Here is a 57,330-nt window from a genome sequence, read left to right on the forward strand (position 1 = left end):
CCACGGCCATATCCTCATAAGCCTGCGTATCGGTGGCCACGAGGTCCGGCAAGCCGATGGCATTCAGCAAGCTCTCGCTGACGCGCGACGCGAAGTTGGTACCCTTGACGGTCAGTACCGGCAAACCGCCCCAGAGCTGCTCCGACGTTGTCGTGTGACCGTTGACCGGGAAGGTGTCGAGGCCCAGATCGGCGCATTGCTGTCGGTCGATATGCTTTTGATAGGTGACGCGCGGGCAGAAGATGATGCGATCCGCAGTGATCCCGCGCTTGTTCGCGTAGTTCCGGATATTCGTTTCGGCGCGAACTGACGAGAGCATCAGCCAGAGGACGCTGTTCGGCGCGCGCCGGAGGATGTTGCACCAGATATCGAGCGTCTCGGCCGTAATCTTGCGATTGCCGTTGAATGACGCGAACACGAATGCATCGTCCGGCAGTCCGACCGCCGCGCGCGTGGTAGGCGTCGGCTTCGGGCGGTTCATCGGATCGTTCGGCTGGTAGCTCTCGGGCATCCTAACGAATTTCTCGTGATAGTGAGGCTTGGCGCGATCGGGCAGGACGACGTGATCGCCGACGATGTAATCGAGGTCGATGTTGACCGTGCTGCCGGGAAAGCCCAGCCAGGATACGTGGATCGGCGCGACACTCTGGTTAAGGATATCCGGCCGCCCGTCGGTGGTATGACCCTTGAGATCGACAAGAATGTCGATTTCCAGCTCTCGGATTTTTTCGGCGACCTCAGCGTTGGTCAGATCGCGGATCAGGCAGATGTTGCCCCAGGCGGATCGGTCGGCCTTGTTCGCTGCCAGATACGCTTCTCCGGAGTGGCAGAAAAGGGTGATCTCAAAGCGGTTGCGGTCATGCAGCTCGAGCACACGCTGGAGCAGCTTCATCGTCGCATGGTCGCTCCAGAAGTCTGACGAGAGATAGCCGATCCGGATCTTCTCTCCCCAGTTGTGAGGCAGCAACCGCCGCTTTGCCGCGAGTTCCGGCAATGACAGGAGGGGGTTGAGCGAGACGATGCCGTTCAGCGCCTCGTCTCCGCACCAATGCAGATTATAGAAGGGGTTGTCCTTTCGCAGAAACTCGAGATCGCGCTTCGCGATCATGTCGGCGATCGGACCAAAAAGGCTGGCGACGCGGCCGTAGTCGCAGGTCTCCCGCGCAAAGACGAGATTGAGCAGGCGGAGCGCCGGCATCTCAGGAAATCGCTTGAAGAGGTTCGCTACGAGGGCCTCGTTCGTCGGATCCAGAATGTGGTCGGTCAACGCGTGAACCGCGAGCGCGATGTGTTCCGGATTGGAGCTTTCCGAGATAACCCGCCTGAAAGGGCTGATGAGATCAAGCCGTCCCTGCTTGATGTAGATCGAGACGAGGACATAGGCGAGATCGGCGTCGTTTTGCGCCAACTTCATCACGCGCAAGGCATGCGCCAGCGCCTCCTGTTCGTCGCCGCTCTGCAAATACAGGATTGCTGCTTCGCGTGTGTAGATCGACTCCGCCTGACCATCGAGCTTCCCGGCGAGCGAATAGGCGGCGGCGGCTTCGGCCTTGAAGCCAAGCTTTATAAGGTTTTTGGCGAGAAGCACGTAGGTCTTGACGTCCTTCTGCGTGTCGACGAGTTGGTTCAGCACCTCAAGCGACTTGAGATAGAGGCCCTTCTGGTAATCCTTGGAGGCCGCTGCGAATGAAATGCTACTGTTCAAGACCCACTCCATGCCGGGATTTCGTCGACGCGCCAGACCACGAGCATATGGGCACGGTCCTAGCTGTCTCATTCTAAGCATTTGAAGCTTGCATGAAGCCGGTGTTGCAGCGGGGCGAGGCGATCTCTTCAGCCATCATTAACCACTGCAGGTGTCGGCGGCGGTTTCCTAATGATCTTAACTGCTTGGCAATCAATGGCTGCGAAATTCACATGGACATGACGGGTTTGGTTGCTCAACAAAATGGCACCGAGTGGCATGAAGCTGGTCCGTCATCGCCGGTATAGAAGTCCGGTATGTCCTCCTTTTGTATTTTGTTTTTGGGGACAGACTTATGACAAGCATTAACACCAACAATTCCGCAATGGCGGCACTCCAGACGCTGCGCAACGTCAACAAAGGCTTGAACGAGACGCAGGCGGCAGTTTCGTCTGGCCTGCGCGTCGGCAAGGCTTCCGACAACGCTGCTTACTGGTCGATCGCCACCACGATGAAGTCGGACAACAAGGCCCTTTCGGCTGTTTCCGACGCCCTCGGCATGGGTGCTGCAAAGATCGACACGGCTTACACCGCTGTTGACAGCGCCATCGATATCGTTGGCGAAATCAAGGCCAAGCTCGTTGCCGCAACTGAAAAGGGCGTCGACAAGGCGAAGGTTCAGGACGAAATCTCGCAGCTGCAGGCACAGCTCTACAGCGTTGCCCAGTCGGCTTCGTTCAACGGCGAAAACTGGGTCAACAACTCGGGCGGCACCGTCAGCGTTGTTTCCTCCTTCGTCCGCGGCACCAACGGTACGGTCAGCATCAAGACCACCGACTACGTTCTCAGCGCCACGAACACCCTGTTCAACAGCGCGACGGGCGGCATTCTCGGCTCGACCGGCACGAACTACACGACGGCTTCGATCTACTCCTTCACGATCAGCTCGACGACGACCCAGGGCCAGATCGACAGCCTGCTCAGCGACGTTGAAAGCGCTCTGAAGTCGATGACCACGCTCGGCTCGCAGCTCGGTTCGCTGCAGAAGCGCGTCGACATCCAGTCCGATTTCGTCTCCTCGCTCAGCGACTCGATCGACTCCGGTATCGGCCGCCTGGTTGACGCCGACATGGAAGAAGAGTCCTCCAAGCTCAGCGCCCTGCAGACCCAGCAGCAGCTGGCGATCCAGTCGCTGTCGATCGCGAACTCCTCTTCGCAGAACATCCTCTCGCTGTTCCGCGGCTGATAACAGCTTCGCGCAGTATCAGGGAAAAGTTTTACGGCCGGGGCTTGCTCCGGCCGTAAATGTTTTAATTTCCGGTTAATGCGGCGCCGCTAAGCATCAGATTTTTTTAGATATTTTTAATTTTTCGGTTCAGAGTTTCTTAACCATGATAGGGTTTTATGTGCCTATCGAAACGGCGAGTTGACTGCGCACAGAGAGCGGTCAACAGGCATGAGGCTGACCGTCGTTCCCGGTAGTCCGGAATGTCCCTTCCTATCAATTATGCCAAAGGGGCAAATTAAAATGACCAGCATTCTGACCAACAATTCCGCAATGGCCGCTCTCCAGACGCTGCGCGATGTCAACAGCGGCCTGTCGAAGACGCAGGGCGCCGTTTCGTCTGGCCTGCGCGTCGGCAAGGCTTCCGACAACGCTGCTTACTGGTCGATCGCCACCACGATGAAGTCGGACAACAAGGCCCTTTCGGCCGTTTCCGACGCCCTCGGCATGGGTGCTGCGAAGATCGACACGGCTTACACCGCTGTCGACAGCGCCATCGACCTCGTCGGCGAAATCAAGGCCAAGCTCGTTGCCGCAACTGAAAAGGGCGTCGACAAGCTGAAGCTGCAGGACGAAATCACCCAGCTGCAGGCACAGCTCTACAGCGTTGCCCAGTCGGCTTCGTTCAACGGCGAAAACTGGGTCAACAACTCGGGCGGTACCGTCAGCGTTGTTTCCTCCTTCGTCCGCGGCACCAACGGTACGGTCAGCGTCAAGACCACCGACTACGTTCTCAACGCCACGAACACCCTGTTCAACAGCGCGACGGGCGGCATTCTCGGCTCGACCGGCACGAACTACACGACGGCTTCGATCTACTCCTTCACGATCAGCGCGACGACGACCCAGGGCCAGATCGACAGCCTGCTCAGCGACGTCGAACTCTCTCTGAAGGCGATGACCACGCTCGGCTCGCAGCTCGGTTCGCTGCAGAAGCGCGTCGACATCCAGACCGACTTCGTGTCCTCGCTCAGCGACTCGATCGACTCCGGTATCGGCCGCCTGGTTGACGCCGACATGGAAGAAGAGTCCTCCAAGCTCAGCGCCCTGCAGACCCAGCAGCAGCTGGCTGTACAGTCGCTGTCGATCGCGAACTCCTCTTCGCAGAACATCCTCTCGCTGTTCCGCAACTAACACCAGGAGCGCCTCCGGGCGTTTCGGCAGACAGATCGCCAATCGAAAGCCGCGCTTCCCAAGCGCGGCTTTTTTAATGCTTGTTAACTTCGCGTTAACCAAACTCATGTTTTCTGCCGTCAACGAAACGGTATGTTAACCAAGCTTAAGAAGCGGTTAGCGGGCATGAAGCTGATTGCCGTTCCCCGGTGGCGGACCGGAATGTCCCTTTTCAATATTTGCCAATAAGGGGCGATAATTTCATGACCAGCATTTTGACGAACGTCGCGGCAATGTCCGCCCTCCAGACCCTGCGCAGCATCAATGGCAGCCTGGAAGAGACACAGAGCCGTGTTTCGTCCGGCTACCGCGTCGCCGAAGCCAAGGACAACGCTGCCTACTGGTCGATTGCAACGACGATGCGCTCCGACAACAAGGCGCTTTCGGCCGTTTCCGACGCGCTCGGCCTCGGCGCAGCAAAGGTGGACACCGCCTATTCGGCGATGGACAGCTCCATCGACGTCGTTAGCGAGATCAAGGCGAAGATTGTTGCGGCGACCGAAAAGGGCGTCGACAAGAACAAGATCCAGGATGAGATTGCGCAGCTTCAGCAGCAGCTCCTGAGCATCGCCCAGTCTGCCTCCTTCTCGGGTGAAAACTGGGTTGCAGGCAATACGACGAAGAGCGTCGTCTCCTCGTTTGTCCGCAACGCCAATGGTCAGGTCTCCGTCCAGACGACCCAGTATGTCCTTGACGACAGCACCAGCGGTAACGTCCTCTTCGGCATGACGACCACGGGTGCGATCAACACCTCGAGCGGTATCATCGGGACCTCCTCTGGCAGCGTCGGTTCCATTTACAGCATGAACATCAGCAGCTTCAGCCCTAGTGACATCGACCTCGCACTGACGACTGTCGAAGCCGGCCTGAGCGCAATGACGAAAGCAGCCTCGCAGCTCGGCTCGATCTCGACCCGCATCGACCTGCAGGAAAGCTTCGTTTCCGACCTCAGCGACTCGATCGACTCGGGCGTTGGACGCCTCGTCGACGCGGATATGGAAGAGGAATCGAGCAAACTAACGGCCCTGCAGACGCAGCAACAACTGGCGATCCAATCACTGTCGATCGCGAACTCCAGCGCGCAGAACGTTCTGACGCTGTTCAAGAACTAAGCCGTCCAGCAGTATCATAAAGAGATAGGAAAGCCGCGTCGTCGATGCGGCTTTCTCATTGTTTTTGAAGCAATAATCAAGATTGCGCGAGGCTTGCGACGCTGAAGCCGCTGCACTTGCGCCCGTGGAGCGCCTTGGTTAACTTCGCTTAACAGTTGATTTGTTTTGCGACAAACCGGACCTGGGAAACCAGCCGGGGGCATGACGCCAGGTCAGTCGCTGCCGGTCGCCGGCCTGTCCCGTTTCCCTACTCAGAGCCAGAAAATGACATACAAAATTACCAGCTCGGCCCAGGTAAACGCCCTCGCGGCGCTGCGCATCATTAACAAGGACGTCGCAACGACACAGCAGCAGGTTTCGTCAGGCTATCGCGTCGAAACGGCTGCCGACGATGCGACTTATTGGTCTTTTGCAAGCGTCATGCGCTCGGACAGCAGCTCGCTGCAGAACGTTCACGACGCGCTCGGCGTCGGTGCATCGAAGGTCGATACCGCCTATACGTCGATGGAAAGCCTCATCGACCAGTTGGGCGAGATCCGCAAGACCCTGGTGACAGCGCAGGAGGCCGGCGTCGACAAGACGAAGCTCAATACGACGCTGACCGAGTTGAAGGGACAGTTGCAGACGACTGTCCAGACGACGAATTTTGCCGGTGAAAACTGGCTGCTCAACCGCGATACGAACCTTCCGATCTCGCGCTCGGTGATCGGCGGTTTCGTGCGTGGCACGAGCGGTGAATATCAGGCGCAGACCATTGATTTTCCTGCCGATCAGACCGTCATGATCGATATGACGGACGCCAATCGCGGTCTTCTCACGAAGACGGTCGACGCGAACACGTTGAATTCCGATGGCACGACCACTGCTCGCAACTACTACCTACTGGATTCGGGCTCCACGACGCCTGCGAGCGGAACCGAAATAGCGCTCGACGCCAACACGACGCCGGCGCAATTGAAGGACATGATGGCGGTTGTCGATTCCATCCTGTCGAAACTGACAACGACCGCGGCCGGCCTCGGCACGATGAGTGCCCGTATCAGTGATCGTGTTTCCTATACCGCCAACATGTCCGATTTGATCGACAAGGGCGTTGGCGCGCTGGTCGACACCGACATGGACGAAGCCTCGACCCTTCAGAAGGCGCTGCAGACGCAGCAGCAAATGGGCGTTCAGGCCATCTCGATCCTGAATACTGCCGCCAGCAAGGTGCTGATCCTGTTGCAATAGTGGTCGGAGCGCTGTTGAGCTTGTCCGGCTTCACCCTTCATCCTCGCGCAAGTTTGACACCCTAGTTTCGATACAAAGGCGCAGTGCGAGAACCGTGCCGGATAAGTTGTCAGTTCATGATGGGGTACGGCATGTCGCAGTCCTCTGCAGCGAAAGGGTGGATTCGGTGAGCGCACTGCTCTCTCGGTACCTCAAGGATTTTGGCGAGCCTGCCGTCGTCGCTCCCGTCGCGGAAGCGGATGAATTTGCAGGCGACTTTGGTGGGTTTGCCGACGTCGCCTCCGAACCCGTGATCGACCTCGAAGCGGAGCGTCACAACGCTCATGCGGACGGCTATGCGGAAGCCACCGCGGCGCTGACGGAGAAATATGAGCTGGAAGCGCAGACGGTCGCACTCGTGCACCAGCGTGAAGTCGAAGAGCTTCGCGACCGGTACGAGGTGGAGGCCGCAGAGCTGATCGCCTCCCGTCTCGACGCGATGGCGGGCGATATCGCCGAACTCGTCAGCGCAACGGTCGCAAAGGCGCTTGCGCCTGTCATGACCGATGTTCTGTCACAAAAGGCTGCCGTTGATCTTGCCGGCATCCTGCGTGAGGCGTTGCTGGAAGGTGATGTCGGCACCGTGACGGTCAAGGGGCCGACGCGACTGTTCGACGTGCTGAAGAATACACTCGGCGAAAAGGTTGGTCTTCTGCGCCATCATGAAACGGCTGATGTCGACCTGACCGTCGAGTTTGACGACGCCGTCCTTGTCACGCGCATGTCAGCCTGGGCGACGAGCCTGAAGAAAGTTCTGGAATGAGTGATAGCGAAAACCACCATCACGGCAAGAACGAGATCATCATCGTCAAGCGGCATGGCGGCGGTGATCACGACGGTGCGCATGGTGGCGCCTGGAAGATCGCCTATGCCGACTTCATGACGGCCATGATGGCGTTCTTTCTCGTTATGTGGCTGGTCAACGCTGCGAACGAGGAAACCAAGGCCTCCGTCGCGACCTATTTCAATCCGATCAAGCTCGCCGACGAGAAGCCCACGCAAAAAGGCTTGAAGAAGCCGGTCGATCAGGCGGATGGCGACCAGAAGCAGGACAAGTCGAAGGAAAAAGAGGACGAACCGACCAAAGGCGCATCGGCCGCCAATGGCGATGACCAGACCTCGACCTCCGGCGACCAGACGAATTATTCGGAAGCCGACTTTTTCGAGAACCCCTATTCCGTGCTGGCGGAGATTGCGCAGGAAGTCGGTCAGCAGGCAAATGTCAGCGCCAAGGGCGAGGGCGGTGCCAGCGAATCCGGTCCGGCAACTGGTGCCGACGGCGGTCAGGCCTATCGTGACCCCTTCGATCCTGATTTCTGGACGAAGCAGGTGGAAGTCACGCATGCCGACAAGAAGCAGCCCGCCTCGAAGGATACGCCCGTTGATGGTGCGACAGACGCCACCGAAGTTGCCAAGGCGGAAACAGAGAATCCGGCGGATCTGACCGGCAAGGCTCAGAATGAGCAGGCTGAGGAAACGGCCGAGAGCCAGCCCCAACACGTTGCATCGTCGGTGGAGATGCCGTCTGAGAATGTCGAGGGTAAGGAAAAGCCGCAGACTGAGGCACAAAAGGCCGCCGAGCAGAAACGGGCTGAAGAGCTGCAAAAGGAAATCGCCCAACAGATTAGCGGCGTAGCCGGCAAGCTCGCCGAAGGTCTGACGGTAACATCATCGGAAGGCGGCCTCCTCGTCAGCATTTCCGATCAGAGCGACGATTCCATGTTCAACATCGGATCGGCCGTCCCACGCAAGGAAATGGTGCTTGCGATGGAGAAGATAGGCGAGGTCCTAAAGGGCAAGCCCGGCGCTGTCGTCATCCGGGGTCATACTGACGGTCGCCAGTACAAGGGCGAGAACGAGAACTGGCGCCTGTCCATGGATCGCGCCCAGGCTGCCTACTACATGATCGTTCGTGGCGGCCTCGACGAGAAGCGGGTTTCGCAGGTCTCAGGCTTCGCTGACCGCAAATTGAAGGATCAGGTGGATCCGTTCAATGCCACCAACAGACGCATCGAAATATTGCTGCAGGCGGATCAAGGATAGTCATGATCCGTCACCACCAACGTCTTCTGCTTATGCTTCTCGGCCTCGCGGTGGGGCCTGCTGCGGTCGCGCACGCGGAAGATCAGGAGGACATCGCGCCTTACAAGATGCTGAGGTCGCTGCAGTTCGTGCAGGACTCCGTCGTGCTCGGCGATCACTCGGCCGCCGAGATGCAGCGTTTCATGCTTGGCACGATTGATCAGCGTCTGCGTACGATCGACCAGTCGGTGTTCGACGATGATCGCAATGTCGATGCGGCACTCATCTATGCGATGAGCGGCGGCAATCCGGAGACCCTCGAATACCTGGTCGCCCGCGATGTAAACGGTCACTTCGACAACCGCATCAGCGACGTGCTGCGGAAGTATCTCAGTGGCAAGGGATTGCTCGTCGCCAAGAGCCTTGTCGAGACCGCGAACGAATACAAAGACAAGAAGATCGGTCCCTATCTTGCGCTGGTCGGCGGCAATGTAACCATCGCCAAGAGCCCGATGGAAGCGCTGAAGCTGTACGACCAAGCGCGCCTTACCGCACCGGGCACAATCGTCGAGGAGGCGGCGCTGCGCCGCTCCGTATCGATCTGCGTCGAAGCCGGCATGGTGGACAAGGGACTTGATTATTCGCAACGCTATGTGCGCCGCTTCCTGCATTCACCCTATGCCAGCCAGTTCGCGGACCTGTTCGTGAGGCTGCTCGTCAATCACGATCAAGAGGTGAAGGCCGACGACGTCATCAGCATCCTCTCCTTCATGGATGAGGCGAGGCAGCGTGAGGTCTATCTTCGCATCGCCCGCGCGGCTGCGATCGCCGGCAAGGGCGATCTCGCGCGGATGGCCGCGGCCCGCGCACAGACGCTCGCCGGCGATTCCGACAATGCCTTTGGGGCGCTGGCGGATTTTTATGGCGGCATGGCGTCGATCCCGACTGACAAGATCGATGCGGCCACGAAGAACATCTCATCCATCCCGGACCAGGAGTTATCGCCACGCGACCAGGCACTGCGGGCCGCGGCAAAAGCTATTGCGGAACAAGTGCTTCGCGCGCCGGACCCGGCAAGCTTGACGCAAGCGACGACCCCTAAATCTTATAGCCAAGAAATTACTTCTGAACAGGCAGCGGCCTCACCGGAGGCGGAGCAGGGGGATATACCAAATCCAGCTCCAGGTCCTGTTGTCGGAGACGCGGGTCTAACGCCGCCATCCAATGTTGGGGGACAGCAGGACGCCGACCCGTCATTCAGCGCATTCGTGACGTCAAGCCGATCGCAACTGGATGAAATCGACGGCCTCTTGAACAAAGAAAGCAATTGAGATGATGGACATCAGCGTTTCGGGGGGAGCGTCTGGAGCAGGGGCCGCCTCGGCGGCCGGCGCTGGCCGTCAGACGGGCAGCGGCGGTGATGCGGACGCAGGGGGGTTCTCCGACGTCCTGAACAAGGCCAGCGGCGGCAAGCATGACGCGGCCGGGCAAGCGACGGCAGACGGCAGCGGGTCCGGCGCGCCGCGTCATACGAGCACGAAGGCATTGATCGACCTTGGAAGCGCTTCGCTCGCAGCCCACGCCGAGATGAAAGAAAAGGCGTCCGGCTCCGTGGACAAAGACACGAAGAAGACGGAGCGCGGCGCCACGAAGGCCGGAGGCAAGCACGATGAGGCCGTCCCGGAGGATGCTGCCGACGTGCTAGAGGATGCCGTCGCGTCCCGTCCGGCCAAAGGCGCCAAGGAGACGAAGACTGACGCCACTGATGTCACGAACACTGGCGACAACGACAATGCCATCTCCGATGTTCTCAGCCTATTGAAGCAGCTGCCGACGGACGGAGCCGCCGCAGCCGCGTTTGCGGCCATGGCGGCTGCGAACCAAAAGGCTGACGGCAAGGTAATGGCCGATCCCAAAGACAAGCAGGTGGTCGGCACCAAGCAAAAGGACGAGACGTCCATTCACAACGATGCTGTCAGCGTCGATGCGACGGGCGACGTTCAACTGCCGGGCACGGATGTTGCTGGCGTTACCGACGCGACGACATTCAGGCTGAGCCGCGCCGATGGCCGTGGGCAGTCGATGGACATGCATCTTGGCTTGGACAAGGATGCCCCAGCCGAGTCCGGCGGCAAGGCCAGCATCGAGAGCGTATCCGTCCTCGACACGCGCCGCTATATCGGTCTGGCGCAGAACACCAATTCTGCCGCGGTGACGGCCGCGATATCCGGTGATCCGGAATGGGCGCAGGCCATGCAGGCGAGCTCATCCCTGTCGAACGCCGCTGAGTGGTCGAGCACCGGCAAGGTGGTGAATACGCTCAAGATCCAGATGAATCCGATCGATCTCGGCCTAGTCACGGCCACGATGCGGCTTCAGGGCGACGCGCTCAACGTCGACCTGAAGGTCGAGACCGGAGCGGCCTATCGACAGCTGAAGGAAGACCACGGCAAGATCATCGAGGCTCTACGCAGCCAGGGCTACGCGATCGACAACGTCACGATCAGCATGGCGCCCGTCGACCGCTCCGACACCGGCAATCAGGCGAACGCACAAGCGCAGCAGCAGGGCCAGGCCTTTGCTCAGCAGGGCCAGGGCGAGGCCAGAGAGCGCCAAAATCAATCAGGACAGCGAACTGGCGGAGACTTCAATGGCTCGAGCGAAAGCAGTGTTGAGGGCACTTCTCCTGGCGCCGCTGGCAGCGGCCGCAGTGGCGACGTCTATCTCTAGCGCATGGGCGTCGAACAGCGCCTGTGAGCAGGAGATTCAGTCCGCCGCGTTGAAGTATGGCATCCCCGAAGGGATACTCTATTCCGTTGGTTTGACCGAGACCGGTCGCAAGGGATCGCTCTACCCTTACGCGCTGAACATCGAAGGAAAAGCCTTCTTTCCCCCTTCCGAGCAGGACGCTCTGAGGCAGGTTGACGTTGCGCGCAGGTCCGGCGCAAAGCTGATCGACATCGGCTGCATGCAGATCAACCAGTACTACCACGGTGAGAATTTTCGGTCGGCAGAGGAGATGTTCGACCCCCGCCGCAATGTGGAATACGCGGCACGGTTCCTTCGCAACCTCCATGACCGTCACGAAACATGGACAATGGCGGTCGCCCGCTATCACGCCGGACCCAACAACGACCCCGCCCAAAAGCAATATGTCTGCCGGGTCATCGCCAATCTGGTCGCCACTGGCTACGGCAAATGGACTCCCAATGCGAGCAACTTCTGCCAGAACTGACTCAATCAAAGCGAGCAGAAAACAGAACAAAGCAGAAATGTGTCATATTGTGGCGAGAATCTGTCTCAATGTGGCAAGGCAAGTCACATTTTAGACCTTGTTAACTTTTCCACGAAATTTTTGTGTGCATAATTTCGGTCTGCTACTACATCTAGATCAAATCGCGCCTCAATTCTTAATCAACTATTAATTCCCGTCGATTAGTTCCTACAGCTTGTCCCAGAATCGCGCGATTCGTACCCATAGAGCATCGAGGTACCACAAGTGATTCGGAGGCGGACGAATGATCGTAGTGGTTGATGAGCGTGAGCTCGTGAAAGATGGTTACACTTCACTTTTTGGGCGGGAAGGCATTCCCTCCACAGGGTTTGATCCAAATGAATTCGGCGAATGGGTTCAGACGGCGGCGGATTCTGATATCGCGGCTGTCGAGGCGTTCCTGATCGGCCAGGGGCAGCAGACTTTCGAGCTGCCCCGCGCGATTCGCGATCGGACGATGGCGCCGGTTATCGCAGTCAGCGACCAGCCATCGTTGGAAAACACGCTTGCACTTTTTGATTGTGGCGTGGACGACGTCGTGCGCAAGCCGGTGCATCCCCGGGAGATCCTGGCCCGAGCCGCCGCCATTCGGCGTCGACTGAAAGCGATTTCCAGCCACACGGACATCGGTGCGATCCGCGTGTTCTCGGATGGCCGCGATCCGGAAATTCACGGCGAAGTCTTTGCGCTTCCCCGTCGCGAGCGCCGCATCCTCGAATATTTGATCGCAAATCGCGGTCGTCGCGTCACCAAGACTCAGATCTTCAACGCGATCTACGGAATATTCGACGACGAAGTCGAAGAGAACGTCGTTGAAAGTCATATTTCCAAGCTGCGCAAGAAGCTCCGGAAGAAGCTCGGCTTCGATCCGGTCGATTCGAAGCGCTTCCTTGGCTACTGCATTGATTGGAACTGATTTTTTTAGAACGGGCCGTGTTGCCTGAGCATTGTCGCTGCATTCTCTCGACGATCGTTCAGCTCCAGACAGCTTCACGCAAGGCCCACCAAATACTTTCAAGCCTACTAAGGGAATCGAGGTTTTCAGATGAGCATTTTTGGCAGCATGAAGACGGCCGTGTCCGGCATGAACGCCCAGGCAAACCGCCTCAGCACCGTCGCCGACAACATCGCGAACGCAAACACGACGGGCTACAAGGCCGTTTCGACCGCCTTCTCGTCGCTGGTTCTGCCCTCGACCTCGGGCAACTACAACTCCGGCGGCGTGCAGACGTCGGTTCGTCAATCGGTCTCAGAGCAGGGCGATATCTCCTACACGACGTCCAGCTACGACCTGGCCATCTCGGGCGACGGCTTCTTCATCGTTCAGAGCCCGGATGGCGTTCCGGTTTTGACCCGCGCTGGTGACTTCACCAAGGACCCTGAGGGTAACCTGGTCAATTCCGCCGGTTTCAAACTGATGGGTTATTCTTACGACGCTGGCGCACCCGCCGTCGTCGTCAACGGTTTCTCGGGACTCGTGCCGATCAACGTCAATCAGTCCGGTCTGACGGCGATTGCGTCGACAACGGGTACGTTCTCCGGAAACCTCAATTCGAACGCGAACGTTGCTACCGGCAACCTTCCGAGCTCGAACACGGCGCCAATCACCGCCGACACGAAGCAGATGTCGATGGTCGGTTACGACAAGCTCGGCAACACCGTGCAGTACGATTTCTACTTCACCAAGACCGCGGCCGGGACGCCAGCGTCCCCCGGTCCGCCGCCGGTTGCCGCAACCTCCGGCACCTGGCAGGTCGCAGTCTACCGCCACGACGACGCGGCCACTGGCGGCACGTCCTCGTTCCCCTATTCGTCGGCCGCGGTTGGCACGACGACATTGACCTTCGACGCTAACGGCAAGATGGCGTCCGCCGGCGCGATGACGCTCACCGACCCGGTTACCGGCGGCTCCATCGCGATGGATGTAAGCGGCTTCACGCAGCTTGCGTCGGAGTTCGCGGGTAGCGGTACGCCGAACGGCCAGGCCGCCAGCCCGGTCAAGGATGTCACGATCGACAAGGACGGCACGGTATATGCCAAGTACGCCGACGGCACGTCTAAGCCGCTCTACCGCGTTCCGCTGGCGACTGTCGCTAGCCCGGACAACATGACGCTGATGAGCGGCAACGTCTACAGCGCCAATGGCCAGTCCGGCGTGACGGTCACCGGCTTCCCGCAGACGAACGGCTTCGGCTCGATCCAAGCGGGTGCGCTGGAGAGCTCGAACGTAGACCTCGCCGGCGAACTGACCGAAATGATTGAATCGCAGCGCAGCTACACCGCCAATTCCAAGGTGTTCCAGACGGGGTCCGACATCATGGACGTCCTCGTCAACCTCAAGAGATAAGTAGGGTTCGGATAAGCCATGTCGCTCACTTCCGCACTGAATACCGCGCAGAACATATTTAACAATACCGGCACTCAAAGCAGTGTCGTATCGAACAATATCTCGAACTCCAGCAACAGCGACTACGTGCGCCGGCAGGCGATGATCACCACCTCGCTGGGTGGCGCGCAGGTTGTGAAGATCAGCCGCGCGCAGGAAGACGCGCTGATGCGTCAGTGGCTGAAGGCGAGTGCGCAGGACAGTGGTCAGCAGACGCTGCTTGGTGGCCTGACCGACCTGAAGTCGATCATGGGCGGAAACGATTACGAAACGTCGCCGGCCAACTACCTGGCAACGTTTCGCGAAAAGCTCCAGGCTTTCCGCACGTCGCCGAGCAGCACGATTGCCGCGCAGAGCGCAGTCACAGCCGCGCAGGACGTCGCCAATTCGCTGAACGACGCAACGAAATCCGTGCAGGCCGTTCGCCAGGGCGCCGACAAGGAAATCGCGACGCAGGTCTCGACCCTCAACACGCTGCTTGCACAGTTCAAGACGGCGAACGACGCCGTCAAGAGCGCCACTGCGACCGGCGGCAATCCATCCGATGCGCTGGACGAGCGGGACAAGCTGCTCAAGCAGATCTCTTCGATCGTTGGCGTTAACGCAGTCGACCGTGACAACGGCGATATGGCGCTCTACACAACGGACGGCACCGTCGTCTTCGATACGATACCGCGCACAGTCACGTTTGTCGCCCAGAACACTTATACTGCCCAGACGAAGGGCAACGGCGTCTACATTGACGGCGTGCTGCTCGGCAGCGGCAAGGGTTCGACGAGCACGGCGCAGGGAAGCCTGCAAGCGCTGCTGCAGGTGCGCGATGATATCGCTCCGACCTTCCAGTCGCAGCTCGATGAGATCGCGAAGTCGCTGGTCACCATGTTTTCGGAAACCGGCGGCACCCCCACTACCACGCAACCCGGCCTGTTCGTCTGGAAGACCGCCGTTGGAGCGCCAGGCGGTACACCGACGGCACCCGGCGTGATCGACGGCATTGCCGGCACGATCACCGTGAACGCCGCCGTGATCACCAACCAGGGCGGCGACCCGATGAAGTTGCGTGACGGCTCGATCTCGGGCCTCACTAACCTGAACACAACGGGCAGCAGCGGCTTCTCGGACAATCTCGACGCGCTCTACACGGCGATGGGCACCGCGCAGACCTTCTCGGCTACCGCTGGGCTGTCGTCCAACGTCAACATCATGGACTACGCCTCGAACTCGATCGGCTGGCTTGAGCAGTACCGAAGCGATGCAACGACGGCCTCCGAGAACACCTCCGCGGCGCTCTCGCGTTCGACGGAAGCATACTCCAACGAGACGGGCGTCAATCTCGACGAAGAGCTGACGCTGCTTCTCGACATCGAGCAGTCCTACAAGGCGGCTACGAAGATCCTCAACGCTGTCGACGAAATGATGAAGTCATTGCTGGATATAGCGAGTTAAGCCATGAAAAGTTCATTTATTTCTAGCTCAGCCATTCAGAACGCAATGCGATTGACGATCCGCCAGTCGCAGAAGCAATTGGTCAGCGCTTCTCTCGAAGCAACGACCGGCGTTTACGCCGACATTGGTGCCTCGCTCGGCTCGGGCGCGGCGAAAAGCGTGAATTTCACGGCCGAAGTCAGCCGCATCAAGGCCCTTAAGGGCAGCAATTCCGTCGTCTCAGCGCGCTTGGAAGCATCGCAGCTCGGGCTCGACAGCATGAAGAAGGCCGGCGATGCGCTGGTTTCCAAGCTGACCGCGCTTCAGGGCAGCCAGGACAAGACAAGCATCACGGTGGCCATGCAATCTGCCGGTGACGCGCTGTCGCAGCTGATGGATACCGGCAATTCGATGCTCAACGGCGAGTACCTGTTCTCGGGTATCAACACCGATGTCCAGCCGCTCACCAATCAGCAGACCGCCGCGACGACCGCTATTCAGACCAACCTGGAAGCTTATGCAAGCGGCCTCGGCAAGCCGGTGAGCTCTCTGACGGGCGCCGAAATGGGCACCTTCATCACCAACTTCGTCGAGCCGATGTTCTCGCAGGACACCTTCAACGGCACGTCGACGCCGATCGCGTTCCCGCCGCCCGGCGCACCGACGCCGGTGGCGCCAGCGGCCTACGTGACGCCGCCTGCCTGGAGCGATTGGTCGGCTGCTTCGAACCAGAACATGACGAGCCGCATCAGCAACTCGGAAGTCGTGACGTCGTCGACCAACTCCAACTCGGACGGCATGCGCTACTTCGCGCTGGCCTCGATCACCGTCTCGGCGTTGGCGAGCCAGAATGTAAGCGCTGACGCACTGAGCACGGTCACGTCGAAGGCGATCGGTTATGCGGCACAGGCAACGACTGGCATCGTGACGCAGGCGAGCCAGCTCGGTCTTTCGCAGGAGCGCGTCGAGAAAGCCAACGACGCCCTCGATGCCCAGTCCAGCATCATCCAGAACAAGCTCGTCGATCTCCAGGGCGTGGATACCTCGGAAGCATCGACGCTGGTCAACACCCTCCAGACGCAACTGGAGACCGCCTACACCATCGTCTCGAAAATCCAGCAGTTGAGTCTCGTGAACTACCTTTGATGATCAAGGGTATGAAAGACAAAGAAGGATGCATGAATGTATCAGTTCTCTTACTCCGAGATCATGGAGGACTCGGTTGCCGATGCGAAGGAGCGGGAGCGTCAAGTTCTCGACAGGTCCATCGAGCTGCTGTCGATTGCGCGGGACAAAGAGAAATACAGCCGGGAAGCCATTGATGCATTGTTCTACACCCGGCGTGTTTGGGTGAGCTTTATCGAGGATCTCAAGCATCCGGACAACCAGCTTGAAATTCAGCTGCGGGCGAACCTCATCTCCATCGCGATCTGGATCTTGAAAGAGTGCGATCGGATCAGGCGCCGGCAGTCGACGAACTACCAAGGCATTATCGACGTTACCACCATCATCAGGGATGGACTAAAATGAAAAGCACACTTCGTATCTCGCTAAAAGCCGGGGAAAAGATCTTCATTAACGGTGCGGTTTTGCGCGTCGATCGCAAGGTCGCGTTGGAATTCCTGAACGATGTAACGTTCCTTCTCGAAAACCACGTTCTCCAGCCGGAAGACGCGACGACGCCTCTGCGTCAGCTCTACTTCATCGCGCAGATGATCCTCATCAATCCGGAAGGCAAGGATCAGTCGACGGCGATGTTCCGCAAGTCGATCACGATGTTGCTGACTTGCTTCAAGAACGAGGAAGTCCTCGCCGAACTGAAGCGCATTGACGGTCTGGTTTCCACCGGACGCGCCTTTGACGCGTTGAAGGCGATCCGTGGCCTCTATTCGATCGAAGACAGCATTCTCAACAACCAGGAAATGCACCCGACGATGGTCGAGCAGATTCGCAAGGAGATCGCGCCATGGCGGTAGACGGCGTATCCAACGTCAACAGTTCTTCGTCGTCGAGCAGCTCGAGCGCACAGCAAAAGGCAACACTCAACTACGACAACTTCCTGCAGCTTCTCATCGCCCAGATGAAAAACCAGGATCCGACGGATCCGGTGGATGCGAGCGAGCAGATGTCGCAGCTGGCAAGCTTTTCGCAGGTCGAGCAGACAATCCAGACGAACAGCAAGCTGGACACGTTGCTGGCAAGTTCGAGCCTGACCCAGGCAGGCAGCTACATCGGCAAATACATGACCAGCGCCGACGGCAGCGTGAAGGGCACGGTCGCCTCGGTAAAGGTTTATTCCGACGGCATCATTGCGACGACGACCGATGGCGGTAATATCCTCGTTCAGGCGGGAATCACCCTGTCTGACAAGGCGCCGACGACGACAGATACCTCGTCGTCGAGCTAGGTGAAATGACAGAGCGGTTCGGCCCAGTCGGACGAACCGCAAGGCGATATGAGGTTGCCTGCGATGAATGAAGCTGATGCACTTGACCTATTCCAGGCAGCGATCTGGACCGTTCTCGTTTCCGCCGGCCCGGCGGTCGCGGCGGCCATGGTGGTCGGTCTGATCATCGCGCTCTTCCAGGCGCTGACACAGGTTCAGGAAGCAACGCTCACCTTCGTTCCGAAGATCGTGGCCGTCCTCGTCACCATCGGCATCTCCGCGCCGTTCGTCGGGTCGCAGATTTCGATTTTCACCAATCTGGTGTTTTCGCGCATCCAGTCCGGCTTCTGAGCCACCCTCGCGCAAGCTTCGCCATTTAGTTCTCGATCCGAATTGGTGGGCATCATGCCCGCACCTCTCATGAAGAGACGGAATCGAAATGGCGCAACCTCCCGCACTTCCCCTTCCGAAAGCCGGACTTAGCGTACGTGATATCGGTTTTGCCATGGGCATCATCGTTATCATCTGCGTGCTTTTCCTGCCGATCCCTCCCTTCCTGATCGATATGGGCCTGGCGTTCTCGATCGCCTTCTCGGTGTTGATCCTGATGGTGGCGCTGTGGATCCAGAAGCCGCTCGATTTCTCATCCTTCCCGACCATCCTTCTGATCGCGACCATGACGCGCTTGGCGCTCAACATCGCGACGACCCGTGTCATCCTTTCACACGGCAACGAGGGCCATGATGCCGCCGGCGGCGTCATCGCAGGGTTTGCAAGCCTCGTCATGTCCGGCGATTTCGTGATCGGTCTGATCGTCTTTCTGATCCTGATCACCATCAACTTCATCGTCATCACCAAGGGTGCAACGCGTATCGCCGAAGTCGGCGCGCGCTTCACCCTCGATGCGATCCCCGGCAAGCAGATGTCGATCGACGCCGATCTTTCTGCCGGCATCATCGACGAGAAGGAAGCCCAGCGCCGGCGTAAGGAACTCGAAGAGGAAAGCTCCTTCTTCGGCGCGATGGACGGTGCGTCCAAGTTCGTACGCGGTGACGCGATTGCCGGTCTTCTGATTACCTGCATCAACATTTTCGGTGGCATCATCATCGGCTATTTCCGGCACGGGATGCCGATTGGCGAGGCCGCCGACGTCTTCGTGAAGCTCTCGGTCGGCGACGGCCTCGTCTCGCAGATGCCGGCGCTCATCGTTTCGCTCGCGGCCGGCCTTCTCGTGTCGCGCGGCGGCACGGTCGGTTCCACCGAACAGGCGGTCGTCAATCAGCTCAGCAACTATCCGCGCGCGCTTTCGGTGTCCGCCGTGCTGATGGCAATCCTCGGCCTCATGCCGGGTCTGCCATTCGTCCCCTTCATGTTCCTTGCCAGTCTTCTGGCCTTCGGTGCCTGGTTCATTCCTCGCCAGGTCGAGGCCGAGAACAAGGCTCGACGCGAACAGGAAGAGAAGAAGGTCGTCCAGAACAAGGAACTCGAGAAAGACTCCGTCAAGTCGGTGCTGCGCACCTCGGAGATCGAACTCGCGCTCGGCAAGATGGTGTCGACCCGTCTGCTCGGCGCCCATCAGGAGCTTGCCTTCCGTGTCGGAAAGATGCGCAAGAAGTTCGCGACGCAGTACGGCTTTGTCGTTCCCGAAATCAAGGTGACCGACGACATCGCCATCGCCGAGAAGTCCTATCAGATCCGAATCCACGGCACGACGGTCGCGTCGAACATGCTGCGCGTCGGCGAAGTTCTTGTCGTCACCGGCTCTGGCCGCAAGCCGAGCATTCCCGGCGACGAGATTCGAGAGCCGGCCTTCGGCATGCCCGCCGTTTCCATCCTTGAGGCTTTTTCCGAAGACTTGAAGCGCGAAGGTTTCCAGCCGATCGACAACGTTTCCGTCGTGCTGACGCATATGAGCGAAGTCATCCGCAACAATCTACCGGCGCTTCTCTCCTACAAGGACGTGAAGGTGCTGATCGACAGGCTCGATCCGGAATACAAGAAGCTGGCCGACGAGATCTGCTCGTCGCATATGTCTTACTCCGGCCTGCAAGCCGTCTTGAAGCTGCTCCTTGCCGAGCGCGTATCAATTCGCAACCTGCACCTCATCCTGGAAGCCGTCGCCGAACTGGCGCCCCATGTCCGCAAGACCGAGCAGATTGTCGAACACGTTCGCGTTCGCATGGCGCAGCAGCTTTGTGGCGATCTTGCCGACAACGGCGTCCTGCGGGTGTTGCGACTCGGCAGCAAGTGGGATCTTGCCTTCCATCAGGCTCTGAAGCGCGACAACAAGGGCGAGATCATCGAATTCGACATCGACCCGCGCATGCTCGAGGAGTTCAGCGAGCAGGCAACGAAAGTTATCCGTGAATTCATGGACCGCGGCCTGCCGTTCGCCCTTGTCACTTCGCCGGAAACCCGATCCTATGTGCGCATGATCATCGAACGCTTGTTCGCAACGCTCCCGGTCCTCTCGCATGTAGAGCTCGCCAAGGGCATCGAGATAAAGATTCTGGGCTCTATTTCATGATAACTGACCCGCAAGGGACCGTTCTGGCGCTGTTCCTGATTTTCTGCAGGATCGGCGGCTGCGTCCTGGCGATGCCCGGCTTTTCCTCGGCGCGGGTACCGGCTCAATTGCGGGTCTTCATCGGTGCTGCCCTGTCGCTGGCGATCCTTCCGGTCCTGTGGGACACGGTCTATCCGATCGTCCACACGGCGAACGCCACCTATATCGGTTACATCTTCAGCGAATCGTTGATCGGTGTGATGTACGGCATGCTCGCCCGGGTCTACACGGCCGGTCTGCAGTTCGCGGCCAGTGTCATCGCCATGATGGTCGGATACACGCAGCCGAGCGCCGGCGACATCTTCGAAGATACCCCCGAAACCAGCCTTTCAGGCTTCATCACCTTCGCCGGCATGATGATCCTGTTCATGATGGACTTTCATCACATCGTGTTCCGGGCGTTGGTGGATTCCTACACGTCGATGCCTTTCGGAGGCATCCTGCAGATGCGCAGCACGCTGATCTCGTTCACCGACACGCTGTCGTCGACCTTCATGATCATGCTGCGGCTCTCGAGTCCCTTCCTGATCTACGGCCTGATGTTCAACATCGCCATCGGCTTCATCAACAAGCTCGCGCCGCAGATTCCGGTGTACTTCATATCGACCCCGTACCTGCTGCTCGGCGGCCTGTTCCTTTTCTATTTCTCCGTGGCGGCACTGGTCAGCCAGTTCGGCCAATCCTTCGCTAGCGTCTTTATCGGCAGGTAGCGGCATGGCGGACAAGACACGCTCGCAGAAATTGAAGCGCCTCGTGGCCGTTCAACGTCATCTGGAGCAGATGGCCGAATTCGATCTTGCCGAAACCAGCCGCCAGCGCGCGGAGGTTAACGACCAGATGGACAGCGTCATCCTGGCGCTTGGCTCCATGGACCCCGTCCATCATGCCTTCTCGCAGGGTTACGCAGATCGCTTCAACCGACTCGGGATCAAGGACAAGCAGCTGACCGGCATGCAGCAGATTCACGAAATGCGCGTTATCCAGGAGCGCGCGAAGGGCGACCGGCTGGAAGACGGCATGCGCGAGGCGCTCGAATCTGAACGCCGCGAAGCCGACGACAACGCAGTCTATGATCTCATCGATCAAAAGTTCGGTACGCCAGCCTCCAGCAAGCTTCAAAAATCATAATCGTCACAATCTTAAAGCAAGAGGATTGTGACTTGGCTATTTCACCTCCGAGTGATCTGGTCCTGGATGTTGTCAAAGCCGCCGACCCGCTCGAGGTCCAGGCGGCGCAGGACAAACTGAAGGCAAACCAGGCCGCTTTTGCCGCCAACAGTCTCGCCGAAGCCGGCAAAGGCTTCACCTCGGCCGTCGATATTCTCGACCGCGCCGTCGGCAAGACCGGTTTGAGCGACGGCAAGAACCGCACCACCAAGACGGAAGAGGTGCCGGAAACCTATCGCAAATTCGAGGCGATGGTGCTGCAGAACTTCATCAAGAACATGCTGCCAAGCGACAGTGAAGAAGTGTACGGCAAGGGTGCCACCGGTGATATCTGGAAGGGCATGATGGCCGAACAGCTCGGCAACGAGATTTCAAAGGGCGACGGCATCGGCATTGCCAAGCAGCTCTATCAGGACGCGCTGAAGAAGCAGGAAGGCAAGGTCGCCAACGCTTCAACCGATCAGGACGATCGCAATATGGCGATGAGCATGATCGACGAGTTCCAGCGCAAGACCTTCGGTACAACAACTGCGGACAACAAGTCCGCCAATGACGCCTGAGAGAATCGAGGACAAAAATGGAAATAATCTCGAACGAATACCGTATCAAATCGGTTCTTGGACGCCTGGAAATGATCATCGACAATGAGAACACGCGTATCGGTAACGATCCGCAGTTCGATCTCAAGGTGTCGAACACCCACAAGAGCCGCTGCCTCTATGAACTCTCGATGCTCTTCCGCGACACCGATCCGAAGGAACTGGCGGCCACGCATCTTGATCAGCTACACGGGCTGAAGAAGAAGCTGGTACTGAACGCGCGGCGCGTCGAAGCGCATCTTGAGGCGGTCCGCACGGTTGCCGATCTCCTTAAGAACGCAGTTCAGGACGCGGATGCCGACGGCACCTATTCCCAAGAGCAATTCGTGGCACGTGACGCTTGATGATTAAGCTCGTTCTGACAGGCGTCTGGGTTTGCGCGATCACGCTGGCATCGGTCTATTTCTCGGTGCATATGGCCACGGCCCCCGCGCCGGCTCCCGATGATTCCAAGCAAACCCGGCTCGAGCTTGTAAAGGGCGAGACGATCACCGTGCCGATCATTGCCGATGGCGCCGTCAGGGGTTACTTCCTCGGCAAGGTGTCGTTCATGATGAACAAGGACGCAGTGAAGAACGTGTCCTTGCCTCTGATCGAAATGACCACCGACGAGCTCTTCACGCTGCTCGTCGGCAACAAGATGGTCGACATCTCGAACATGAAATCCTTCGATCCGAATGCCTTCCGGGAGATGATCAAGAAGGACATCAACCAGCATCTCGGCGGAGACTATATCGACCAAGTCATGCTGGAGCAGCTCGACTATCTCTCCAAGGAAGACGTCAAGGCAAACGCTTCCGGTCAACAGAAGAAGACAGTCAAGCCTGTCAATGTCGTAGCTCCGGCGCCGGTGTCCGACCCGGCTGCGACCGAATAGACGTCGCCATTCCGGGAGCGCCTACGTGCGGTTGTCGATGGTTAATGGTTCCTTCGTTTACAACGGGGAATTCAAGCGATTTTCCTAAAGGTTAGTTGAAATCGCACTGCTACAAGTCTTGGCGATGGGCTGACTGTGTACCTGCATTCCGGGTCCGGAATTCATTTCATACGCTCCCAGGCGAACGCAACCGGTCGATATCATCCGGTGCGGCCAGTGATCTCTTCCGGGATGCATGCAGCATGAAACATTATCGCCAGGAAACCGGCATGAACCTGATCGCGAACTTCGCGGTCCTGTCGTCGCGTCGTGCTATTTTCGATCTGCCGGTTTGCGATCTTGGTTGGGATGACGCGCTGGTGTTCATCAACGAACTGCTGTCGATCCCGGTCGGACAGACATCGATCTCGTTCGTCAACGCGCGCAATATGTTGACGACGCTGCGCGACAGCGAGTACCGCGCCGTCCTTGCGCAAAATCTGTTGCTCCCCGATGGCCCCGGACTCGATATCGCATCGAAGGTGGCGCACGGATCGCCGTTCCCGGCCAGCCTGAAGGCGGCCGATTTCGTGCCGGCGCTGCTGACGTTCATGGAGATGCCACGGCGTATCGGCCTTGTCGGCAGCACTCCAGAGGCGGTCAGAAAGACCGCACTGGCATTCCGGCGGCACGCTCCATGGCACGAATTCATCGTCATCTCCGACAGCTTCGATGAGGCCGAAGGCGGATCAACGATCGTCAAGGAGATCGATCAGCAGCGACTCGACCTGCTCATCGTCGGGGCGACCACGCCGTCTCAGCAAAAGTGGGTTCATAGGAATATCCGCGCGGATCACGCTCGGCTCGTGCTTGCTGTCGGTGACCTGTTCGCGGACGTCGCAGGTACGGCCCGCCGTTCTCCGACGATTGTGCGGAGGCTGGGGCTCGAACGGGCCTATCGCCGGACACAGAAGCCGGCACGCTTGGGCCTGCAGTACAGCCTCGGCTTTGCGGCGTTTCTGTACTATGTGCTCCAGTACGGCCGGTCACGCCGCAAACGGATCCTGAGCCGATCGCGGTAGGAACCGGCATCGCATCAGGCGTGGCCGGTTAACCATTTATTTGCCATGAACATTTAGGCTTGGTTAACGATCCGCAATCGCGGGCGTTCGACGTTCATGCGCATGAGATCTGGCGATGTACGACAGCAACCCGAGAAACCAAGCCTTCAATCGGCCGACGGCCCGGCCCGACCGCGCCGCGCCGCCATCCAAAGCCGCGGCTGCGTTGCCGGCGGCCGAGGCGCAACTGCTCGGCGTGATCGAGCGGGCGCTTGAGCGGCAGCAAGCGAGGCAGGCTGCGACGGCTGATGCGCCGCCGCTCGTCAGCCGCATCGAGACGATCTTGGGCAAGAGGCTCGAAGCGGCAAATGATGTCGAATCTGAAGTGGTGGAACCACGACCGGTCCTGTCGGAGTCCGAGGTTGCGCGTCCGCCGGCGAACGTGAATCGGTCGCCATCCGCCGTCGGCGCCCGCGTGTCGAAGACGCGGCGTTTGCAGCCGCTTCTCATGATTGGTCTAATGTGCGCAATGGGCGGCGCGAGCGGTACCCTGATCCCGGCCGAACCGGCGCGTTATAGCGCCGAAGGCAAGCTTGGCATGGAGGGTGCCAGCCAAGGCCGCGCCGAAATGGTGAAAGCGGCCGAAAAGACGCTTTTGTCCTCCCGCACCATCGCAGCAACCGTTGCAGCATTGAAACTCGATCACGATTCCGAGTTTTCCGGGCTGTCCTCCGATGCGCTTGCGGTGGCTTTCGACCTAATAGCGGCCGATGGCGCCGCCGCCGATCCGGTTTCACGCGCCGAGGCATCACTTGCTTCCGCGATTCAAACAGCGACCGACCCGCATGCGGGCACGGTCGATTTCAAGGTGACAACCGGGAGCGTAGAGAAATCAGCGCGGATTGCCGGCTATCTTGCCTCCATGATGACAAGCGCGGGCACCGCCAACGCAGTCGCTGAAGGCGGCTCGCTGAAGAAGGCGGATGACGCCGCACAGCTCGAACTTTCCTCCTTCACGCAGAAGAGTGGCGAAGGAAATGTAAAGGTTGCGACTGATCTGCGACAGCAGATCGGAAGCGTTGATACGGAGTTGAAGGCGGCCGAGCAACGCATCGTCAGCGCTCAGGACAGGGTGCGCCGGCTGAAAACGGCGAAAGTCGGCGATGTGTTGGCCGGCACACTGGACGCGGATCTGATGTCGCCGGAACTTGTCGAGCGCCGCGACAAGGATGTGGCCGCGCAACTCTCCCTCTCGCAGCTGTCTGTCAATCTCGGCCCTCGTCATCCTCGGCTACAGGCGCAGCAGGCAGAGGTCGACGGCGCGAGGGCGGCAGTTGGCGATGAACTGGCCCGGCTACTGCGCGAGGCGAACGATGAGATCAAGTCGGCCACAACAGACAAACGGCAGCTGAGTGACCGCCGCAATGCGCTTATCGCACAGAGCAAGGATACCGGCGTCGACTTGGCGAAGCTTACCGAGCTCCGCGACAAGGCAAGCGCGGCGCGCGACCGCCTTGAGGACGCGATTACGACAGGATCCGTGCCTGGTGCCGTAAGCATGCAACTGCTGAAAGGCGTACAAGTCGTGGCTGTGCCGGCCGATCAAGGATGGCTTCCACCGCTACTCGGCGCCCTCGCGGGGCTAGCATTCGGCTTCGCAACCGTCTCGGTGAAAGCGCGAGCCACCTTGGCTGCTTTCCCAAGGAAGGAACCGTCGCTCCGGACAGGCGCACAGGAGCCGGCGACGGCCAGCTCACCATTGGCGGCTCCGGTCGAGACCTCACAGGACATGGCCGCCATCCGCGCGGACCTCGCCGCTATGCGGCAGAGGCTGCATACCCGGTCGGCGACGTCCTGACCTTGCTGGGACACGATTGTTCTTGCATTTGCCATTTTAGGCAGGATAGGGCGTGGACAGGCAAATCGCGCTGAGCGCCACCGGCTACAATGAGCGAACGCAAGGGCAGGAGACAGTCTTGACGACAGTGATTGATGGCAAACAGGTCGCAGCTTCCGTCATCGAAACGGTAAAGGCGGCGACATCGGCACTGGACAAGCAGAGTGGCGTCAAGACGGGACTCGCCGTCGTGATCGTCGGCGATGACCCGGCCAGCCATGCCTACGTCAACTCCAAGAGCAAGATGGCGAAGGAATGCGGGTTCAAATCCGTACAGCACACCTTGCCGGTCGAGACGACCCAGGAAGAGTTGGCGGCGCTCGTTGCTTCGCTGAACGACGATCCGTCAATCCACGGCATCCTCGTGCAACTACCGCTGCCCAAACACCTGAAATCCGAGCCGATCATCCAATCGATCCTGCCGGAAAAGGACGTCGATGGTCTCCACGTCGTCAATGCCGGCAAGCTTGCGACCGGCGATCTCGAAACAGGCTTGGTCTCCTGCACACCGGCAGGCGCGATGGTCTTTGTGCGCCGGACACACGGCGAAGATCTTTCCGGCCTGAATGCAGTGGTTATCGGCCGCTCGAACCTGTTCGGCAAGCCGATGGCCCAGCTGCTGCTGAATGCCAATGCAACGGTGACGATCGCTCACTCGCGCACAAAGGATCTGCCCTCCGTCTGCCGCAACGCGGACATTCTGGTTGCGGCAGTTGGCCGCCCCGAGATGGTCAAGAGCAATTGGGTGAAGGCCGGCGCCACCGTCATTGACGTCGGTATCAACCGCATACCCGCGCCGGAAAAGGGTGAAGGCAAGACCCGCCTCGTTGGCGACGTTGCCTTTGACGAGGCCGCCAAGGTCGCTGCTGTCATCACGCCGGTTCCCGGCGGGGTAGGGCCGATGACAATCGCAATGCTGATGGCCAACACCGTCATCGCCGCGCATCGCACGGCTGGTCAAACCCCGCCCAAGTTCTGATCCGCTCGCGGCACAGGCCCCGTCGAGGACCTGACGATCAGTTCGGTCTTCCAGAGTTCCTGCTCCGGAAACGGCCCATCCTGCTTGATCGTGCCGATGAGGCGCTGGGCAATGCGAACGCCCGCGGCGCGCAGCGACGATCGCGTCGTTGTCAGCGGCACGGAGAAGTTCTCTGGCTTCAGATGCGGCAGGACGTCGTCATGCGCGATGAGAGAGACGTCCTCCCCGAGCTTCAAACCAGCCTGATTGACGGCGCGGATTGCGCCGAGCGCCAGCACCGTACTGGAACACAAGATCGCCGTCGGCCGCTCCGGCATCTGCAAAAACCGTTCCATTGCAGTCTGGCCAAGCTCGTCTGTCATCGTCGTGTGGCTCATGTGATCGTCCGGAAGTGACAATCCGCGCTCGGAAAGCGCGGCGATCATCCCGTTCTTGCGGCGCATTGCGAAGTCGAGATGTTCCGGCCCGTTGAGCAGGGCGAAGCGGGTATGGCCGAGTTGCAGCAGCAAGCGCGTGGCATCGTAGAAAGCGCCTTCGTTATCGATGTCGAGATACGGGTAGTCCGGCTCAGAACCGATGGAACGACCATGCACCAGGAAGGGCATGGAAAGGGACTTCAGCATCGGCAGCCGCGGATCGTGGCCACGCATATAGGCCACGAACAGCGCATCGACATTGCCGCTGATCGCAAGCCGCCGCAGCGCGCCCACTTCGTCGTTGGGATCGGCAGGCATGATCACGAAATGAAAATCGTGGCGGACGGCCTCCTCGCCGAGGCCCGTCAGGAACTCGCCGAAGTGCACATCGGAATAGTGGTCGGGAGCCGTCGGCATCACCAAGCCGATCGAGCCGGCCTTGCCGGTTGCAAGCCGCTGAGCCGCCTTGTTCGGGCGGTAGCCAGTTTCCTTCACCGCCTGCAGAACGCGCTCGCGCGTCGCTTCATTGACCTCTGGATAGCCGTTCAATGCGCGGCTTACCGTCGTCTGCGACAGGCCAAGCAATTCCGATAGCTGTTTCAAATTCACGTGCTATGCTTCCTCCGCCTGCCCTGACTGCCAGCTCCCAATGGCATCCAAAGCGCTTTTAATTATGTAGCAATTGTGCCGCTTGACTCAAGGAAAATCGCTCCATATTCCCAAGATATGGCGTTGAAGCCGTGATATAAAAGGCCGCATCTTTTACGCTTTTCGCAAAATTGCTTGACTCTTTTCCGCCGAAAGTGACATGAGTGCTTTTGTCAAAGCGCTTTGGAACGGCGTCAAAGTGGTTCAAAAGTGCGGTTGGGATTGTGATGGGAGGTTGATCACATGAGAAAGACGTTTTTGATGGGCGTTGCTGCGGCGGCGCTTCTTGCTGCCGGTGCCGCATCTGCTGCCGATCTGAAGTTTGCCCCTGGGCAGGATTCGAAGTTTAACTGGAAGAGCTACGACGATTTCAAGGCTGCTCACGCCGATCTCAAGGGCGAGCAGATGACGATCTTCGGGCCGTGGCGCGGCGAAGACGAAGCCTTCTTCCGCAGCATTCTTGCTTATTTCACCGAAGCGACCGGCGTAGATGCCAAGTATTCCTCTTCGGAAAACTACGAACAGCAGATCGTTATCGACACGCAGGCCGGCTCGCCGCCGAACATCGCGATCCTGCCGCAGCCGGGCCTTCTGGCCGACCTCGCCAGCAAGGGCTTCCTGACCCCGCTCGGTGACGAGAACTCCAAGTGGATCAAGGACAACTACGGCGCCGGCGACAGCTGGGTCGGTTACGGCACCTACAAGGGCAAGGACGGCAAGGAAGCCTTCTATGCCTTCCCGTACAAGGCCGACGTGAAGTCGCTCGTCTGGTACGTACCGGAGAATTTCAAGGAAGCAGGCTACAAGGTCCCGACGACCATGGAAGAGCTGCATGCCCTGACCGACCAGATCGTCAAGGACGGCGGCGTTCCGTGGTGCATCGGTCTCGGTTCGGGTGGCGCAACTGGCTGGCCGGCAACGGACTGGATCGAAGACATCATGCTGCGCCAGCAGAAGCCTGACGTCTACGACAAGTGGACCACCAACGAAGTGAAGTTCACCGATCCTGCCGTCGTTGCTGCGATCGAGGAATTCGGCTCGTTCGCCAAGAACGAGAAATATGTCAACGGCGGTGTTGCCGCCGTGGCGGCGACGGACTTCCGTGATAGCCCGAAGGGTCTCTTCGGTGTGCCGCCGAAGTGCTACCTGCACCATCAGGCTTCGTTCATCCCGTCCTTCTTCCCTGAAGGCACGAAGCTCGGTCAGGATGCCGACTTCTTCTACATGCCGACCTACGCAGCACATGCCGACCTCGGCAAGCCGGTTCTCGGCGCTGGCACGCTCGTCACCGTCACTAAGGACTCCAAGGCGGCTCGTGCCTTCGTCGAGTTCCTGAAAACCCCGATCGCCCACGAAGTCTGGATGGCGCAGTCGAGCTTCCTGACGCCGTACAAGGGCGTCAACACGGCCGCCTATGCCAACGACCAGATGAAGCGGGAAGGCGAGATCCTCACGACCGCGACGACCTTCCGCTTCGACGGTTCCGACCTGATGCCGGGCAAGATCGGCGCTGGTGCGTTCTGGACCGGGATGGTTGATTTCGTTGGCGGCAAGTCTGCGGAAGACACTGCCAAGGAAATCCAGAGCGCCTGGGATGGCATCAAGTAGCATCGCCTGAACTCCATGCCGTCGCGTGCGGCGGCATGGTCGAAGTGCATGGCCGGATACTGCGAGTGTCCGGCCACTGCCGTCTGCCGTGTCGAGAGCGGTGACGGTGGGACGATGATCGGCGCGCAAACCCGTCAGGATAGACCGGGTAGCAGGGGAGGGACGAATGCTGTCGCAGATAGTTTCCGCTTTGGGGGTCGTGGTCGTGGCGGTTTTCGCCTGCTCGGCCTACTTCTACTTTTCCAACAAGATCCTGGATTGGTCGCTGCCGGTGAAGGATGGCGATATCCATTCTGCAGCGCGCAACCTCAATCGCCGGGCGATGATCCGGCCGTGGCTGTTCATCGGGCCCGCCCTTCTGCTGCTTGTTGTCTATCTCGTCTATCCGGTTATCGCGACCCTGATCCTGTCCTTCTACGACCGCTCGGGCGAGCAATTCGTCGGCTTCGCGAACTACCAGTGGGCCTTCACCGACCGCGAATTCCGCCAGTCGATCTTCAACAACATCCTATGGCTGGCTGTCGTGCCGGCGGCCTGCACCTTCTTCGGCCTGGTCATTGCCGTGATGACCGACCGTATCTGGTGGGGCAATATCGCCAAGAGCATCGTCTTCATGCCGATGGCGATCTCCTTCGTCGGCGCCTCTGTCATCTGGAAGTTCATTTACGAGTATCGTGGCGGCAACGATGTGCAGATTGGCCTCCTCAACGCCATCGTCCAGCTCTTCGGTGGCACGCCGCAGGTGTGGATCTCGGTGCCCTTCTGGAACAACTTCTTCCTAATGGTCATCCTGATCTGGATTCAGACCGGCTTCGCCATGGTGATCCTGTCCGCTGCGCTGCGTGGCATCCCGGAGGAAACCATCGAGGCTGCCGTCATCGACGGCGCCAACGGCTGGCAGATCTTCTGGCGTATCATGGTGCCGCAGGTCTGGGGCACGATCGCCGTCGTCTGGACCACGATCACCATCCTCGTGCTCAAGGTCTTCGACATCGTGCTGACCATGACCAACGGTCAATGGAACACGATGGTGCTCGCCAATCTGATGTTCAACTGGCTCTTCCGCGGCGGCGGCGATTCCGGACGAAGTGCTGTTATCGCGCTGATCATCATGCTCGCCGTGACGCCGATCATGGTCTGGAACGTCCGTCGCGCCAATCGCGAACTGGGAGGCCACTGAGATGACGCTGACCCGAGATTTCTTCAAGATCGGCCCCGCCCGCCTCTTTGTTCACTTCGCGGTCCTGGTGATCGTCATCCTCTGGCTAATCCCGACGCTCGGCATCTTCGTCAGCGCGCTGCGCGACAAGGACCAGCTGGTCGTCTCCGGCTGGTGGACGGCATTTTCAGGATCGTCGCGGACGGTTGCCGCGCGCCTCGACCAGCCGGACCAGCAGAAGCAGGAGGGCGCCGTCTACGTCATTGCCGGCAATGTGCTGGAAGGCCAGCAGGGTCGATCCATCCGGGCCTTTGGGACGCGCGTCCAGCAGCCATCCGCCTACAAGGCCGGCGAGACGGCCGATCTTGGCGATGGCCTTTCGCTGACCGTCGCCAGCGACGGCAACTATCGTTACATGAAGAACGCCGCCTTTGGGCCGGATGACGGCGGCCGACGCGTTTACATTTCCGTCGCCACGCCGCCGGAATTCACCCTGCAGAACTACAAGAACGTTCTGACCAGCGAGGGGATTGGCCAATCCTTCATCAACTCGTTGACCGTGACCATCCCGGCGACGATCATCCCGATTCTCATTGCCGCCTTCGCCGCCTATGCGCTGAGCTGGATGGAATTCCCCGGCCGCGCGTTGATGATCGCGCTCGTCGTCGGCCTGATCGTCGTGCCGCTGCAGATGTCGCTGATCCCGCTTCTCAGGCTTTATAACGGCATCGGCGCGCTGCTCGACGCTCCGTCGAAGACCTATCCCGGTATCTGGTTTGCGCACACCGCCTTCGGCATGCCGCTCGCCATCTATCTGCTGCGCGCCTATATCGCCGGCCTTCCGAAGGAGATCATCGAATCCGCCCGCGTCGACGGCGCCAGCGATTTCGAAATCTTTACCCGTATCGTACTGCCTTTGTCCTTCCCGGCGCTCGCATCCTTCGCGATCTTCCAGTTCCTGTGGGTGTGGAACGACCTGCTCGTCGCCATGGTCTTCCTCGGAACCGACAGGGATCACCTCGTTCTGACAGGTGCTCTGAATGCGCTGCTCGGCTCGCGAGGTGGCAACTGGGAAATCCTAACGGCCTCGGCCTTCGTCACCATTGTCGTACCGCTGCTCGTGTTCTTTAGCTTGCAGCGCTATTTGGTGCGTGGTCTGCTCGCGGGCTCGGTCAAGGGCGGCTAGCAACCCAAGAGCATCCAACAGGAAATATGAACATGGCATCCCAATCCATTTTGACCGCCGACAAGGACTGGTGGCGGGGCGCGGTGATCTATCAGATCTACCCGCGCTCCTACCAGGACTCCAACGGCGACGGCATCGGCGATCTGAAGGGCATCACTGCCCGACTGCCGCATGTCGCGGCCCTCGGCGCCGACGCGATCTGGATCTCGCCGTTCTTCACCTCGCCGATGCGCGATTTCGGCTATGACGTTTCCGACTACGAAAACGTCGATCCGATTTTTGGCACGCTGGTGGACTTCGACACGCTGATAGCAGAAGCCCATCGCCTCGGTATCCGCGTGATGATCGACCTCGTCATCTCGCACAGCTCGGACCAGCATCCTTGGTTCGTCGAAAGCCGCACGAGCAAGACGAACGCCAAGGCGGATTGGTATGTCTGGGCCGATGCCAAGCCTGATGGCACGCCGCCGAACAACTGGCTCTCGATCTTCGGTGGGTCTGCATGGGCGTGGGACCCAACGCGCATGCAGTACTACATGCACAACTTCCTGACCTCGCAGCCGGACATGAACCTGCACAATCCCGAGGTCCAGGACCGCCTGCTGGATGTCGTGCGCTTCTGGCTGAAGCGGGGCGTCGATGGTTTTCGTCTCGATACGATCAACTTCTACTTCCATGACAAGGAGCTGCGCGACAATCCGGCGCTGCCCCCCGAGCGTCGCAACGCGTCCACTGCTCCAGCGGTCAATCCCTATAACTTCCAGGAACACGTCTACGACAAGAACCGCCCGGAGAACCTCGAGTTTCTCAAGCGGTTCCGCGCCGTGCTCGAGGAGTTTCCGGCGATTGCCGCCGTCGGCGAGGTGGGCGACAGTCAGCGCGGTCTCGAGATCGTCGGCGAATACACATCAGGCAACGACAAGATGCATATGTGTTATGCCTTCGAGTTCCTGGCGCCCGATCCCCTGGCTCCCGAGCGGGTTGAAGAGGTCATGGAAGACTTCGCTGCGGCAGCACCGGATGGCTGGGCCTGCTGGGCTTTCTCCAACCACGATGTCATGCGCCATGTCAGCCGCTGGGGGGCGCTGGTCGCCGATCGCGATGCCTTTGCCAAGCAGTATGCGTCCTTGCTGCTGACGTTGCGCGGCTCGGTCTGCCTCTATCAAGGCGAGGAACTCGGCCTCACCGAAGCCGATCTTGCCTACCAGGACCTGCAGGACCCGTACGGCATCCAGTTCTGGCCGGAGTTCAAGGGCCGTGACGGCTGCCGCACGCCGATGGTGTGGGACAGTCAGGTTGCTCAGGGTGGCTTCTCCACCGTCAAGCCGTGGCTGCCTGTTCCGGTCGAACACATCTTGCGCGCCGTCAGCGTCCAGCAGGGCGACGAGACCTCGGTGCTCGAGCACTATCGCCGCTTCCTCGCCTTCCGCAAGCAGCATCCGGCCTTTGCCAAGGGCGAGATCGAGTTCATGGAACCACAGGACGACGTGCTGATTTTCGTGCGCGAATACGGCAACGAAAAGCTGCTTTGTGTCTTCAACATGAGCGTGACCGAAAGCGCAGCTGTTTTGCCCGCTGGCGACTGGCAGGCGTTGACGGGCCACGGCTTCGTCAGCAATAACTACGGTGAGAAGATCGATATTCCGGCATGGGGAGCGTATTTCGCTCGTCTCGCCTGACGATTCTGGAGGAGGAATTAATGACTGGACTGACGCTCAAGGATATTCGCAAATCCTACGGCTCCGTGGACGTTCTTCACGGGATCGATCTTGAGATCAAGGAGGGCGAGTTCGTTGTGTTCGTCGGTCCTTCGGGCTGCGGAAAATCCACGCTGTTGCGCATGATTGCCGGCCTGGAGAACATCACCGGCGGTGACATGTACATCGACGGCCAACTGGTCAACGATGTGCCGCCCTCGAAGCGCGGCATCGCCATGGTGTTCCAATCCTACGCGCTCTATCCGCACATGACGGTTTACGACAATATGGCGTTCGGCATGAAGATCGCCGGCGAAAGCAAGCAGGAGATCGATCGCCGTGTTCGTGCTGCGGCCGACAGCCTGCAGCTCGGCAAGTATCTCGATCGTCTGCCGAAGGCACTCTCCGGTGGTCAGCGCCAGCGCGTGGCCATCGGTCGCGCCATCTGCCGCAACCCCAAGGTCTTCCTCTTCGACGAACCGCTGTCGAACCTCGATGCAGCGCTTCGTGTCGCAACCCGCATCGAGATTGCCCGCCTCAGCGAACAGATGGCCGGCACGACAATGATCTACGTCACCCACGACCAGGTCGAAGCGATGACACTTGCTGACCGCATCGTTGTCCTCTCCGCAGGCAATATCGAGCAGGTCGGTGCACCGCTAGAACTCTACGAGCGCCCGGCAAACCTCTTCGTCGCGAAGTTCATCGGCTCTCCGGCCATGAACGTCATTCCGTCGACCATAACCGAGGCCGGCAACACGACGACGGTGACGCTGACAGGCGGCAAGTCGGTGACGTTGGATATTGCGACAGCGGCCTCCGAGAAGGGCAAGACGGCAAGCTTTGGCGTCCGCCCTGAAGATCTGCGTGTCGCCGGCGCTGGCGACGACTACCTCTTCGAAGGCGAAGTCTCGATCGTCGAGGCGCTCGGTGAAGTGACGCTTCTCTACATCGAGGGCCTCGTCCCGGGCGAACCGATCATCGTCAAGCTGCCTGGCATTTACGACATCAAGAAGGGCCAGAAAATGCACTTCTCTGCCGACCGTTCCAAATTGCATCTCTTTGATGCGGAAGGGCGCACGTATCGTAAATAAAACTGCTCCAAGCGGGTGCAGCAAGAAACAAAGCCCGGCGAACGCCAAGCGTTGCCGGGCTTTTTATGTATCTGATCGGAAACAATATTATTTGCGCAGATAGGCGCCGTCGTTCGCTGTGTACGCCGCTCGATATCGAAACTGCTCTCACCTTCTGTTAAGCATCGCCCGCTAGTATTTCCTCATTGAGTATCGAGGGGAATACGGGCGGTGGCTCCATCCAATCCAATGCCTTCCGGGCAGCACTTTCTGAACAAAGAGGAATCCTTCATGTACGACCGCGAAGTGCGGTTCAGAATGGAGGATACGAGGAATGCCGCACGCATCGAGTATACCGAGAAGGGGGTCATGCACATGGCGTCCCGGCGGTGCGATATCATCCGCATTTCGAAGAGTACGGCGGTTCTCGCGCTCCTCACCCAATACGCCCTTCCGAAGCAGTTCTATCTCGATATTCCGGACGCGCGCATCACCAAAGTCGGCTGCATGCTGATGCGTGTGAATGCAAACAACACGATCGAGGTCCGGTTCCTGCGCATGCTGAACGACAAGGAGCTGAACAAGATCTTCGTCTACAGCACACATCCGGCGCACCGCGATCGCGTGCTCGATATCCGCGCCTGAGTTCTCAGACCATCAAAAGACAAAGCCCGCGAGCTTCCTCGCGGGCTTTGTCTTTTGATGGCTGGCTGCCGCCTAGTGGAACAGCACACTCGCACCACGATCCGACGGGCCAACCGCCCGGCGGAAGGGCGCAAACAGGTCGCGGCCCATGCCGAATTCGTTCTCCGACAGGTCGGCGACCGCCGACTCGCGCTCAGCCATGTCGGCTGCGTCGACCAGAACTTCCAAAGTGCCGGCGATCGCATCGAGACGGATGATATCGCCGTCCTTGATGCGAGCGATCGGGCCGCCATCGACAGCCTCGGGCGTGACGTGGATCGCCGCCGGCACTTTGCCGGAGGCGCCCGACATGCGGCCGTCGGTCAGTAGCGCGACGCGGAAGCCGCGATCCTGCAGCACGCCGAGCGGCGGCGTCAGCTTGTGCAGTTCCGGCATGCCGTTGGCCTTCGGTCCCTGGAAGCGCACGACGGCGATGAAATCCTTGTTCAGCTTGCCTTCCTTGAAGGCGTCCTGCAGTTCCTGCTGGCTATGGAAGACAACGGCCGGTGCTTCGATGACGTGCCGATCCGGCTTGACCGCCGAGATCTTGATGACGGCCTTGCCGATATTGCCGCGAAGCATCTTCAGGCCGCCATTGGCCTGGAACGGCGTTTCGATATTGGCAAGCACCTTGGGGTCGACGCTCTTCTCAGGCGCCGGCTCGCGCACGATCGCGCCGTCGTCGCCGAGGCGGGGGTCGATCGTGTAGGCCTGCAGGCCATGTCCGAAGACGGTGCGTACGTCATCATGCACCATGCCGTGCTTGAGCAGTTCCTTGATGAGGAAGCCCATGCCGCCGGCGGCGTGGAAGTGGTTCACGTCGGCAAGGCCGTTCGGATAGACGCGCGCCAGCAGCGGCACGATCTCGGAGAGCTCGGCAATATCCTGCCAGGTGAGCTGGATACCGGCTGCCCGCGCCATGGCGACGAGGTGCAGCGTGTGGTTCGTCGAGCCGCCGGTGGCATGCAGGCCGACGACACCGTTGACGACCGAGCGCTCATCGATCATCTCGCCGGCGGGCGTGAATTCGTTGCCCTGCGCGGTGATCGCCAGCGCCCGCTTGGCCGCTTCGCGCGTGAAGGCTTCGCGCAGCGGCGTGCCTGGATTGATGAAGGAGGAGCCAGGCATATGGAAGCCCATGATTTCCATCAGCATCTGGTTCGAGTTCGCCGTACCGTAGAAGGTGCAGGTGCCCGGACCGTGATACGACTTCGATTCCGCTTCCAGCAATTCGGCACGGCCAACCTTGCCTTCGGCATAGAGCTGGCGCACGCGCGACTTTTCGTCGTTCGGCAGTCCCGACGTCATCGGGCCGGCAGGAACGAAGATCGCGGGCAGATGTCCGAAGGAGAGGGCGGCGATGACGAGACCCGGCACGATCTTGTCACAGACGCCGAGGAAGAGAGCGGCATCGAACATGTTGTGGGAGAGGCCAACGCCGGCCGCCATCGCGATCAGGTCGCGGGAAAACAACGAGAGCTCCATCCCCGGCTGACCCTGGGTGACGCCGTCGCACATGGCGGGAACAGCGCCTGCGACCTGTGCAATGCCGCCGGCCTCGGCTGCCGCCTCGCGGATAATCGCGGGATAGGTCTCGAACGGCTGATGCGCGGAGAGCATGTCATTGTAGGAGGTGATGATGCCGAGATTGGGCACGCGGTCCCCCGCAAGCGCGTCTTTCTCGGCGGGGGAACAGACCGCAAAGCCGTGTGCAAGGTTGGCGCATCCGAGAACCGAGCGGCTCACACTCTTCGAGGCGGCGTTGCGCAGGCGCTCCAGATAAAGTCCGCGCGTCGGCTTCGATCGTTCGACAATGCGGGCGGTGATCGCAGAAATGCGTGCATTAGCGGACATGGGAGGTATCCTGCCTTGTTTGCTCTTCAGTTTTTCGTTCGCGGCTATCGGGCCGAAGGCTTATGGAGCCCAGTAGATTTCGACGGGGCTCACTGCCCGCCGCAGAATGGCGCGGATCGGCATCTCTGCCTCGTCGCCGGCGCCTTCCGCTTTCGCCAGGACGTCCTTTTTGCTCTCGCCTTCGATATGAAGCACGAGCAGCTTTGCATCCTGGAGGCTGGAGAAGGTGAAGGTCAGCCGCGGTTCGCCCGCGCCGTCAGCCTCCATGGTGATGATACCGCGCGGCGTCTTCGGGTCTAGGGCGGCTTTGAGGTTGCTGCCATCAGGGAAGAACGAGGCGGTGTGGCCATCACCACCCATCCCGAGGATTGCAACATCGAAGGGATTGCCGATTGTTTCGGTCGCCTTCGTCGCGAGCTTTGCCGCGTCCTCGACCGAAGCTGCCGCCTGGTAGAGCGGCAGGAAATTCGCTGCCTTGGCCTTGTTCTGTAGCAGGTTTTCGGCCACCAGCAGATGGTTCGAGCGCGGATTGTCGGCCGGCACGAAACGTTCGTCGACCAGTGTGATCGTCACCTTGGTCCAGTCGAGATCGCGCGCCGAAAGCTCCTGGAAGAAGCGCTTCGGCGTCGAGCCCCCGGAAACGGCAAAGGTTGCCGCTCCCCGTGCGTCGATTGCCGCGGAAAGCGACGCAGCGACTTTGTCTGCTAGGTTGCGAGCCAGTTCCGCGCCATTGGCAAAAGCATGCATCGTCGCTGCCATCGTCTCTGATCCTACAGGTTGTCGTGCCAGGTGCGGCCATCACGCTCGATGAGCGCGATCGACTGGCTGGGGCCCCAGGTGCCAGCGGTGTAACCCTGAACCTTCTGGCCGGTGGATTCCCAGCCCTTCAGGATCGGGTCGACCCACTGCCACGCCGCCTCGACTTCGTCGCGGCGCATGAACAGTGTCTGGTTGGAGCGGATAACGTCCATCAGCAGGCGTTCATAGGCGTCCGGGTTGCGGACCTGGAAGGCGTCGGCGAAGCTCATATCGAGCGACACGTTGCGCAGACGCATGCCGCCCGGGCCGGGGTCTTTGATCATCAGCGACTGCTTGACGCCTTCATCAGGCTGCAGGCGGATGATGAGCTGGTTCTGGTTGATACGACCGGCGGACTGGTCGAAGACCGAGTGCGGGATCGGCTTGAAAGTGATGACGATCTCCGACATACGACCCGCAAGGCGCTTGCCGGTGCGGATGTAGAAGGGAACGCCAGCCCAGCGCCAATTGCCGATCTCCGCCTTGATCGCCACGAAGGTCTCGGTGTTCGAAACGCCGCCTTCGAGTTCTTCCAGGTAGCCTTTGACCGGACCGCTGCCGGAAGCGCCAGCCCGATACTGGCCGCGAACGGTGCTGGTCTCGACGTTCGATGCGTTGATCGGCTTCAATGCACGCAGCACTTTCAGCTTCTCGTCGCGAACGGCTTCGGAGTCCATCGAGGAGGGGACTTCCATCGCCACCAGGCAGACGAGCTGCATGATGTGATTTTGCACCATGTCGCGCAGCGCGCCAGCGGTGTCGTAATATCCGGCGCGGCCTTCGAGGCCGACCGACTCCGCGACCGTGATCTGTACGTGGTCGATATGGTTGGCGTTCCACAGCGGCTCGTAGAGGGCGTTGGCAAAGCGCAGCGCCATCAGGTTCTGCACCGTTTCCTTGCCGAGATAGTGGTCGATACGGAAGATCTGTTCTTCCTTGAAGACCTTGCCGATGGTGTCGTTCAACTGCAGGGCGGAAGCGAGATCACGGCCGATCGGCTTCTCGACCACGATACGGGTCGACTTGGTGATCAGCTTGTGGTCATGGATCTTTTGCGAAATGTCGCCGAAAATGCCCGGTGCGACGGCGAGGTAGAAGGCGCGAACGCGCTCCTTGCCTTCGTCCAACAGTTTCTTCAGCTGATCCCAGCCGGAATCCGAGCGCGCATCGACTGGTACGTAGTAGAGGCGCTGCAGGAATTTCGCGACTTCGGCCTCGTCATACTCACCCTTCTTGAGATGCTCCTTCAGGGCGTCCTGGGCAAACTTGCGATATTCCTCGTGCGTGAGCGGGCTACGCGAGGCGCCGATAATGCGGGTCGGCTCGGAGAATTGTCCCTCGACCTGCCGGTGGTAAAGGGCCGGCAGCAACTTGCGTTCTGCAAGGTCGCCGCTGCCGCCGAAAACGACATAATCAAAGGGTTCAACGGGGATGGTTTGGCTGCTCATGAGGATGTCTCTCAATCAGACGGGTTATTGGCTCTTTAATCTAATCGATTTAAAAAAGCCAGTGTGCGATGCAATGAATCTCTCGGAAAGAGGTTTTAGATCGAATTGCCGCGCGATGAAATCCGCAATCTGACTAAAACTTGTCGCGCAGCGCGAACCACGAAAGCGCCAGGAAAAGCAGCGGTGCACGCATGGCCGCGCCTCCCGGAAACGCCGGAATATCCAGCGACTTGAAGAGCTCCAAATCCGCCGCTTGTCCGAGCACCGTGTCAGCATAGAGCTTTCCACAGTAATTGGACAGCATCACGCCGTGCCCGGAATAGCCGCCAATGGACGTCACACCAGGCATCACCTCACGCACGAACGGTTGCCGTGGCATGGTGATGCCGACCGAGCCTCCCCAGGCGTGCGAAATCTCGATATCCCGAAGCGCCGGGTAAATCTCGGCGATTTGTCGGCGGATGTGCTGCGTTATGTCGCGCGGATTGTCGGCCGTATAGGCCTCCCGACCGCCAAAGAGCAGCCGGCCGTCCTTGGATTTGCGGAAGTAGCGCACGACGAAGCGTGAGTCGGCCACGGCTTCGGCACCCGGCAACACGTCCGGATGCCCTTCGAGCGGCACCGTGGCGCCGATAAAGGAGCGGATGGGCATCACGTGGCTTGCCGTTACTGGCTCGAGATTGCCGATGTAGCCGTTGCAGGCGATCAGCGCCCTATCGGCAGTGATCGTACCCCGCGACGTCTCGATCATCACCTTGCTGCTGCCGTGAAGGATCGCCGAGGCCTTGGTCATCTCGTAAATCTGTGCACCGGCATTGGCTGCAACGCGGGCGAGCCCGATCAGAAGTTTGAGCGGCTGAATGTGGCCAGTGCCGGTGTCGCGAACGCCGCAATAGTAGCGCGTTGAGCCGAGACGCTCTTGGGTTTCGGCTTTGTCCATGAAGCGCATGTGCGGATATTTGTAGCGCATCGCCGCGATTTCAGCATTTTCGTAGTAGTCCGCCTTGTAGCTCTCCTTGTGCGCGACGTTCATCTGACCCGGCATGTACTCCATGTCGATCTGATGCTCGGTCGCGAAATCCATGAGATGGTGCTTGGCTGCCTCGGCCAGATCGAACAATGCGCGCGAGCGTTCGTAGCCGATCTTTTCCTCAAGCTCTTCCGGCCACCAGCGCTGTCCGGTACCAAGCTGGCCACCATTGCGGCCCGAGGCGCCATCGCCAACCCGGCACGCCTCGATGAGAACCACCGAGACGCCTGATTTGGCGAGATTGTAGGCGGCTTGAAGGCCGGTGTAGCCGCCGCCGACGATGGCGACGTCGCAGGTCTTCGAGCCGTCCATTTCCGGGTATGTCGGCCGCTCGCCCGACGTTGCCTGATACCAGGAAATGCCGGGCGCAATGGGACTCTGCCATCTCTCCTGTGATGTCATGACCGAGTCCTCCCTAAACGTTCAGCAGAAGGAATTCGCGCTCCCAGGGACTGATGACCTGCATGAAGGTTTCGAATTCTCCGCGCTTCACACCGGCGTAGATGCCGAGGAACTCCTTGCCGAATATTTCCTCGAAGGCTTCCTCGTCTTCCATCAGCGCGACCGCCTCCAGAAGACCGCGCGGCAGGTCGATCGAACCCTCGTTGGCGGTATCCTCTGTCGGCGCTGTCGGCTCGATGCCCTTCATGATGCCGAGCAGACCTGACGCAAGCGAGGCCGCGAGCGCGAGGTAGGGGTTGGCATCCGAACTCGGCAGGCGGTTTTCCACACGCCGTGCCTGTGGATCGGACACCGGCACGCGGAACGCCGTCGTGCGGTTGTCGTAGCCCCAGGCGTTATTCACCGGCGCCGACATGTCAGGTGTCAACCGCCGATAGGAGTTCACATAGGGCGCCAGCATAACCATTGAACTCGGCACGTATTTCTGCAGGCCGCCGATGAAATGGAAGAATTCGCGAGAGGCGGACCCATCGGGGTTTGAGAAGATGTTCTTGCCTGTCTCGCTGTTGACTACGGACTGGTGGATGTGCATCGCGGAACCCGGCTGCCCCTGCATCGGCTTGGCCATGAAGGTGGCATAGATCCCGTGCTTCATCGCGGCTTCGCGGATCGTGCGCTTGAACAGGAACACCTGGTCGGCGAGCTCGATGGGGTTGCCGTGACGAAGGTTAATTTCCAGCTGCGCCGGGCCTTCCTCGTGGATGAGCGTATCGATCTCGAGGCCCTGCTTTTCCGAGAAGTGATAGATGTCGTCGATCAGTTCGTCGAACTCGTTGATGCCGGCGATCGAATAGCCCTGACCGCCGAGGATCGAGCGGCCCGAGCGACCTTTCGGCGGATGCAAGGGATAATCAGGGTCATCGTTCTTGGCAACGAGATAGAATTCGATCTCTGGTGCCACGATCGGTTTCCACCCGCGGTCGCCATAGAGCTTCAGCACGCGCTTCAGCACGTTTCGCGGTGTATAGGGAACCTCTTCCCCATCCACGCTGACGATATCGCAGATCACCTGCGCCGTCGGATCCGTTTCCCAGGGAACGACCGACAGCGTCGAGAGGTCGGGCACCAGCTTCAGGTCGCTGTCGCGCGGCTCGTAGCGGAAGCTTTCCGTCTCGTCAGGATATTCGCCGGAGATGGTGTGGCGATAGATCGCCGAGGGCAGCGCGAGCGAGGTGTTCGAGGTGAACTTGGAGCTCGGCATCATCTTGCCGCGCGGTACGCCGGCCAGGTCAGGCGTGATGCATTCGATGTCTTCGATGCCGCGTGCCCGTAAGAACTGCGCTGCTTCCTTCCAGTTTTCCACGCCGCGCTGATGTCCGGGGTCCGGGGGAGTCTTCTTCGAGGCAGGTACGTTTCTGGCAGGCTTCAGCGTCGTCTTTTTTGGGGACATGACACACCGGTTTGCGTTGATCGTGGCGGCATCATAACCGGAGTTTGGCAATTGGCGAGAGGGTGGCACGTTGACTTTCGCCCAATGATGGAAAAAGAAGACGCCTTTCGACAAGGGAAGTGGTTTTGCAGCGAAAAAGCGATGTGATCGTCCTCGGCGCGGGCGCCGCCGGCATGATGTGCGCCATTCGCGCCGCTCAGCGCGGCCGCTCGGTCATCGTTCTCGATCACGCGAAGTCGCCGGGCGAGAAGATCCGCATTTCGGGTGGCGGGCGCTGCAACTTTACCAACATTCATACCAGCCCGAAGAGCTTCCTCTCCGCCAATCCGCATTTCTGCAAGTCGGCGCTGGCGCGTTTCACGCCATCGGATTTCATCGCCATGGTCGATCGCCACCGGATCGCCTGGCATGAGAAGACGCTTGGGCAGCTGTTCTGCGATGACACCGCCAAGGATGTTATCCGCATGCTGCTCGACGAGATGCAGGCCGCAGGCGCAGCTCTGCATCTGCGCACCGAGATCGTTGATGTTGAGAAGAGCGGCGAGGGCTTCCGCATCACGACGTCGGAAGGAGCATACGAATGCCGCTCGCTGGTCATCGCGACCGGCGGCAAGTCGATCCCGAAGATGGGCGCGACCGGCTTCGCCTATCGTATCGCCGAGCAGTTCGGCCTTCCTCTGGTGGAGACGCGGCCGGGTCTCGTACCACTGACCATGGATCAGGCCGCGCTCGAAAATCTTTCCGAACTATCGGGGATATCCGCACCCGCCGAAATCCGTCACGGCAAGACCGCCTTCCGCGAAGCGCTGTTGTTCACGCACCGCGGCCTGAGCGGCCCCGCGATCCTGCAGATCTCCTCCTACTGGCGCGAGGGCGACGATATCACCATCGACATCGAGCCCGACCTTGATCTCCTTGAGCATTTGAAAGCGGCGAAGAGGACAAACGGTCGGCAGTCCGCTCAGACGGCGCTGGCCGAGATACTTCCCAAGCGACTGGCGCAACACCTGACCGACCGGGAGGGTATTGTCGGCCACATGGCCGACCTTTCCGACAAGACGCTGCTGCGCCTCGCCGAGGCCGTGCAGAGCTGGAAGATCAAGCCATCCGGCTCGGAAGGGTACAGAACCGCCGAAGTGACGCTTGGTGGCATCGATACCGCGGCACTCGACTCCCGGACCATGGCGGCGAAGGAGGTTCCGGGCCTCCATTTCATCGGCGAATGTGTCGATGTGACGGGCTGGCTCGGCGGCTATAATTTTCAATGGGCCTGGGCGTCTGGCTTTGTTGCCGGCGAATCTTTGTAGACGTGAAACTATCTGGCCGATTCAAGAGTTCTTAAACTGGGTGCGCCATCCTGCCTCATGAACAGTTGGAAAAGCGCTTCCTAAATAAAGCTTTACCAGCAGGACGTTTTGTTGGATTGTTATGCCAGAGATGAAGTGAGGTTCTGCAAATGAACAAGAACACTCGACGCGCACGCGCCATTGCAATCGCCCAGGCCAAGCCCGACAACAAGCTCGTTGCCTTGCGCTATCTCGTTATCTCTGCCAGCGCATTGGCCGCCGTGGCCGCTCTTCTCCTCGCACGTTGGCTCTGACATCCCCCGAGTTCTTTTGGCGACCGCAATGAAGTAGTTTGTCCCGCTGGCTATCGCGCGGATAAATCGATTTGAATGCGCTTTTCCATAGTTTTCGCTTATCCGAAAATTAAGACATCCTCTGCAACATTCGCTCAATAATTTTGGGCGCTTACGCATGCGCGTGAAGCGAGTTGGCAATGACTGCCGCCCGGTCCCGGCCGGGACTCCAACTGTTCCAATTTAAGCAGCTCGATGCACTCGGTCGGCGCCCATCAGGCGGCCGGCGGGAGGAGTGGTGTATGGAAGGCCGGAACCGCCATGTTGATTGATAAGATTCTTTCCCGCTTCAGGATCAAAACCAAGGTCCTGATTTTTGTGTTGCCGTTCGTTGTCAGCATTTCGGCAGTCGGCCTGACGGGCCTTTATGCTTCGGGCATGCTGCAAGGACGCATGGAAATCTCCAATAGCGTGCTGCAGTCGCTGAGCGGGTTCAAGGATCTTTACGGCTCCATGGACGATTTCCTGCAGATCACCAGCCAGGAAGCCCGTGACAAGCTTTACGGGGACATCAAGACACAGCAAGGCACGCTGAACGCGACGCTGAAGCAGATCGGCGATAATGGTGGCCGCGACAACCTGCGGGCCGCGATCGACGGCACCTCGGGAATCTCCGATACTGTCGGCAAGCTCTGGACCCTGCATGAGCAGGAACTTGCCCTGCGCAAGTCGATCGACGACGCGCAGAAGGTAATGATTACCAGCCGCTTCAACGTCAACTACGACGCGCAGCAACTTGAGGAAAACATCCGCAAGGACGAGGGCAATGCCACGGCGACGCTGCGCGCGGCGGATCGTCTGCTGAAGGGCGGCGATACGCTGGCGACCGTTATGGGCGACTTCAACAAGGCCCAGCTGCCTGCCGACAAGCTGAAGGTCGTAACCGACGCGATTCCCGCGATCGCCAAGGCTCAGCGCCTGATCGAGATTTCGGTGCCGCAGAACCAGAAGAGCATGACGCAGTCGCTGTCGCAGACGATTAGCGACGTCAAGGCGCAGGCGACTGCCGCCGACGCTGGCACCGATGAGGCGATTGCCAATCTCGGTCGGCTCGTTTCGCGCTTTCGCCAGATGTCGACGTATACTCAGCTGACGGCGACGCAGATGATGCGCGAAGCGACGACGACTTTCGTCGAGCTGGATAGCCGCATTGCGCAGACGAACTCGGTTCTCGAAGACACGCGCCGTCTGGAGAGCGCGATCTACTCGCTGCAGCTGGTTCTCGGCGAATTCGCTGCCAAGCCCGGCAAGGAAAACCGCGTCCGCCTGCATCAGGAGATTGCGACTCTCGGCACCAACCTCAACACCCTGCTTGCCAGTGCGAAAGGCATGAACTTCGCGGAAGACATCGTCGCTGCGATGTCGCCAGCCCTTGCCTCCATGGACAAGGATGCCCAGAGCCTGGTCGACACGATCAACCAGCGTGTTGCCGACTACGCTTCCGCCCGCCAGCAACTCGATGCTGTCTGGGGCCAGCTGACAACCTTCGCCGAGCTGCAAAAGCAGAGCGCCGGTGCCGAACGCACGCAGGCAAACGGCATCTCGGTGCTGACGACCGGCCTCGGCATTCTCGTCTCGATCATCGGCGGCATCGCGCTTGTTCTGACGCTGCAGCGCCCGATCGGCCAGATCACCGCAGCGATGCGTCGCATTGCCGACGGCGTTCTCGATACCAACATCTCGGGCGATCTGCGGTACGACGAAATCGGCGACATGGCTCGCGCGCTCGGTATCTTCAAGGAGAACGCGATCTCCAAGATCCGTATCGAGGAGCAGAGTGAGGAAGAGCGCGCTGCAGCCGAGCATGAGCGCCAGCGCAACGATGCCGAGAAGCGGGAGATGGACCGCCAGATCGAGTTTGCTGTCAACGCGCTCGCGTCCGGCCTCGAACGGATGTCGCAGGGCGACATCTCGACCACGATCGAGACGCCGTTCATCGGCCGCCTTGAACAACTTCGTCAGGATTTCAACGGCTCGATGATGCGCCTGCAGGCGACGATGAGCCAGATCCGCGACAACGTCGAGATGATCCAGGGCAATGGCAACCAGATGGCCCAGTCGGCGGAAGATCTCTCCAAGCGCACCGAGCAGCAGGCTGCCTCGCTGGAAGAGACCGCTGCTGCGGTTGAACAGATCACGGTGACGGTCCGGTCCTCCGCGGAGCGAGCCAAGGATGCGGATCAAATCGTCCGCCAGGCCAAGCGCAGCGCCGACGACTCGGCCGTCGTCGTCAGCAACGCGATCGATGCCATGGGCCGGATCGAAGGCGCATCGCGGCAGATCGAGCAGATCATCGGCGTCATCGACGAGATCGCCTTCCAGACCAACCTGCTGGCACTGAACGCCGGAATCGAAGCTGCGCGTGCCGGTGAAGCCGGCAAGGGCTTCGCCGTCGTCGCGATGGAGGTGCGCGAACTTGCACAACGATCCGCTGCTGCGGCGCAGGAGATCAAGGGGCTCATCAACAAGTCGACGACAGAGGTCAGTTCCGGTTCGCAGTTCGTGCAGGAGACTGGCACGGTGCTCGCAAAGATCAGCGCCCAGATCGTCACGATCAGCCAGCATGTCGAGACGATCGCGCGCGCAAGCCACGACCAGTCGAACGCGCTGCAGGAAGTCAATGCGACCGTCAACCAGATGGATCAGATGACGCAGCAGAACGCCGCGATGGTGGAAGAGACCACTGCGGCAAGTCGCGAGCTTGCCGTCGAGGCGGATTCGCTGCTGCGGCTCATCCAGCAGTTCAAGATTGATGGCGACGCGCAGCCGGCGGTCTATCGCGCCGCATAAAGCGACCGCAAGCACAAGCGCTTTGAGGGCCCCGGTATTCCGGGGCCCTTTCTGTTTCTCGATCGGCTGCGTGCCTTTTTCAAATTTTTGACACTTGTCAATTTTTTTAAAATTTTCCTTAAATTTTTAGCGTTAACCCATGAGGCTCATGTCTCAGGGGATACCTATGCTGCGCCTGTTCTCGGCTTCCATCGTACGTCAGATTGTTGCCATCACACTCGTTCTACTCGCCTTCAGCACCGCAGCGATCGTCTGCGTCACCTACTACAATCTGAGCGCCTACGTGATGACGAGCGCCGTTTCCGACGCAAAGGACGCGAGCCGGACGATGGCGGTTCTCTACGGCGCGAGCGATGCCGGAGTGAGGGTGGACGTCAGCAACAATGAGCTCGCGAGTGTGACGGAAGAGAAGCTTCCTTCACTCGGCGATCACGTGCTGGTCGATCGCACGGCACAGTCGATCGCTGGCGTTGCCACCGTCTTTGAGCGCCAAGGCGGCGACTACGTCCGCGTCTCCACCAACGTAAAGAAAGAGAACGGCGACCGCGCTGTCGGCACGAAGCTTGCCACCGATCATCCGGCGCAGGCGGTGTTGGCCAAGGGTGAGGCCTACTACGGTCCTGCTGACCTTTTCGGTCGTAAATTCATGACGGGCTATTTCCCGGTGAAGAACACGGCTGGTTCGAACGTGGGGATCCTGTTCATCGGCATCCCGATGGAGGTCTACTACAGCAGCCTGCAGCAGCTGCTGATGCTGGTGGCCGGTGTTGGTGTCGCAGTTTTGCTGCTGGTCGGCGTGGTGGCCTACTTCGCGATCCGCGCGTCCATCAGGCCGCTGGAGGCGCTGACCGCAACCATTCACACGATATCCGACGGTAATCTCAACGGGCCGATCCCTTGCGTGGAGAAGCAAAACGAATTCGGTGCGATCGGACGCGCGCTCGCGCTGTTCCGCGACAATGCCCGCGCCCGTCTGACCTTGGAGGTGCAAGCTGCGGAACAGCGGCAACTCAGCGACGACGAGCGCGCCCGCAACGACGCCGAGAAGCGCGCGCTCGACGGCCAGATCGACTTCGCCGTCAACCAGCTTGCTGCAGGCCTGGGGCGTCTGGCGCGGGGTGACGTTTCGCAGACGATCCAGACACCATTTGTCGGTCGCCTTGAGCAGCTCCGTGTCGACTTTAATGCCTCCCTCGTTCGGCTGCAGGAAACGTTGGCACGCATTCGCGACAACACCGCTTCGATCCAGAACAACTCCGGTGCCATGCTGGCCTCTGCCGACGAGCTTTCGAAGCGCACTGAAGCACAGGCCGCCAACCTGGAGGAGACCGCAGCCGCAGTTGAGCAAATCACCGTGACCGTCAAATCGTCCGCGGTGCGTGCACGCGAAGCGAACGAGGCCGTGTCCGCGACCAAGAAGAATGCCGATAGTTCGGGCGCAGTCGTCAGCGACGCGGTCGCGGCGATGAACCGCATCGAAGAGGCATCGAAGCAGATCGAACAAATTATCGAAGTCATCGATGATATTGCGTTCCAGACCAACCTTCTGGCGTTGAACGCCGGTATCGAGGCGGCTCGGGCCGGCGAGGCGGGCAAGGGCTTTGCGGTGGTCGCGCAGGAGGTGCGCGAGCTTGCACAGCGGTCCGCCGACGCGGCGCGCGAAATCAAGGGGCTGATCGAGAAGTCGACGCGTGAGGTTATGGCAGGCTCCGGCCTCGTGCAGAAGACCGGTGCCGTGCTTGCAACGATCAGCCAGGAGATCGTTGCGATCAGCAGCCACGTTGAAACGATAGCGACGGCAAGCCAAGATCAATCAGCCGCTCTGCAGGAGGTCAATGGCGCCGTCAATGCAATGGACCAGATGACACAACAGAACGCCGCAATGGTCGAGGAAACCACGGAGGCCAGCCGGAAACTTGCCAACGAAGCTGATGCTTTGATGACGTTGGTGCAGCAGTTCCGGTTCGAAGCCGCACAGGATTATGACCGAGTAAGGCAGGCGGCGTGACCGATCTGTCCGGATCGGCATGCATCCTTTCCTCGGGGGCGAAGCGTCCCGCGGTTTAGCCGGGGAGACATGAGGAAGGCCGCGAAGCGGACCATACTGGAGTTGCCGACGCTCTCGTAGAATTCGCTTTCGGCTTTTGCCGAATACTTATCACGACTGTCGTTCAGCAGATCCGCAATCTGTGCGATGGCGATGACAGTAATCATGGCGATGTCCTTCAATCTTGGGCATCGCCTTAGTTATTCCTCGGAATTTGCTTTATAAACGGGAATTCTCTCACTATGTTTTTCACTCATGAAAAACACGCAGTGGGATTCCTTTCAATTATTCGTGCAGGTTGCCCGCTTCGGCGGGCTGACCGGCGCCAGCGCGTCGAGCGGACTCAGTCCCGCCACGATCGGTCGCCGCATGCTCGATCTCGAACATGAGATCGGCAAGGCTCTCTTCATCCGCAGCCAGACGGGATACGGCCTCACTGCGGACGGGCAGGTCCTTCTGGATCATCTGCAGGACATGGAGGCCGCGGCCCGCAAGGTCGACGCCTGGCGGCAGGCGGGCAGCGTCGGCGCCACGGTAAGGGTGGCTGCAGGCACCTGGGTGGCCTGGCTCCTGACGGACAACTTCGCAGCGATCCGCAAGCCGGGCGATGCCTTTGCCGTCTCGCTGACCATCGGCGAAGCGCGCGCCAACCTCAATTACAGGGAAAGCGATATCGGCATCCGCGCTTTCGAGCCCGAAGAAAGCAACCTCGCCGCACGCCCGCTCGGCGAGGTGGCCTATGCGGTTTACACGAGGCGCAACGCTGACGGCGCCGAGGAGCGGTGGGTGGCGGTCGCCGAAGACGAGGCGATCTCGAACTATCTCCGCTGGCCGCATCGCAATGCAGCCGGTTCGATCGTTGCGACCGTCAATCGTCCGCGCTCCCTTCCGGAGTTGGTCAGAGCCGGTGCGGGTAGGGCCGTCCTGCCGTGCTTCGTCGGCGACCTCGATCCCGAACTGCAGCGTCTTGGTGGCGAGTTGCTGGAACTGCGCCACCGGCAATGGATCGTCATGAACAACGAGGATCGGCACCGACCGGAAATCCGGACCGTTGCCGATCGCATGACGAAATTGCTGAAGAGCTATGTCGATCTCTTCGCGGGCAAGCGCCCCAGCCGAAGCTGAGGGCGCCGACCGATGCCGTTCAGCTGCGTCCCGCGACGATGACGGGGATCAGAAGGTCGCCCCAGTTCCCGTCGCCACCATGGTGTCTCGCCGAGCGAACGATCTCGACGGAAACGCCGGCATCGACTGCCTTCATGACCGATTGGTTCAGTCGGTGCAGGTCGTTGGCGAGCATGCGGATCATCGTCTGCTGATCCGGGGTCATGCAGGTGGACTGTTCTTCAGCGCGTTCCTTGACGCGTGCAAGCGTAGGCATGGCATTCTCCTCCTTGGTGCGTTCATTCTGCTGCTGGTTTGAACTGTGCGTGTTCGGTGGATTCCTTCATTGCGGTGGTCGACGAACGTCCGCCGGTGATGGCCATGGAAACGGCATCGAAATAGCCGGTGCCGACTTCGCGCTGATGCTTGGTCGCGGTGTAGCCGTTGATCTCCGCCGCGAATTCCGCCTCCTGCAGTTCTGAGTAGGCGGCCATCTGCCGGTCCTTGTAGCCGCGGGCGAGCTCGTACATGCCGAAGTTTAGCTGGTGGAAGCCGGCAAGCGTGATGAACTGGAACTTGTAGCCCATCGCGCCGAGTTCGCGCTGGAACTTGGCGATAGTCGCGTCATCCAGATTCTTCTTCCAGTTGAACGACGGCGAGCAGTTGTAGGCAAGCAGCTTGCCGGGATGCACCTTGTGGACGCCCTCGGCGAAACGGCGCGCCTGCTCGAGATCCGGCTTCGAGGTCTCGCACCAGATGAGATCGCAGTGCGGTGCATAGGCGACCGCGCGTGCGATGCACGGCTCGAGGCCATTGCGGACCTGATAGAAGCCTTCGACCGTGCGGCCGGCATCGTAATCGACAAAAGGCTGGTCGCGTTCGTCGATATCGGACGTCAGCAGCTTGGCGGCTTCCGCATCGGTACGGGCGATAACCAGCGTTGGAACGCCCATGACATCGGCGGCAAGGCGGGCTGCGTCGAGGTTGCGGATATGTGCAGCGGTCGGGATCAGGACCTTGCCGCCGAGATGGCCGCATTTCTTCTCCGACGCCAGCTGGTCTTCGAAATGGACGCCGGCAGCGCCTGCTTCGATATAGGCCTTCATGATCTCGAAGGCGTTCAGCGGGCCGCCGAAGCCGGCCTCTGCGTCAGCGACAATCGGCGCAAACCAGGTCTCGACGGAAAGGCCGTTCTGTTCTGATGTTTCGATCTGATCGGCACGCTGCAGCGTTCGGTTGATCCGCTTGGCCAGTTCCGGGCCGGCATTTGCCGGATAGAGGGATTGATCCGGATACATGGCAGAAGCGGTATTGCTGTCCGCGGCGACCTGCCAGCCGGAAAGGTAGATTGCCTTCAATCCGGCCCGGACCATCTGCATCGCCTGATTGCCCGAGAGCGCGCCGAGCGCGTTAACGAAATCATCCCGATGGAGAAGCTGCCACAGGCGCTTGGCGCCCATTTCCGCGAGTGAATAGCGCAGTTCGACGGAACCGCGCAGTCGTCTGACGTCATCGATCGAGTAGGGTCGCTCGACACCGTTGAAACGTCCGGCGGGCAGGTCTCGATGCAGCTTGTCAAATTCTGTCATTTCATGCTCCTTGCGGATTTTGTAGTCGGCTTGAATAGTTGACAGAATTTACAAACGTCGGAAAAAATCCAGATTTTTCTATGGAATATCGGTCTTATTCGAGTTACGATGAAAAGCTTTTGACAGGTGTCTACTGTCAATTTGTCAAGTATTGTAAATCGAGCTCGTCGGAGTTTTGTAAAGGATTGTCACATGGGGGAGCGCAAGATTTTTGCGGGACCAAAGGTCAGGCGCATTCGCAACGGCCTCGGCTTGACCCAGTCGGCGATGGCCGAGGCGCTCGGGATTTCTCCGTCCTATCTCAACCTTATCGAGCGCAACCAGCGGCCACTGACCGTGCAACTGCTCCTGAAGCTCTCTTCGGTCTACAAGGTCGATCTGGAGGAGCTGAGGGAAGGCAGTGGCAGCAGTCTCAATCAACTGAGGGAGATTTTTGCGGATCCGCTGCTGGCGGGCGAACTTCCCGGCGATCAGGAGCTCGTCGAGGTCGCGGAAGCAGCGCCCAACGCGGCCAGCGGCATCATCAAGCTGTACCGCGCCTACAGCGAACAGGCGAGCCGCTTGTCAGACCTGACGTCCCTGACAGCGGGACCGGGACAAATGCCGCTGGCGGGCGCGCGGCTTCCAGCCGACGAAGTCCGCGATGTTCTAGAGCGGCGCTCCGCCTATTTCCCTGAGCTGGAGGCAGCGGCAGAGGCCTTCCTGACCCGCTTTGGCGAGGTGCGTGATCTGCCGGCGGCGTTCAAGGAGTGGCTCGGGGCGGAGCGCGGGATCAGTGTCCGTATCCTTCCAGTTCATGTCATGCCCGACCTGCGGCGCCGCTTCGACCGGCACTCGATGCGTCTCTTCGTCTCCGAGCGACTGTCGCCGGCCGATCAGGCGCACGAGGTTGCCATCGAGGTTGCGACGCTCGCCTTGCGCGATGCAATCCTGATGGAGCTCGAAGGTCTGGCGCTGTTGACGCCGGAGGCGAAGCGGATAGCCCGCTTCGAACTCTCTCGTTACGGTGCGTTGGCGCTCGCCATGCCCTATGCGCCATTCCTCTCTGCAGCCCAAGCCAGCCGCTACGATGTCGACATCCTTCGCTCGCGCTTTGGCGTTTCCTATGCGCAGGCGGCGGCCCGGCTGGTCACGCTGCAGCGTCCGGGTGCCTCCGGCATTCCATTCTTCATGATGGAGATCGATGCGGCCGGCCACCGGCTGCGGCGTGCGGGCGCGCAGGGCTTCCCGCATTCGCGTTTTGGCGGCGGCTGTCCCAAGCTGAACATTCATGCGGCCTTCCTTCAGCCCGGCCAGATTCTTGCCGAAACGGTCGAGCTGCCGGATGGCGGTCGCTACCTCACCGTCGCCCGGACGCTGGAGGGGCCGAACGTTGCGTTCGGCGAGCGGGTGAGGCGCACGGCATTGCTACTCGGCTGCGAGGCGGCGACCGGTGAAGCGTCGGTCTATGGTCAGGTTGTAACTGCGCAGCAGCCGGTCCTGATCGGACCCGCCTGCCGCTTGTGCGAGCGGCGCGGTTGCCTCTCGCGCGCCGAACCACCCGTCACACGACCGCTGGGCCTCGATGAGATGGTTACAGGCCTCAGCAGCTTCGACTTTCAATGACTGTGAAATGATTGAGACTACTGGTTTTTGCGCTTGTAGGCTCTCGAAAAGCTTTCTAGTCTGCCTGCAAAACCAGAGGGGCGGCGTCCGCAAAGCGGCACCGCAAAGCAAGAAGAAAACAGGAGATAGCATGAGGTCAGTAATCGCAAGACTTGCAGCGAGCGCCGTTGTACTCGCGTTCGCCGCTGCGCCGTCCTTTGCGCAGGAGCGGGTGGTCAACATCTACAATTGGTCGGACTACATCGACAGCTCGATCCTAGAAGACTTTACCAAGGAAACCGGGATCAAGGTCGTATACGACACCTTCGATTCCAACGAGACGGTTGAAACAAAGCTGCTCGCTGGCGGCACCGGTTACGACGTGGTCGTGCCAAGCGGCGACTTCCTTCAGCGCCAGATCCAGGCTGGCGTCTTCCAGAAGCTCGACAAATCCAAGCTGCCGAACCTCGCCAACATGTGGGATATGATCCAGCAGCGCACCGCCATGTACGACCCCGGTAACGAATACGCGGTGGACTACATGTGGGGCACCAACGGCATCGGTTACAACAAGAAGAAGGTCGCCGAGATCCTCGGACCCGACGCAAAGGCACCGGGCCTTGAAGCAATCTTCGATCCGGCGGTTGCGGCAAAATTCAAGGATTGCGGCATCTATATGCTGGATGCGCCAAAGGACGTCATGCCGTCGGCCCTGACCTATATCGGCCTTGATCCCAATTCGAGCAAGCCGGCCGATCTGCAGAAGGCCGGCGAACTGCTGGAAAAGGTAAGGCCCTTCGTTCGCAAGTTCCATTCCTCGGAATATATCAACGCTTTGGCCAACGGCGACATCTGCATCGCGTTCGGTTACTCCGGCGACATCTTCCAGGCTGCCAACCGTGCGACCGAAGCCAAGAATGGCGTCGAAGTCGGTTATGCCATTCCGTCACAGGGCGCGCAGATGTGGTTCGACATGATGGCGATCCCGGCGATGCCAAGCACGTCGCCGAGGCGCACGAATTCCTCAACTACATGATGAAGCCTGAGGTCATCGCCAAGGCCAGCAACTATGTGTTCTACGCCAACGGCAACAAGGCGTCGCAGCAGTTCATCGACAAGGAAGTCCTCGACGACCCGTCGGTCTATCCGAGTGAGGACGTGATGAAGAAGCTCTACAGCGTCACTCCTTGGGATCCGAAAACGCAGCGCACCGCGACCCGGATCTGGACGAAAGTCGTCACCGGCCAATAACGAAAATTAGGCCCGGTCGGCAACGCCCGGGCCTTTTCTTTCCGTACCGGTCTCGGGGAAGCCGGCTCTTAGAATGACTTTTCGGGGCACAATATGAAGTCACTTGGCAATATCCGCCGCTCCTTTGCACCGTGGACAGACCCGGCATCGAAGCCGTTTATATCGTTCAACAACGTCACGAAGCGGTTTGGCGACTTCACGGCCGTCGACGACCTGTCTCTGAATATCTATCACCGCGAATTCTTTGCTCTGCTCGGGGCTTCCGGCTGCGGAAAATCGACGCTGCTGCGCATGCTTGCAGGCTTCGAACAGCCGACCTCGGGCGAAATCGTCCTCGACGGCACAAACCTTGCCGGCACGCCGCCCTACAAGCGGCCAGTCAACATGATGTTTCAGTCCTACGCGCTCTTTCCGCATATGACCGTGGAAAAGAATATCGCCTTCGGCCTGCGCCAGGATGGCATGCCGAAGGAGGAGATTGCTGAGCGCGTTCTGCAGATGCTGAAGATGGTGAAGCTCGAGAAGTTCGCCGCGCGCAAGCCGAACCAGCTGTCCGGTGGTCAGCGCCAGCGCGTTGCTCTGGCGCGTTCCCTTGCCAAGCGGCCGAAGGTGCTGTTGCTCGACGAACCGCTCGGTGCGCTGGACAAGAAGCTGCGTGAGGAAACGCAGTTCGAGCTCATGGATCTCCAGCAGAACCTCGGCCTGACCTTTGTCGTGGTGACCCACGACCAGGAAGAGGCGATGACCATGGCCGATCGAATTGCGGTGATGAGCCACGGCAAGGTCATCCAGGTGGCGACGCCGGCCGAGATCTACGAGGCGCCGAACTCCCGCTTTGTCGCTGACTTCATCGGTGACGTGAACATCTTCGATGGCAAGGTCGCGAGCGCGAATGACAGCACCGTCGAGATTGCTGTCGACGAAGATTTTTCGATCAGCGTCATCACCCCTGAAAAGCCGACCATGGGCTCGTCGGTCGGCTTCGCAATTCGTCCGGAAAAGCTCAAGGTTTCACGCAAGCCGCCTGCCAATCCGAAGGTGAACGCGGCCTCCGGGGAGCTGTGGGACATCGGCTATCTCGGCGACATGACGGTTTTCCACGTGAAGCTGACGAGCGGCAAAGTGGTCAAGGCCTCGCTTCTCAATGCCCAACGTGCCGTCGACGATCCGTTTACTTACGATCAGGAAGTCTGGATCACCTTCGCCGAGGATGCCGGCGTCCTTCTCAAGGATTGAACCATGGGCAAGCTCGGTTCCGCCTTCTACAATCGCCTGGTCATCATCGTTCCATATGTCTGGCTGCTGCTGTTCTTCCTGGCGCCGTTCTTCATCGTCTTCCGCATATCGCTGTCGACGACGGCAATCGCCATGCCCCCCTACGAGCCCGTTTTTTCGCTCGGTGACGGCTTGGCCGGTTTCTGGGAAAAAGTCGGCACTTTTTCCTTCGACAACTACAGCTACCTCATCGATGATCCGCTCTATGTGAACGCTTACATATCGAGCCTGGTGATCGCCGGCATCTCGACGTTCCTGACGCTGCTGATCGCGTATCCGATCGCCTACGGCATGGCACAGGCGCCGCGTAGCATCCGTCCGACGCTGCTGATGCTCGTCATCCTGCCGTTCTGGACGAGCTTCCTGATCCGGGTTTACGCCTGGATCGCGATCCTGAAGCCGGAAGGATTGTTCAATCAGCTGCTGCTATCGCTGCACGTCATCGACACGCCGCTGATCATCCTGAACACCAATGTCGCGGTCTATATCGGCATCGTCTATTCCTATCTGCCGTTCATGGTCCTGCCGCTCTATTCCTCGCTGGAAAAGATGGATGACACCTTGATCGAAGCTGCGCAGGATCTTGGTTGCACGCCGATCAGCGCGTTCTGGCGAGTGACTTTCCCGCTGTCACTGCCCGGCGTCGTCGCCGGCTGCATGCTGGTGTTTATCCCCGCTGTCGGCGAGTTCGTTATCCCGGATCTCCTTGGCGGATCGCAGACGCTGATGATCGGCAAGACGTTGTGGAGCGAATTCAATTCCAACCGCGACTGGCCAGTGTCCTCGGCGGTGGCGACCATCCTGCTGCTGATCCTGGTGATCCCGATCGTGTTCTTCCAGAACGCGCAGGCCAAGGCCGATGAGCAGGGGAGATAGACATGCTGAGATGGACCCGTTTCAACGTCGCTTCCGTCGCGCTCGGCTTTGCGTTTCTCTACCTGCCGATCGTTCTTCTGGTCGTGTTTTCCTTCAACGAGTCGAAACTCGTGACCGTCTGGGGTGGCTTTTCGGCCAAATGGTACGTCTCGCTCCTTCATAATCAGGCTTTGCTCGATGCTGCCTGGGTGACGATCCGCGTCGGGATCCTCTCGGCCACCGCGGCAACGATCCTCGGAACGCTGGCCGCGATCGCTCTGGTGCGTTACACGCGCTTTCGCGGGCGCATGCTGTTTTCCGGCATGGTGTACGCGCCGCTGGTCATGCCCGAGGTGATCACCGGCCTGTCGCTTCTGCTGCTCTTCGTGGCGATCGGCCTCGACCGCGGCTTCTGGACGATCACGCTGGCGCACACGACGCTGACGATGTGTTTCGTTGCCGTTGTCGTGCAATCGCGACTGCTGAGCTTCGACCGATCGATCGAGGAGGCGGCCCAGGATCTCGGCTCGCCGCCCGTGCGGACGTTCTTCGAAATCACGTTGCCGATTATTGCGCCTGCAGTGCTTTCCGGCTGGATCCTC

General features: G+C 59.8%; 51 protein-coding genes and 1 pseudogene (2 of these 52 cut by a window edge). 42 read left to right on the forward strand and 10 right to left on the reverse strand.

The genetic code is table 11. The annotated features are described in order from the left end of the window. Positions 1-1,717 carry the 5' portion of a tetratricopeptide repeat protein gene (locus RGCCGE502_RS03410; protein ID WP_016552767.1) on the reverse strand. It extends 215 nt beyond the left edge of the window, so the window shows 1,717 of its 1,932 coding nt (coding positions 1-1,717); the start codon lies at positions 1,715-1,717; the stop codon falls past the left edge of the window. Positions 1,718-2,039: 322 nt separating this feature from the next. Between RGCCGE502_RS03410 and RGCCGE502_RS03415 the strand changes: the two genes are divergently transcribed. From RGCCGE502_RS03415 to folD, 26 genes are all read left to right on the forward strand, one after another. Continuing rightward, positions 2,040-2,930, forward strand: coding sequence for a flagellin N-terminal helical domain-containing protein (locus tag RGCCGE502_RS03415; RefSeq protein ID WP_016552768.1), 891 nt, complete (start codon positions 2,040-2,042; stop codon positions 2,928-2,930). Positions 2,931-3,212: 282 nt separating this feature from the next. Further along, positions 3,213-4,103, forward strand: a complete 891-nt coding sequence (locus tag RGCCGE502_RS03420; RefSeq protein ID WP_016552769.1) for a flagellin N-terminal helical domain-containing protein — start codon at positions 3,213-3,215, stop codon at positions 4,101-4,103. 242 nt (positions 4,104-4,345) lie between these two features. Then, positions 4,346-5,254 (forward strand): flagellin N-terminal helical domain-containing protein, encoded by a 909-nt coding sequence (locus tag RGCCGE502_RS03425; protein WP_016552770.1) that lies wholly within the window; start codon positions 4,346-4,348, stop codon positions 5,252-5,254. Positions 5,255-5,518: 264 nt separating this feature from the next. Then, positions 5,519-6,484 carry a flagellin N-terminal helical domain-containing protein gene (locus RGCCGE502_RS03430; RefSeq protein WP_040673932.1) on the forward strand — a complete coding sequence of 322 codons (966 nt, stop codon included), beginning with the start codon at positions 5,519-5,521 and terminating at the stop codon, positions 6,482-6,484. A 166-nt stretch (positions 6,485-6,650) separates the two neighbouring features. Beyond that, positions 6,651-7,286: a hypothetical protein gene (locus RGCCGE502_RS03435; protein ID WP_040673933.1), complete on the forward strand. Its 636-nt coding sequence runs from the start codon at positions 6,651-6,653 to the stop codon at positions 7,284-7,286. Further along, positions 7,283-8,566 carry a MotB family protein gene (locus tag RGCCGE502_RS03440; protein ID WP_016552773.1) on the forward strand — a complete coding sequence of 428 codons (1,284 nt, stop codon included), beginning with the start codon at positions 7,283-7,285 and terminating at the stop codon, positions 8,564-8,566. The genes RGCCGE502_RS03435 and RGCCGE502_RS03440 overlap by 4 nt, the downstream gene beginning before the upstream one ends. A gap of 2 nt (positions 8,567-8,568) precedes the next feature. Next, the gene (gene motC / locus RGCCGE502_RS03445; protein ID WP_016552774.1) at positions 8,569-9,876 is read left to right on the forward strand and encodes a chemotaxis protein MotC; all 1,308 of its coding nucleotides are present in this window, start codon (positions 8,569-8,571) and stop codon (positions 9,874-9,876) included. 1 nt (position 9,877) lies between these two features. After that, positions 9,878-11,275, forward strand: coding sequence for a flagellar hook-length control protein FliK (gene fliK / locus RGCCGE502_RS03450; RefSeq protein ID WP_016552775.1), 1,398 nt, complete (start codon positions 9,878-9,880; stop codon positions 11,273-11,275). Then, positions 11,217-11,780 (forward strand): transglycosylase SLT domain-containing protein, encoded by a 564-nt coding sequence (locus tag RGCCGE502_RS03455; RefSeq protein ID WP_040673910.1) that lies wholly within the window; start codon positions 11,217-11,219, stop codon positions 11,778-11,780. Before fliK ends, RGCCGE502_RS03455 begins: the two co-directional genes overlap by 59 nt. A 283-nt stretch (positions 11,781-12,063) precedes the next feature. Beyond that, complete coding sequence (gene rem, locus RGCCGE502_RS03460) at positions 12,064-12,735, forward strand: transcriptional activator Rem (RefSeq protein ID WP_016552777.1); 672 nt, start codon at positions 12,064-12,066, stop codon at positions 12,733-12,735. A 129-nt stretch (positions 12,736-12,864) separates the two neighbouring features. Continuing rightward, positions 12,865-14,166 carry a flagellar hook protein FlgE gene (locus RGCCGE502_RS03465; protein WP_016552778.1) on the forward strand — a complete coding sequence of 434 codons (1,302 nt, stop codon included), beginning with the start codon at positions 12,865-12,867 and terminating at the stop codon, positions 14,164-14,166. Positions 14,167-14,184: 18 nt separating this feature from the next. Further along, positions 14,185-15,651 (forward strand): flagellar hook-associated protein FlgK, encoded by a 1,467-nt coding sequence (flgK, locus tag RGCCGE502_RS03470; RefSeq protein ID WP_016552779.1) that lies wholly within the window; start codon positions 14,185-14,187, stop codon positions 15,649-15,651. A 3-nt stretch (positions 15,652-15,654) separates the two neighbouring features. Beyond that, a complete protein-coding gene (locus RGCCGE502_RS03475) occupies positions 15,655-16,776 on the forward strand; it encodes a flagellar hook-associated family protein (RefSeq protein ID WP_016552780.1) in 1,122 nt (373 codons plus the stop codon). Positions 16,777-16,812: 36 nt separating this feature from the next. Then, a complete protein-coding gene (gene flaF, locus RGCCGE502_RS03480; RefSeq protein ID WP_007530128.1) occupies positions 16,813-17,160 on the forward strand; it encodes a flagellar biosynthesis regulator FlaF in 348 nt (115 codons plus the stop codon). Next, on the forward strand, positions 17,157-17,606 hold the full coding sequence (flbT, locus tag RGCCGE502_RS03485) for a flagellar biosynthesis repressor FlbT (protein WP_016552781.1): 450 nt from the start codon (positions 17,157-17,159) through the stop codon (positions 17,604-17,606). The genes flaF and flbT overlap by 4 nt, the downstream gene beginning before the upstream one ends. After that, positions 17,597-18,037 (forward strand): flagellar hook assembly protein FlgD, encoded by a 441-nt coding sequence (gene flgD / locus RGCCGE502_RS03490; protein ID WP_016552782.1) that lies wholly within the window; start codon positions 17,597-17,599, stop codon positions 18,035-18,037. Before flbT ends, flgD begins: the two co-directional genes overlap by 10 nt. A gap of 63 nt (positions 18,038-18,100) precedes the next feature. After that, positions 18,101-18,367, forward strand: coding sequence for a flagellar biosynthesis protein FliQ (fliQ, locus tag RGCCGE502_RS03495; RefSeq protein WP_016552783.1), 267 nt, complete (start codon positions 18,101-18,103; stop codon positions 18,365-18,367). Between the two features lie 88 nt (positions 18,368-18,455). Next, the gene (gene flhA, locus RGCCGE502_RS03500; protein WP_016552785.1) at positions 18,456-20,543 is read left to right on the forward strand and encodes a flagellar biosynthesis protein FlhA; all 2,088 of its coding nucleotides are present in this window, start codon (positions 18,456-18,458) and stop codon (positions 20,541-20,543) included. Then, a complete protein-coding gene (fliR, locus tag RGCCGE502_RS03505; protein WP_016552786.1) occupies positions 20,540-21,292 on the forward strand; it encodes a flagellar biosynthetic protein FliR in 753 nt (250 codons plus the stop codon). Before flhA ends, fliR begins: the two co-directional genes overlap by 4 nt. Positions 21,293-21,296: 4 nt before the next feature. Then, entirely contained in the window at positions 21,297-21,710 is a 414-nt protein-coding gene (locus RGCCGE502_RS03510; protein WP_016552787.1) for a hypothetical protein, read from the forward strand. 32 nt (positions 21,711-21,742) lie between these two features. Next, positions 21,743-22,309 carry a rod-binding protein gene (locus RGCCGE502_RS03515; protein ID WP_016552788.1) on the forward strand — a complete coding sequence of 189 codons (567 nt, stop codon included), beginning with the start codon at positions 21,743-21,745 and terminating at the stop codon, positions 22,307-22,309. A gap of 17 nt (positions 22,310-22,326) precedes the next feature. Further along, positions 22,327-22,692, forward strand: a complete 366-nt coding sequence (locus tag RGCCGE502_RS03520) for a hypothetical protein (protein WP_016552789.1) — start codon at positions 22,327-22,329, stop codon at positions 22,690-22,692. After that, positions 22,692-23,225: a hypothetical protein gene (locus RGCCGE502_RS03525; RefSeq protein ID WP_016552790.1), complete on the forward strand. Its 534-nt coding sequence runs from the start codon at positions 22,692-22,694 to the stop codon at positions 23,223-23,225. The genes RGCCGE502_RS03520 and RGCCGE502_RS03525 overlap by 1 nt, the downstream gene beginning before the upstream one ends. Before the next feature lie 269 nt (positions 23,226-23,494). Next, positions 23,495-24,286: a WecB/TagA/CpsF family glycosyltransferase gene (locus tag RGCCGE502_RS03530; RefSeq protein WP_016552791.1), complete on the forward strand. Its 792-nt coding sequence runs from the start codon at positions 23,495-23,497 to the stop codon at positions 24,284-24,286. Positions 24,287-24,401: 115 nt separating this feature from the next. Further along, a complete protein-coding gene (locus RGCCGE502_RS03535) occupies positions 24,402-26,123 on the forward strand; it encodes a GumC domain-containing protein (protein WP_016552792.1) in 1,722 nt (573 codons plus the stop codon). Positions 26,124-26,241: 118 nt separating this feature from the next. After that, complete coding sequence (folD, locus tag RGCCGE502_RS03540; protein WP_016552793.1) at positions 26,242-27,141, forward strand: bifunctional methylenetetrahydrofolate dehydrogenase/methenyltetrahydrofolate cyclohydrolase FolD; 900 nt, start codon at positions 26,242-26,244, stop codon at positions 27,139-27,141. Here folD and RGCCGE502_RS03545 read toward each other — a convergent pair. Next, the gene (locus RGCCGE502_RS03545) at positions 27,120-28,166 is read right to left on the reverse strand and encodes a LacI family DNA-binding transcriptional regulator (RefSeq protein ID WP_016552794.1); all 1,047 of its coding nucleotides are present in this window, start codon (positions 28,164-28,166) and stop codon (positions 27,120-27,122) included. The genes folD and RGCCGE502_RS03545 overlap by 22 nt on opposite strands. 282 nt (positions 28,167-28,448) lie before the next feature. On the opposite strand from RGCCGE502_RS03545, the gene RGCCGE502_RS03550 reads away from it, so the two are divergent. The 6 genes from RGCCGE502_RS03550 (at position 28,449) to RGCCGE502_RS03575 (ending at position 35,573) form a co-directional block, all read left to right on the forward strand. Next, complete coding sequence (locus tag RGCCGE502_RS03550) at positions 28,449-29,813, forward strand: ABC transporter substrate-binding protein (protein WP_016552795.1); 1,365 nt, start codon at positions 28,449-28,451, stop codon at positions 29,811-29,813. A 166-nt stretch (positions 29,814-29,979) separates the two neighbouring features. Beyond that, a complete protein-coding gene (locus RGCCGE502_RS03555; RefSeq protein WP_016552796.1) occupies positions 29,980-30,993 on the forward strand; it encodes a carbohydrate ABC transporter permease in 1,014 nt (337 codons plus the stop codon). Position 30,994: 1 nt separating this feature from the next. Continuing rightward, positions 30,995-32,158, forward strand: a complete 1,164-nt coding sequence (locus tag RGCCGE502_RS03560; RefSeq protein WP_016552797.1) for a carbohydrate ABC transporter permease — start codon at positions 30,995-30,997, stop codon at positions 32,156-32,158. Positions 32,159-32,184: 26 nt separating this feature from the next. After that, positions 32,185-33,837: a beta-galactosidase BglA gene (gene bglA, locus RGCCGE502_RS03565; RefSeq protein WP_016552798.1), complete on the forward strand. Its 1,653-nt coding sequence runs from the start codon at positions 32,185-32,187 to the stop codon at positions 33,835-33,837. Between the two features lie 20 nt (positions 33,838-33,857). Further along, positions 33,858-34,949, forward strand: coding sequence for an ABC transporter ATP-binding protein (locus RGCCGE502_RS03570; protein WP_016552799.1), 1,092 nt, complete (start codon positions 33,858-33,860; stop codon positions 34,947-34,949). A 270-nt stretch (positions 34,950-35,219) separates the two neighbouring features. Next, the gene (locus RGCCGE502_RS03575; protein ID WP_040673934.1) at positions 35,220-35,573 is read left to right on the forward strand and encodes a hypothetical protein; all 354 of its coding nucleotides are present in this window, start codon (positions 35,220-35,222) and stop codon (positions 35,571-35,573) included. A 72-nt stretch (positions 35,574-35,645) separates the two neighbouring features. Here RGCCGE502_RS03575 and edd read toward each other — a convergent pair whose 3' ends face one another. The 5 genes from edd to RGCCGE502_RS03600 form a co-directional block, all read right to left on the reverse strand. Continuing rightward, positions 35,646-37,466, reverse strand: a complete 1,821-nt coding sequence (edd, locus tag RGCCGE502_RS03580) for a phosphogluconate dehydratase (protein ID WP_016552801.1) — start codon at positions 37,464-37,466, stop codon at positions 35,646-35,648. 60 nt (positions 37,467-37,526) lie between these two features. After that, entirely contained in the window at positions 37,527-38,225 is a 699-nt protein-coding gene (pgl, locus tag RGCCGE502_RS03585) for a 6-phosphogluconolactonase (protein ID WP_016552802.1), read from the reverse strand. An 11-nt stretch (positions 38,226-38,236) separates the two neighbouring features. After that, positions 38,237-39,712, reverse strand: coding sequence for a glucose-6-phosphate dehydrogenase (zwf, locus tag RGCCGE502_RS03590; protein ID WP_016552803.1), 1,476 nt, complete (start codon positions 39,710-39,712; stop codon positions 38,237-38,239). Between the two features lie 133 nt (positions 39,713-39,845). Further along, positions 39,846-41,144: an NAD(P)/FAD-dependent oxidoreductase gene (locus RGCCGE502_RS03595; RefSeq protein ID WP_016552804.1), complete on the reverse strand. Its 1,299-nt coding sequence runs from the start codon at positions 41,142-41,144 to the stop codon at positions 39,846-39,848. 13 nt (positions 41,145-41,157) lie between these two features. Then, positions 41,158-42,594 carry a glutamine synthetase family protein gene (locus RGCCGE502_RS03600; protein WP_016552805.1) on the reverse strand — a complete coding sequence of 479 codons (1,437 nt, stop codon included), beginning with the start codon at positions 42,592-42,594 and terminating at the stop codon, positions 41,158-41,160. A gap of 125 nt (positions 42,595-42,719) precedes the next feature. Between RGCCGE502_RS03600 and RGCCGE502_RS03605 the strand changes: the two genes are divergently transcribed. From RGCCGE502_RS03605 to RGCCGE502_RS03615, 4 genes are all read left to right on the forward strand, one after another. After that, positions 42,720-43,901 carry a BaiN/RdsA family NAD(P)/FAD-dependent oxidoreductase gene (locus tag RGCCGE502_RS03605; protein ID WP_176705671.1) on the forward strand — a complete coding sequence of 394 codons (1,182 nt, stop codon included), beginning with the start codon at positions 42,720-42,722 and terminating at the stop codon, positions 43,899-43,901. Positions 43,902-44,050: 149 nt separating this feature from the next. Continuing rightward, the gene (locus RGCCGE502_RS37100) at positions 44,051-44,194 is read left to right on the forward strand and encodes a hypothetical protein (RefSeq protein ID WP_019279660.1); all 144 of its coding nucleotides are present in this window, start codon (positions 44,051-44,053) and stop codon (positions 44,192-44,194) included. A 300-nt stretch (positions 44,195-44,494) separates the two neighbouring features. Further along, positions 44,495-47,023, forward strand: coding sequence for a methyl-accepting chemotaxis protein (locus RGCCGE502_RS03610; protein WP_016552807.1), 2,529 nt, complete (start codon positions 44,495-44,497; stop codon positions 47,021-47,023). A gap of 166 nt (positions 47,024-47,189) precedes the next feature. Next, positions 47,190-49,031: a methyl-accepting chemotaxis protein gene (locus RGCCGE502_RS03615; protein WP_016552808.1), complete on the forward strand. Its 1,842-nt coding sequence runs from the start codon at positions 47,190-47,192 to the stop codon at positions 49,029-49,031. On the opposite strand, the gene RGCCGE502_RS03620 is transcribed toward RGCCGE502_RS03615, so the two are convergent. Then, positions 49,004-49,237 (reverse strand): hypothetical protein, encoded by a 234-nt coding sequence (locus tag RGCCGE502_RS03620; protein WP_040673936.1) that lies wholly within the window; start codon positions 49,235-49,237, stop codon positions 49,004-49,006. The genes RGCCGE502_RS03615 and RGCCGE502_RS03620 overlap by 28 nt on opposite strands. A gap of 88 nt (positions 49,238-49,325) precedes the next feature. Between RGCCGE502_RS03620 and RGCCGE502_RS03625 the strand changes: the two genes are divergently transcribed. Continuing rightward, on the forward strand, positions 49,326-50,195 hold the full coding sequence (locus tag RGCCGE502_RS03625; protein WP_016552810.1) for a LysR family transcriptional regulator: 870 nt from the start codon (positions 49,326-49,328) through the stop codon (positions 50,193-50,195). A gap of 19 nt (positions 50,196-50,214) precedes the next feature. Here the strand turns inward: RGCCGE502_RS03625 and RGCCGE502_RS03630 are convergent, their stop codons facing one another. Continuing rightward, entirely contained in the window at positions 50,215-50,451 is a 237-nt protein-coding gene (locus RGCCGE502_RS03630) for an SMc00767 family acetate metabolism repressor (RefSeq protein WP_016552811.1), read from the reverse strand. A gap of 22 nt (positions 50,452-50,473) precedes the next feature. Next, positions 50,474-51,763, reverse strand: coding sequence for an isocitrate lyase (gene aceA, locus RGCCGE502_RS03635; protein ID WP_016552812.1), 1,290 nt, complete (start codon positions 51,761-51,763; stop codon positions 50,474-50,476). Positions 51,764-51,955: 192 nt separating this feature from the next. Here aceA and RGCCGE502_RS03640 point away from each other — a divergent pair, with 192 nt between their 5' ends. The 5 genes and pseudogenes from RGCCGE502_RS03640 to RGCCGE502_RS03660 all read left to right on the forward strand — a co-directional run. Continuing rightward, on the forward strand, positions 51,956-53,368 hold the full coding sequence (locus tag RGCCGE502_RS03640) for a helix-turn-helix domain-containing protein (protein WP_016552813.1): 1,413 nt from the start codon (positions 51,956-51,958) through the stop codon (positions 53,366-53,368). Between the two features lie 130 nt (positions 53,369-53,498). Further along, positions 53,499-54,598, forward strand: a pseudogene (locus tag RGCCGE502_RS03645) (polyamine ABC transporter substrate-binding protein). A 93-nt stretch (positions 54,599-54,691) separates the two neighbouring features. Beyond that, on the forward strand, positions 54,692-55,834 hold the full coding sequence (locus RGCCGE502_RS03650; protein WP_016552814.1) for an ABC transporter ATP-binding protein: 1,143 nt from the start codon (positions 54,692-54,694) through the stop codon (positions 55,832-55,834). Between the two features lie 3 nt (positions 55,835-55,837). Further along, positions 55,838-56,749 carry an ABC transporter permease subunit gene (locus RGCCGE502_RS03655; RefSeq protein ID WP_016552815.1) on the forward strand — a complete coding sequence of 304 codons (912 nt, stop codon included), beginning with the start codon at positions 55,838-55,840 and terminating at the stop codon, positions 56,747-56,749. A gap of 2 nt (positions 56,750-56,751) precedes the next feature. After that, a protein-coding gene (locus RGCCGE502_RS03660) for an ABC transporter permease (RefSeq protein ID WP_016552816.1) crosses the window boundary here: on the forward strand, positions 56,752-57,330 show its 5' portion. 240 nt of this gene lie beyond the right edge of the window; only the first 579 of its 819 coding nucleotides appear in the window; the start codon lies at positions 56,752-56,754; its stop codon lies off the right edge, out of view.

Origin of the sequence: Rhizobium grahamii CCGE 502 (assembly GCF_000298315.2) — a bacterium.
GTDB classification, from domain to species: domain Bacteria; phylum Pseudomonadota; class Alphaproteobacteria; order Rhizobiales; family Rhizobiaceae; genus Rhizobium; species Rhizobium grahamii.

What these genes read in the sequence shown, in the direction of transcription:
- RGCCGE502_RS03415 (WP_016552768.1), top strand. Translation starts at nt 2,040, where the DNA reads ATGACAAGCATTAACACCAACAATTCCGCAATGGCGGCACTCCAGACG.
- RGCCGE502_RS03420 (WP_016552769.1), top strand. Translation starts at nt 3,213, where the DNA reads ATGACCAGCATTCTGACCAACAATTCCGCAATGGCCGCTCTCCAGACG.
- RGCCGE502_RS03425 (WP_016552770.1), top strand. Translation starts at nt 4,346, where the DNA reads ATGACCAGCATTTTGACGAACGTCGCGGCAATGTCCGCCCTCCAGACC.
- RGCCGE502_RS03430 (WP_040673932.1), top strand. Translation starts at nt 5,519, where the DNA reads ATGACATACAAAATTACCAGCTCGGCCCAGGTAAACGCCCTCGCGGCG.
- RGCCGE502_RS03440 (WP_016552773.1), top strand. Translation starts at nt 7,283, where the DNA reads ATGAGTGATAGCGAAAACCACCATCACGGCAAGAACGAGATCATCATC.
- motC (WP_016552774.1), top strand. Translation starts at nt 8,569, where the DNA reads ATGATCCGTCACCACCAACGTCTTCTGCTTATGCTTCTCGGCCTCGCG.
- fliK (WP_016552775.1), top strand. Translation starts at nt 9,878, where the DNA reads ATGATGGACATCAGCGTTTCGGGGGGAGCGTCTGGAGCAGGGGCCGCC.
- rem (WP_016552777.1), top strand. Translation starts at nt 12,064, where the DNA reads ATGATCGTAGTGGTTGATGAGCGTGAGCTCGTGAAAGATGGTTACACT.
- RGCCGE502_RS03465 (WP_016552778.1), top strand. Translation starts at nt 12,865, where the DNA reads ATGAGCATTTTTGGCAGCATGAAGACGGCCGTGTCCGGCATGAACGCC.
- flgK (WP_016552779.1), top strand. Translation starts at nt 14,185, where the DNA reads ATGTCGCTCACTTCCGCACTGAATACCGCGCAGAACATATTTAACAAT.
- RGCCGE502_RS03475 (WP_016552780.1), top strand. Translation starts at nt 15,655, where the DNA reads ATGAAAAGTTCATTTATTTCTAGCTCAGCCATTCAGAACGCAATGCGA.
- flaF (WP_007530128.1), top strand. Translation starts at nt 16,813, where the DNA reads ATGTATCAGTTCTCTTACTCCGAGATCATGGAGGACTCGGTTGCCGAT.
- flbT (WP_016552781.1), top strand. Translation starts at nt 17,157, where the DNA reads ATGAAAAGCACACTTCGTATCTCGCTAAAAGCCGGGGAAAAGATCTTC.
- flgD (WP_016552782.1), top strand. Translation starts at nt 17,597, where the DNA reads ATGGCGGTAGACGGCGTATCCAACGTCAACAGTTCTTCGTCGTCGAGC.
- fliQ (WP_016552783.1), top strand. Translation starts at nt 18,101, where the DNA reads ATGAATGAAGCTGATGCACTTGACCTATTCCAGGCAGCGATCTGGACC.
- flhA (WP_016552785.1), top strand. Translation starts at nt 18,456, where the DNA reads ATGGCGCAACCTCCCGCACTTCCCCTTCCGAAAGCCGGACTTAGCGTA.
- fliR (WP_016552786.1), top strand. Translation starts at nt 20,540, where the DNA reads ATGATAACTGACCCGCAAGGGACCGTTCTGGCGCTGTTCCTGATTTTC.
- RGCCGE502_RS03510 (WP_016552787.1), top strand. Translation starts at nt 21,297, where the DNA reads ATGGCGGACAAGACACGCTCGCAGAAATTGAAGCGCCTCGTGGCCGTT.
- RGCCGE502_RS03520 (WP_016552789.1), top strand. Translation starts at nt 22,327, where the DNA reads ATGGAAATAATCTCGAACGAATACCGTATCAAATCGGTTCTTGGACGC.
- RGCCGE502_RS03525 (WP_016552790.1), top strand. Translation starts at nt 22,692, where the DNA reads ATGATTAAGCTCGTTCTGACAGGCGTCTGGGTTTGCGCGATCACGCTG.
- RGCCGE502_RS03530 (WP_016552791.1), top strand. Translation starts at nt 23,495, where the DNA reads ATGAACCTGATCGCGAACTTCGCGGTCCTGTCGTCGCGTCGTGCTATT.
- RGCCGE502_RS03535 (WP_016552792.1), top strand. Translation starts at nt 24,402, where the DNA reads ATGTACGACAGCAACCCGAGAAACCAAGCCTTCAATCGGCCGACGGCC.
- RGCCGE502_RS03550 (WP_016552795.1), top strand. Translation starts at nt 28,449, where the DNA reads ATGAGAAAGACGTTTTTGATGGGCGTTGCTGCGGCGGCGCTTCTTGCT.
- RGCCGE502_RS03555 (WP_016552796.1), top strand. Translation starts at nt 29,980, where the DNA reads ATGCTGTCGCAGATAGTTTCCGCTTTGGGGGTCGTGGTCGTGGCGGTT.
- RGCCGE502_RS03560 (WP_016552797.1), top strand. Translation starts at nt 30,995, where the DNA reads ATGACGCTGACCCGAGATTTCTTCAAGATCGGCCCCGCCCGCCTCTTT.
- bglA (WP_016552798.1), top strand. Translation starts at nt 32,185, where the DNA reads ATGAACATGGCATCCCAATCCATTTTGACCGCCGACAAGGACTGGTGG.
- RGCCGE502_RS03570 (WP_016552799.1), top strand. Translation starts at nt 33,858, where the DNA reads ATGACTGGACTGACGCTCAAGGATATTCGCAAATCCTACGGCTCCGTG.
- RGCCGE502_RS03575 (WP_040673934.1), top strand. Translation starts at nt 35,220, where the DNA reads ATGTACGACCGCGAAGTGCGGTTCAGAATGGAGGATACGAGGAATGCC.
- edd (WP_016552801.1), bottom strand. Translation starts at nt 37,466, where the DNA reads ATGTCCGCTAATGCACGCATTTCTGCGATCACCGCCCGCATTGTCGAA.
- pgl (WP_016552802.1), bottom strand. Translation starts at nt 38,225, where the DNA reads ATGGCAGCGACGATGCATGCTTTTGCCAATGGCGCGGAACTGGCTCGC.
- zwf (WP_016552803.1), bottom strand. Translation starts at nt 39,712, where the DNA reads ATGAGCAGCCAAACCATCCCCGTTGAACCCTTTGATTATGTCGTTTTC.
- RGCCGE502_RS03595 (WP_016552804.1), bottom strand. Translation starts at nt 41,144, where the DNA reads ATGACATCACAGGAGAGATGGCAGAGTCCCATTGCGCCCGGCATTTCC.
- RGCCGE502_RS03600 (WP_016552805.1), bottom strand. Translation starts at nt 42,594, where the DNA reads ATGTCCCCAAAAAAGACGACGCTGAAGCCTGCCAGAAACGTACCTGCC.
- RGCCGE502_RS37100 (WP_019279660.1), top strand. Translation starts at nt 44,051, where the DNA reads ATGAACAAGAACACTCGACGCGCACGCGCCATTGCAATCGCCCAGGCC.
- RGCCGE502_RS03610 (WP_016552807.1), top strand. Translation starts at nt 44,495, where the DNA reads ATGTTGATTGATAAGATTCTTTCCCGCTTCAGGATCAAAACCAAGGTC.
- RGCCGE502_RS03615 (WP_016552808.1), top strand. Translation starts at nt 47,190, where the DNA reads ATGCTGCGCCTGTTCTCGGCTTCCATCGTACGTCAGATTGTTGCCATC.
- RGCCGE502_RS03620 (WP_040673936.1), bottom strand. Translation starts at nt 49,237, where the DNA reads ATGATTACTGTCATCGCCATCGCACAGATTGCGGATCTGCTGAACGAC.
- RGCCGE502_RS03625 (WP_016552810.1), top strand. Translation starts at nt 49,326, where the DNA reads ATGAAAAACACGCAGTGGGATTCCTTTCAATTATTCGTGCAGGTTGCC.
- RGCCGE502_RS03630 (WP_016552811.1), bottom strand. Translation starts at nt 50,451, where the DNA reads ATGCCTACGCTTGCACGCGTCAAGGAACGCGCTGAAGAACAGTCCACC.
- aceA (WP_016552812.1), bottom strand. Translation starts at nt 51,763, where the DNA reads ATGACAGAATTTGACAAGCTGCATCGAGACCTGCCCGCCGGACGTTTC.
- RGCCGE502_RS03640 (WP_016552813.1), top strand. Translation starts at nt 51,956, where the DNA reads ATGGGGGAGCGCAAGATTTTTGCGGGACCAAAGGTCAGGCGCATTCGC.
- RGCCGE502_RS03650 (WP_016552814.1), top strand. Translation starts at nt 54,692, where the DNA reads ATGAAGTCACTTGGCAATATCCGCCGCTCCTTTGCACCGTGGACAGAC.
- RGCCGE502_RS03655 (WP_016552815.1), top strand. Translation starts at nt 55,838, where the DNA reads ATGGGCAAGCTCGGTTCCGCCTTCTACAATCGCCTGGTCATCATCGTT.